Source organism: Gluconobacter albidus (genome assembly GCF_002005485.1).
In the GTDB taxonomy this organism is placed as follows: Bacteria; Pseudomonadota; Alphaproteobacteria; order Acetobacterales; family Acetobacteraceae; genus Gluconobacter; species Gluconobacter albidus.
In genome coordinates, this window is the sequence record NZ_CP014689.1 from 115,343 (window position 1) to 173,013 (window position 57,671).

The following is a 57,671-nucleotide window of genomic DNA, read 5'->3' on the forward strand; positions in this document are numbered from 1 at the left end:
CTTCGGCCGAGAGATGGGTGGCGTGGACGAGGCACCAGCGGGCATCGACGGGCAGGTGGCTCATCAGATGCTCTACGGGGCGTTGTCCCGTGACGGAGAGGCAGGTTTCCACCTCGCGCTGCTGTTCGGCGATGTGAATATGGATCGGGGCGGCGGGGCCTGCTGCGCGGAGCAGGTCGCCGAGGGTGTGGATATCCACGGCGCGGAGGGAGTGCAGGCCCACCCCGGCCGTCACCAGTGGCGAACCGTGCCAGTCGGACTGGAGGTCGGACAGGATGCGGGCGATCGTGTCCGGGGTGCTGGCGAAGCGTTTCTGGGCGTCGTTCAGCGGGCTGCCGTCAAACCCGCCACGGGCGTAGAGGGTGGGGAGGAGCGTGATGCCGATGCCTGCATCGGTGGCGGCTGCGGCGAGGCGTGAGGACATTTCGGCCGGGGACGCATAGGGGCGTCCGTCGACGGCGTTGTGCAGGTAATGGAATTCGGCGACCTGCGCGTAGCCGGCCTTGAGCATCTGCATATACAGGAAGGCGGCCACGTCCTGCATCTGCTCCGGGGAGATGCGATGCGCGAGCTGGTACATGCGCGTGCGCCACGTCCAGAAGGTATCGTCCGGGTTCTGTCGGCGCTCTGCCAGTCCTGCCATGGCGCGCTGGAAGGCGTGGGAATGCAGGCTGATCTGCGGGGGCACGACCATGTCCAGAAGCTGCATATCCGGGCCGGGTGTGCTGTCGGGGGTGACGGAGGTGAACGTCCCGTCAGCGGCGATGGTGATCTGGACGTTGCGGCGCCACCCCTGTGGCAGGAGGGCCTGTTTTGCAAACACTTCGGTCATAACGAAATTCCAGGTTGCACGAGAGGAAGGCGCTTTGGGCAAGCGGGTTCCGTTTTCCGGGCAGGATCATAATGGGATTGACTGATATGTATATACATATATCACCGTAACCGGAACAATTCGGAGAAGAACCATGTGGGACGTCCTTTGGCTCAATGTCCATCTTGCGACGGGTGACGAGGCTCTCGTCACGGCCGGGGATGGGTATGGATGTATCCGCAATGGTGCAGTGGGCGTGCACGACGGGGCGATCTGCTGGATTGGCGCGCAGGCGGATCTGCCGGATGTGCCGGAAAATCTGGCCATCCGGATCGAGGACGGGCGCGGCGGCTGGCTGACGCCGGGGCTGATCGACGCGCATACGCATGTCGTGTTTGCGGGCGATCGCAGTCGTGAGTTCGCGGAAAGGCTGAACGGTGCGTCCTACGAGGAGATCGCGCGCAAGGGCGGCGGTATTCTCTCGACGGTTGCGGCGACGCGCGCGGCATCGGAGCAGGAGCTTCTGGAGGCGTCCCTCAAGCGGGTGCATACGATGATCCGGGAAGGGACCACGACTCTGGAAGTGAAGTCAGGTTATGGTCTGACCCTTGCGGACGAACTCAAACAGTTGCGGGTGGCACGGGCGATCGGCGAGCAACTGCCAGTCCGTGTGCACAAGACGTTTCTGGGCGCGCATGCGGTGCCGCCCGAATATCAGGGGCGTGCGGACGCGTATGTGACGTTTCTGGTCGAGGAAGTTCTGCCGGTTCTTCATGAAGAAAAGCTGGTTGATAGCGTGGATGCGTTCTGCGAGACGATCGCCTTTTCACCCGCCCAGACGGAAATCCTGTTCGAGGCGGCCCAGACGCTCGGACTGCCCGTCCGCATTCATGCCGAGCAGCTTTCTCTGGGCGGAGGGACGGTTCTGGCCGCGCGGTATCATGGGTTGTCTGCGGATCATCTGGAATATGCGGATGAGCAGGCTGTCATGAGCATGGCGCGTCATGGGACGGTTGCGATGCTGCTTCCGGGCGCATTCTATTTCATCCGAGAAAAGCAGCTTCCGCCTGTCGCATTGCTGCGTGAGCATGGCGTGGGTATCGGGCTTGCGACAGACTGCAATCCGGGGACGTCCCCTGTTCTGGGGCTGACGGCCGTCATGAACATGGGGTGCACGCTGTTTCGTCTGACGCCGGAGGAGAGTTTCCGGGCGGTGACGTCCGTGGGGGCGCGGGCTCTGGGGCTGGGGCAGCAGGTGGGTATGCTGCGGCAGGGGATGCGGGCGGATATGGCGCTGTGGGATGTGACGGGCCCGCATGAACTGTCTTACTGGGTGGGCGGTCTGCGCCCCACGCGTCGTATTTTTGAGGGGCGCTGCGTTCAGGACATTTGAGACGTTGACTGGGGCGTTGAGCGGGGCCTCTGGGGTTTGAACAGGAAGACCGCGATGCATCCGAGGAAAACGCCGTAATATGCGGAGGTCACGACGGTTTCGGTCATGAGATCCGGCTTTAGTAGTCCTGCCAGAAGGATCACGCCGGTTCCGCTGATGCAGCCTGCGGTCCAGCCGGGGGTCAGGCGGGCCAGAATGCTGGTGGGGAGGCTGTCATGGGGGAGGCCTGCCGCTTTTTCGCGGCGGCGGCGGGCGTCGATCCAGAGCCGGTTGCCGGTATAGAACATGCCGGCCCCTGCAAGACCCAGAACGACATAGCCCCAGCGGATTGCATTGCCGCCGAAACTGCCAAAATGCAGGGCGAAGAAAACCGTCAGGATGGCAAAGCCGGTTTTCTGATGACCGGGGAGGTAATCCGCAGACAGGATTTTGCCGCTGCGGGGATCGACCGTGGCGAAGCCTGCCGTGGGGCCGCGCATGCTGTAGCGGCTGTCCTGCCCGCTGACACGCAGCATCATGCCGCCATGGCCCTGACTATAGGCCAGTGTGGTTGGGACGAAGCCTGGGGCCTGTGTTCCGAGGGACGTCACGAGTTCGGTCGGAGTGAGGAGCGGTGCGTCGGGGTGTTGGTCCGCAGTGATGGGATGAGGCCTTGTGTGCGTCGGAAGATGCTGGGAGGCGTGGGGTGTGGCGAAAACCCGGCTTTGCACTGCGAAAATGGGGTCATGGAATGCGAAGACCACCGAGGTCAGGGCCATGACGATGTGAAAGGGCAGCGAAAAGAAGCCCAGCAGATTGTGCAGGTCCAGCCAGAGTTTGCGCGGTCCCTCGCGGAAGCGGAAGGCGAACAGGTTGCGGGCAAGCGTGGGCAGGAACAGCAGCACGCCTGAGATCAGGGCCATGCCGTAGAGCAGCGCGATGATGCCCATGAACGGTCGGCTGATTGCATGGGGCAGGGGGATGCCCAGTTCCTGATGCAGCATGTCGATGAAATGCGCGACCGGGGTGATGGCCTGCTGACGGACGACCAGCGCGCCGTTGGGGGCAAGCGTTGCGACGAACATCGGCCCTGCGTCGTGGCCGTGGGGCGGGTGTACAGGCCATGCCACGCGGCCAGGAAGGCTGCGGTCCGGGGCGAGCAGGACTGTGTAGGTCTGCCGCGCCTGCGGATAGGCGCTGAAGACCTTTTCGAGCAGATCTGGTGTCTTGGACAAAGGCACCGGGGGCGGCATGTCGAGTTGGGGTGAGGTCAGGTTCTGGAGGGGCTGTTCGAACATGCTGATCGCACCGGCGAAGAACGCCACGAACAGAAGCAGTCCGGCACAGATCCCGACCCAGCTATGGACCTCGCGGTAGACGCGCAGGATGTCGGAGCGGATTTTCATCAGGATAATGCTCTCAGGAGCAGGAAGAGACCCCAGAAGGCGACGCAGCTCCCGCCCAGCACCGCCCAGGCCCGGCGGCCCGTGGAGAACAGAAAGCAGGTTCCCAGCATCAGCACCCAGAGAACGGCCGTCAGCCACATCAGAGCCTGGGCAGAGAGGCTTCTGGGGTCGCCATTGGCGCCAATGAGTCGTCCGAGGACGGCCATGATGGCGAACGTCATTCCGCCGCCCGCGAGGATGGCGGCGGAGACTTTCGCGACCCAGTGCCGGTTGTCGAGGGTTTGGGGCAGCTTCGTCATGGCCGGGATCTGCCAGCGAGAAGAGATGCGCCCAGTGGCAGCAGGCACCAGACGATCATGAGCAGGGTCATGCCCATCAGGCAGGCGGTACAGAAGCTCGTTGTGGTTGTCAGGATGGCCATTCCGGCAGGCAGAAACCCGACCCCGAGCAGAACCGGAATGTTGCCTTGCAGGGGGCGGTTCAGGAGTTTCTGGTTGGCGGAACATGCATAGAGCAGTGCTCCGCCCCCTGCGATGAACAGGGTTGCGAGAGCGTAGGACAGGGCCGGACTCACCAGCGGTATTCCAGTCGGGCGGTGAGGTTTCTGCCCTGTCCGTAATAGCAGGCGGCCACCGCCGTACAGGTTGCGACGAAGCGCTTGTTGGCGACGTTGCGCATGTTGAGCGAGAGCATCAGGCCCTTATAGGCGGGATGGGCATCGCCGACATCGTAGCGGAGGAAGGTGTCGAACAGCGTATAGTCGGGGATGGCCAGTTTGTTGGCCGTATCGCCGTAGCTTGTGCCGGTGTAGCGCACGCCGCCGCCGACCCCCAGACCGCGGAGAGCGCCGTAGCGGATGCGCTGGTCGATGAAGAGCGAGGCCATCCATTTCGGGGCCTGCGGCAGGTAGTTGCCGATCTGTCCTGCCGTGTTGGACTGCCGGATGCGGGCGTCGCTGCGCGTTCCGGTGAAGATCACGGCCATGTCCCATGGAAGGGTGGCGCGTCCTTCGAGTTCGAGGCCGCGGACGCGACCTTTGCCCGTCTGGATCAGGCAGGTCGCGGTGCCGCAGGTTTCGCCGTCGGGGTCGGGGGTTGTCATGTTCTTCTGGGTGATCTGATAACCGCCGAACGTGACATAGATGCTCTTGCCGTACTGGTAGCGGATGCCGGCTTCGTACTGGTCGCCGGTGGTCGGCTTGAAGGGCAGGCCGTTCTTGGCCGTGGACGGATCGGAGACGGTCGGCTGGAAGGACTGGGCATAGCTGAAATAGGGTGCCAGTCCGTTATCGAACAGATAGACGCCACCCGCGCGCCAGGTGAAGGCCTGCGAGGGGGTGATGTACCGTTTGCGGGTCAGGATATTGTAGGTGTTGTCATTGGCCCAGTCCTGACGGCCGCCGATCGTAACGCGCAGGCGCTCGAACTTGAGCTGGTCCTGAAAATAGATTCCGTTCTGGCGGCTGACCGTGGACGTATAGACCTGCGGGGACAGGTTGCTTTCGTAACCCGCGCTGCCGCGGCTGACAGGATCGAAAATGTTCAGAAGCGGCTTGACCAGTGTCGCGCTGACGAGATCGCGGTCATGGTTCCAGTCCGTATAGAAATAGTCCGTCCCGGCAAGGATGAGGTGACGTACGGGGCCGGTGCGGACATGGCCTTCGACCTGTGTGTCCATGGCGACGCCCTGTGACCGCCCCCGGCCTTCGACAGCGCGGCGGTTGACCGTCTCTCCCGCCACGCATCCCGCAACGGTACTGGCGCATTTCGCAAGCGTATCGCCGGAGAGGACCGTGGAACGGTAGAGCGTGTCGAGATAGGTATAGCGGACGTTGTTCCGAACCGTCAGGAAACGGTTGAAGCGATGTTCCAGGAACGATCCGAAAAGGGCCTGATTGCGGTCGAATGTGTTCCAGTCGGGTTCGCCGATATTGGCATCATTGGCGATATGGCGGCCTTTGGATGCGTAAAGCGTGCCTGTTGCGGGCAGGAACTGGAACGTCGATCCGCCGACATCGCGCTGGTACTGCGCAAGCAGTGTCCATGTCGAATGGGGGGCGAATTTCCATGTCAGACTGGGCGAGACATAATAGCGGCCTGCCGTGACGTCGTTGATCTGTGTGCCGCCATATTTGGCCAGAGCGACCATCCGGCCCGTGAGGCTGCCGCTATGGGTCAGTTTCCCCGACACATCGCCGGAAGCCTGTCCCTGCCAGTTTTCCAGATCGGTATATCCACTGCTCTGGAGGAAGAACTCGCCTTCGCTTTTTTCTGTCGGACGTTTCGTAACCAGATTGACCACGCCGCCGGGCGCCGTCTGGCCGTACAATGCTCCGGAGGGGCCTTTTAGGACGTCGATCTGCTGGAGGGCGAACGGATCGAACGATGTGCGCGTCCACTGGCCACCGGCGGGCAGGCGCAGTCCGTCCACGAAATTGTTGTTCGATGAAAAACCGCCCGCCCCAAATCCACGCACGGACACTTCGTCGACCCGGTTGTCGATGCCCTGTGGTTCGGCCTGGACGCCTGCGGTGTAGGCGAGGGCATCGGCGATGGTGGGGGAGGAGCGCAGTTCGATTTCGTCGCGGCTGACGATTGAGATCGTCTGGGGAGATTCGATGATGGGTGTGCGGGTTTTGGTCGAGGCTCCGGCCTGCGACAGGCCCGTTGCGGTGACGGTGATGATTTCGGCAGGCGAACCCGTCGCTTCCGGTTGTGCAGGCCCGGCGGTCTGGCCGGACGTGGTTTTCCCTGTGCGTTTGTCCTGCGGATCAGAGGGGATTGCGGATGCGATCTGTGCGCTCAGGGCGAGGCAGGACGCCGTACCACAGATAAGCCGGGAGAAACTCATGGAGCGCCTTCATTAAAACTAAATTTACCCTTCCTATTTCGATAATGAGAATCATTGTCAACTGGAGATTTTTTAAAAACGGGATTTTTCAGGCGAAACGCGAGGCCGCATCGGGCGCGAAGGGGCGGCAGGCATAAGCGTTCTTTATGGCGGGTTATACAAAGATAATATTTGATTTGAGAAACGTTTGAAAAGAATGATGACCCCATCAGAAGTGGGGAAAGTATCTGTGATGCAGTCTGAAAACAGAACGCTGAATTTTTCCGAAATATTCGCAGCGTCGTGTCGCATACGCGATCATGTGGTCCGGACGCCTCTTCTTGAAAGTCCCGTGCTGAACGAAAGGCTGGGGGGGCGTATTCTGGTTAAACCGGAAATGCTTCAGAAAACGGGTTCGTTCAAGTTTCGCGGGGCCTGTAACCGTATTCTGCAACTCACGCCGGGCGAACGGCGCGGCGGTGTGGTGGCGTGGTCTTCGGGAAATCATGCCCTGGCGATTTCGGCGGTCTGTGCGCTGCTGGATATTCCGGCTCATATCATCATGCCCGAGAGTGCCCCGCAGATGAAAATCGAAGGTGCGCGCCGTTATGGCGCCAAGGTCAGGCTCTATGACCGCGCGACGGAAAACCGCGAGGAAATCGGCGCGCAGATTGCGGACTCCGAAGGCGCCGTCATTGTTCCGCCCTATGATGATTTCAACGTCATGGCGGGTCAGGGCACCGTGGGCCTTGAGATCATGGAGCAGTGCCGGGAGCTGGGTGTCATGCCCGACAATGTGCTTTCCAGTGCGAGTGGCGGTGGACTGGTGGCGGGGATTGCGACGGCTGTCCGCACCTGTCGTCCGGAAACGTCCATCTATTCCGTGGAGCCCGCAGGGTTTGACGATCTGGCCAGATCGCTGGCGTCCGGGTATCGGGTCGAGAACGCGGCTGGCATGAACACGCTGTGTGATTCGCTGATGGTGCCTACGCCGGGCGCACTCACCTTTCCGACCAATCACACCCTGCTGGCGGACGGTCTGGTTGTGAATGATGCCGAAATCCGGGTCGGCATGGCCAACTGCTTCGAGCATTTCAAACTTGTGGCCGAGCCCGGCGGAGCCGCACCGCTTGCGGCCATTCTTTCGGGCAAGCTCGATGTACGGGGGAAGGTGACGGTGGCGGTGCTGAGTGGCGGGAATGTCGATCCGTCTGTCTATTCTTCAATACTGTAAAGAAAAGGCGTATTCAGGATGTTGAAGAGTGGAACAGCGCTGTATGAACGTCTGTCCGCAACCATTGATGACTTCATGGTGCTGGATTATACGGGTGTTGGCAGTATCGGCATGATTTACGCTGCGCTCCAGAAGCGTCAGCCTGGCAGCATGTGCATGGCTGCCGCCGAGATGATCGTCAAACAGGTGGCGGAGCGTCCGGGGCCTGTTCTGATCGCTACGGGTTTCCCCGAAGGCGGCGGCGTTCCGGAAACGGATGGGCCTGTGGGCGCTGCATTTATTGCGCGCTCGATCTTTCTGGGCCTGTCGCGCGAAACGGTCATTGTCGTGGACGAGGACTGGCGGGAGATGATGTTTGCGACCTGTCGCGGCGCGGGTCTTGCACCGTTCGATCTGCCCGCAGACGGGAAGATCGTGCCGGTTCCCTATCTGCGGCCGGTTTATGTTGCGACTGTGCCCAAGGATGACGCCGGCAGTCGCAAAGCGTGCGATGCACTGCTCGATCAGGTTCAGCCGAGCCTCCTGATTGCGATCGAACGGCCTGGCGTCAATGACAGGGGATTGTATCATGGTCTGGGTGGCCGTCCGCTGGATGGAATGGTTGCGGATCTGGACTACCTGTTCGCACAGGCACGGGTGCGGGGGCTGCGTTCCATCGGGATCGGGGATGGCGGCAATGAACTCGGCATGGGTGTGATCGCTGCGGAACTGAAACAGAAGATCGCCAAGGCCCGTGACTGCGGCATTGAAGGACGGGGTGGTGTGGCGGCTGAGACGGCAACGGACCATCTTATCGTTGCGAATGTCTCGAACTGGGGGGCGACCGGTCTTGTGGCGGCTCTGGCCTGTCTGGTGGAAAATCAGGCTGTTTTTCACGAGCCGGAGCTGGAAGTCCGCTGTATTGAAGCCTGTGTGGCGAGTGGCGGTGTGGACGGGATGTTCATGGGGCCGGAGCCTGCGACGGACGGAATTGCTGCGGAGGAATGGCGCGGTTTGATTCAGGTATTCCGTAAAACGTTGCAACGTCATCTCGGGATGGTCACCAACTGGCAGGGCCAGTCCGGGGACTGGAGGCAGATCCGTGCGTGAGGCGGGGGCTGTGCTTGAGGGTGGCGTAATTCTCCCGCCCGTCAGTGTTCCGCGAGGCAATTATACGCCGATCCTCTCCTGCGACGGTTTTCTGTTCGTCTCAGGGCAGGGGCCACGCTGGGGAGACGATCTTCGCTACAAGGGAGTCGTGGGCAGGGATTTTTCCGTCGAGGAGGGGCAGCAGGCGGCGCGGCTGTGTGGGCTCAACATCCTGGCGCATGTCTGGAATTTCCTTGAGGGAGATTTGTCCCGGATCAGGCGGCTCGTCCGGGTGGCGGGGGTGGTGCGGTGTTTGGAAGACTTCGAACAGCAGGCCAAAGTTTTGAACGGTGCCTCCGATCTGTTCGGGGAGGTTCTGGGGGACGCAGGATGCCATGTGCGGATCGCGACCGGGACGTCCTCGTTGCCGTCCGGGATGGCGGTTGAAGTGGAAGCCATGTTCAAAATCGACTGATTCCTGTCCGGTCGGTCGGCTGTGACCGTCCCCCAGAGGGGTATAAAAGAAATTTATTGGCGCGGATAACAAGATAAACGTTCCAATAACGTATCAAGTTTTCGTATTATCAACTGGAAATGAAAGCGAAAATACTGACCGGGCGGAACGAACACTGCCGGAGGGAAGGTAATCGCGTCTCATATGAAGAAATTCCGGCGGAAAGCTGCCTTTTGATCCCCAGATCCCAGGAGTGCGTGAAAATGTTCGCCTTGAAATACCTCTCCCGCTCTCTCTCCCTGAGCACGGCGTGTCTTCTGACGACGTCGCTGTGTCATGCTGCACTGGCGCAAGGAACATTACAGGGCAGGGACGTGACTTCGTCGTCCGGAAAAAAGACCGTCCATGTTGCTCATCCCACTGACGCCCCCTCTCGTTCCGTTAAAAAAACGGATCGCAGGAAGGTGACTCAGGTCAGTGCGAAGGACACGGAAAGCATTGCCGTTCGCGGGACACAGGTTCCAGGAGAAAGCGTTTTTTCGGCCTCCACGCGGGAGCATAGTACGGTACAGGTTTTCCGGTATTCCTCGCAGCAGCTCAAGGAGACCGGTCAGACCAACATCCTCGCCGCGCTGTCCCAGCTTTCCGCTGCCGTGACGTCATCTCCTTTCGGCGGCATGGGCAGCAACGGCTTCAACAAGACGATGCAGTTGCGAAACCTTGGCGCGGATCAGACGCTGATGCTGGTCAACGGCAAGCGCCGGCATGTGGACGCCAATTTCAATTATTATCAGGCCGGTCCGAACTACGGGACGGACCCGGCGGATCTGTCCCTGATCCCGGTCAGCGCGATTGACCATGTCGAGATCATTACTGAAGGCGCGAGTGCGCTGTATGGTCAGGATGCCGAGGCCGGTGCGGTCAATATTGTTCTGAAGAAAGACAGCAAGGGCGGCTCGATCAATCTCCAGAACAGCGGCTTTTATGCGGGAGACGGGCAGTCCTTCGATGGCAATGCCGATTACGGCTTCGCCCTGGGGCGTCATGGCGGTTATCTGAACGTGGCGGCCCAGATCAACAACCAGCTTTCCACCAACCGTTCGGGCGATTATCCGTCCAACCTGTATTTTGCGGGGGATCCACGCAACGAGACCGCCAGCAAGGACGTGCAGCGTCTGGCAGGCAATATCCGGATGCTGCTTGAAACCGCCAGCGTCAACATGGCCTATCCGGTGACGGATAACTGGGAAGTCTACAATACCTCGACTTTTGCCCATAAGGACATCATTGCGCCTGAGACGTATCGTGCGCCGTCCAACGATAACGTTGTGCGCGCGCTCCATCCGAATGGCATGGAGCCGATGTGGCATGCCGAGGAATGGGATTTTCAGGTCAATAATGGCATCCGCGCGCATAGTTTTCTGGGAATGCAGTGGGATTTCTTCGTCAATTATGGTCGCAATCAGCAGATCAACCATATTGTTGATACAGACAATCCCACGATGGGACTGGACAGCCCGACGAGTTTTTACACGGGACAGTTTGTCTCTACCGAGCTGGATGCCGGGTTCAACAGCACGAAGATCATCAAGACGTCCTTTCTGCCACGTCCGGTCAATCTGAGTTATGGTTTCGATTATCGTTTCGATACCTATCAGGTTGGCAAGGGTGATGAAGCGTCTGTGGAGAATGGCGGGGTTCCCATTCTCGATGGGCCGAATGCCGGGAAAATGGCGTCTGCGGGTGCGGTGGACAAATTCGGTATTCCGGCGGCGGCTGGCAGCATTCTGAACCGTGGTATTTTCGACGGGCACGTCAATCTGGATTTCTACGTCACGCCCAAATGGGAATGGACGCTCGGTGGCCATGCGGTCAGCTATGACGATCTTGGCGTTCATCCTTCGGGGTCAGTCGGAACGCGCTATAATGTGAGCAAGAACCTTGCGTTCCGGGGGAACGTCAACACGGGATACCGGGCGCCGACGCTTGCGGAGGAAGGGTTCTTTGCCGAAACGACATTCCCGACATACCGGACGGCGCAGCTTCCGGTGAATTCGAACTGGGCCAAGGTGCTGGGCGCAACGAAGCTGCGGGGTGAGCAGTCCCGGAGCTACAGCATTGGTGTGGATGCCACCCTGCTGCCGAACTGGACGCTGACGGCCAATCTCTATCGGATTTCCATCAACGACCGTCTGTATAACAGCACCCAGTTCGGCGGGACCGAAGTGGAAAGCCTGCTCTCTGCGGCGGGGCTGCCCAATGTGCTGTATGCGGCCTATTACGGCAATCCGGTCAATACGGTTACGAATGGTGGGGACGTCACGACGGCCTATCATCTGAAGACGGGACATCTTGGTGATTTCGACTTCCGCTTCTCCCTCAATATCGCGGATAGTGAAATTTCGCACCATAACGCGACCCCCTCGACCCTTCAGCAGCTTGGGCTGTCGTCTTTCAACCGGACGAATGCGGAATATCTGCTGCATTCTTCGCCCAAGAATATTGAGAACCTGACGGTTGTCTGGCATCGCGGACCGTTCTCGGCCCGTGTGCAGGAGCAGCGTTTCGGGTCTTATACATGGGTTGCGGCACCGTCTCTGACGCAGGCCCAGTGGACCTATGCCAAGCCGTCCTACATCACCAATCTTGAACTGGGATATGACATCACCAAACGCTGGCATATCGCAGGGGGCGCTTTCAACCTTGGGAATCATTATCCGGGCAAGGCGAACGCTGCCTCGCGCGCCGCACTGCAGAATGCGTTTATTTATCCCAACAACTCGCCTTACGGCTTCAGTGGCGGCATGTATTACGTCAAGACGGCCTTCCAGTTCTGAGGGGCTGTTCCTGAACCATTGTCCTGCCGGTTCTGCGATATCCTGCCCTTTTGGGCAGGATATTTTTTTGCCGGTACGGTTGGTGGCGGGTCTCCTGTTCCGGTATCGTAAAAAGATCGGCGTCATTGTCGGAGCATAGGAAAGGACAGAGACGTTCATGATGGATTTCAAGTCTCTTGAGACGGTTCTGTGGATCGAGCGGCTGGGGAGTTTCCGGGCGGCAGCCGATGCCCTGCGGATGACGCAGCCAGCGGTGTCCGTCCGGATTTCGCATCTTGAGGCGCTTCTGGGGGCCAGTATTTTTCATCGGGCCCCCAAATCCATCACGCTCACGCCGGTCGGAATGACGGTGGTGCAGTATGCCCGTCAGATCCTCGATCTGCGTGATGAAATGATCCAGACGGTCAAAGGACATCAGGACGCAACCGGAATCCTGCGTATCGGAGCGATCGAAACCATTTCACAGACCTGGATTTCGGATCTTCTGATCGAGATCCGCCACAAATATCCAAATCTGACAGTGGACCTGGAGATTTCGGTTTCGGATGAAATTTCCCGGAAAATCACCAAGGGAATGCTGGATGTGGGTTTCTTTCTGGGGCCGGTCAATTCACCGCGTCTGATCGAAAGCGAGCTGTGCAACTACGAGACTGCGATGGTTGGCAGGGAACATTTCGCGCTGCCCAGCAACGGCAAGCTGGATCTGGGGCAGGCGCCGTCGATTTCCATCATGACCCTGTCGCGCAACACCATTCCCCATTCGGCGATCCGCAATTTTCTGGCGCGGGAGGGGATCGTCCATCACCGGGTGGACACCATGAGTTCCCTGCCGTCCATTCTGGCGCTCACGCTGGGGGGAGAAGGGCTGGCTCTGCTGCCCTATGCGGTCATGCGGGATTATCTGGCCAGCGGGAAGCTTCGGGTGTTCGAGACGGGCATGAAGCTTCCTTTGCTGCGATGTGTCGCAGGGCGGCTGATCAGTCATGGTTCGGCGATTGTCGAGGACGTTATCTCCATTGCGGAACGTGTGTCGGCCAATGTGACCTGAGGGTCAGGCGGTCCGCCGGACGGGCGAGGAGAGCGTGTAGACCGTCGTTATGGCGCCCAGGGTGGCACAGGCTGCGACCAGAAAGACCCCGGAGAGCGGGGAGTGCAGATGCTCGCGCATCCAGCCGATGCCGTAGGGGCCGACGAGGCCGCCGATCGCGCCAAGGCTGTTGATCCATGCAAGCCCTGTCGCCAGTGTGCGTTTTTCGAGCACATGGGGCGTTACGGTGAAGATCATGGCTGTGACGCAGAGGGCTGCTGCGAGTGCGATGGTCAGGAAAACCAGTGCGATTGCGCCGTGGGACTGCAACAGGAAAGTCAGGACCAGACAGAGGGCAACTGTCAGGAAGGGGCCGGCCAGATGCCAGCAGCGTTCGTTGTGTCTGTCGGAACTGCGGGCGTTGAGCACCATGGCCACGGCTGCGACGGCGAAGGGAATGGCCGTATAAAATCCGAGCTGTCCGGGAGGGGGAGCGATAACCTGCTCGATGAAGGTCGGGACCCAGAAGACGATCCCGTAATTGCAGACGGCCTGGCAGAAACAGATGACGACGAGGAGCAGGACTTCAGGCTGTTTCAGCGCAGCGAATACGGATGTCGTGTCGTTTGTGGAGATGTTCTGGGCCGGAAGGCGGGTCAGGATGGCCTGTTTCGTGGGGGCATCCAGCCATGAGGCGGAGGCCGGTCCGTCGTCGAGGCGTTTCAGAACGGTCAGTCCGAGCAGCAGGGGCGGGATTGCCTCGATCAGGATCATCCATTTCCATGCGGGTACTGACAGGACCTGATCGAAGGCGCCCAGAAGATAGGTGGAAACCGGGCCGCCGATGGCGCCTGAGAGCGGTATGGCGATCAGGAATCCCGTGGTGACGCGCGCACGGATCGAGTCCGGGAACCAGAGGGCCAGATAGTACAGAACGGCCGGATAAAAGCCTGCCTCCGCGGCGCCGAGCAGGACACGCAGGGCGCAGAATTCCCAGGCCGTACTGATGATGACGAACAGGAAGGAAATCAGGCTCCATGCGATCATGATCGTGGCGATCGTCCGGCGGGGGCCGAATTTTTCGAGCAGGAGCGCGGAGGGGACCTGAAAGACGATGTAGCCTACGAAGAACAGCCCGGCGCCCAGCCCGAAGGTTGCATCCGAGAAGTGGAGGTCCTGTTCCATCGCCGCGCGGGCGAAGCTGAGATTGATGCGATCCAGGTAGGAAAACATGTAGCAGACGACCAGCAGCGGGATGATGCGCCGGACGGCCACCCGGAAGAGCGTGTGATCAGAGGGCACGGAATCATCCTGAGCGTGTGGAGGCATAACTTTGGTTTATATTATTTTCCCGGAATGTTCCGAGACAAGATTTTCATAATCGGGAATGGGAATATCCGTCACGAGCATGGCGCCGGGAGCATGTGTGATGGCAAAGGGAAGACGGCTTGCGGCCAGAACGGCCTGGGGCGTCACTCCGCAGGCCCAGAAGGCAGGGAGCTCATGGGGGCGGATTTCGGTGCGGGCGCCGTAATCGGGTTTTTCGATGTCGATGATGCCGATTTCTTCGGGAAAGCCGATCTGGACTGGTCCGCCATGAGCCAGAGGGATGCGGGAACTGATTTCCGTGGCCTTGATCAGGTCTGGCGAGCGGAAAGGACGCATCGAGACGACGACTGGGCCGGAAAATGGTCCGACGGGTGTGCAGGCAATATTCGTGCGGTACATGGACACGCCCAGACCCGTTTCGAAATGCCGCATGGGGACGTTGCAGGCCATGAAGGCGTTTTCGAAGGAAAAGGAACATCCCAGCGCAAAAACGACGAAATCATCCTGCCAGAACGACAGAATATCCGTCACTTCGTCTGTTAAAACTCCATCCCGCCAGACGCGGTAAAGCGGCAGGTCGGTCCGGATGTCGAGGTTACGTCCCAGCGCCGGGGTATCATATTCGCCGGGTTGGGACATGCCGACGAGGGGGCAGGGCTTGGGGTTCAGGCGACAGAATTCCGCGAAGTCTTCGGCATATGATTTGGGGAGGATGACCAGATTGGCCTGGATGAAACCTGCGGCCATGCCTGCGGTGACGGTTCCAGCCGTGTTGGACCGGCACAGCGCGCGGACGTCTTCGGGCGATGTGTGGAAAAGGGGAGGGATCGGCAAAGCGGATTCAGACATCGTTTGCGTCCTTGTTCGCGGCAGACAGGCCGGGCGATGACAGTGATGGTTCCGGAAGGCTAACAGTCGTTGCGTTCGGGATTCAAATCATCAAAATAAATGTTGAGGTATAAATATCCGTTATGGGCCTTTTTTGTGCTTAAATCTTTTGACGGCATTGCATTGGAATGTTCAGAATGAATGCTCCGGAATAAAAATCCGACGCTTTTGGATATTGTATGCATCATGAAACGAACCGGTTCTCAGGCGCCCGGCAGGCTGGATCTTCCGTGAGCGGATGTTCTGGCGCATGACGACGTCGCCTGTGCGTCTTGCTCTGGGGAGCGCGATCGGGACCACGTTCGAGTGGTATGATTTCATGGTTTACAACACGCTTGCGGCACTCGTGTTTAACCATGTCTTTTTTCCCGAGGCGCTGCCGTGGATGGGAACCCTTCTGGCGTTCTCGACCTATGCCGTGGGATATGTGTCGCGGCCTTTGGGCAGTGTGATTTTCGGCTGGCTCGGGGACCGGACCGGGCGCAGGCATGTTCTCATGCTGACGCTGGCGCTTATGGGGCTGACGACGGGTCTGATTGCACTGCTGCCCGGTTATGCGCGGCTTGGGGCGATCAGTCCGGTTCTGCTTGTTCTGCTGCGGTTTTTGCAGGGGATCGCATTGGGTGGAGAGTGGGCCGGCGCGCTCCTTCTGACGGCGGAACAGAATTCGGAAACGGCGATGGGCATGGGGGCGACATGGTCCCAGCTTGGACCGGGGCTTGGAACGGTCCTGTCCGCAGGGGTGATCTGGGGAGTGACGCGCTCCATGGATGCCGCGTCTTTTCAGGACTGGGGATGGCGTCTGCCGCTGTTTCTGAGCCTGCTGCTTCTGGCGGCGGGATGGGTGGTCAGGTCTTCCCTTTCAGAGCCGCCTCAGTTTGCCGAACGCAAAGCGCGTGGTGAGGTTCTGGCCAACCCGGTGGGCGCGGTCCTGCGTCATCATGGGCGCTCCCTGCTGATCGCTGCGAGTACCCGGATCGGGCCGGATGTTCTGTATGCGCTGCTGACGGTTTTCAGTCTGAGCTATGTGACCCAGACGGGGGAGCATACGCGGTCTGCGGCGCTGATGGCCGTGTTTGCAGGATCGGCCTGGGGGGTGATCGTCACGCTGCTGGCAGGGCGGTTCAGCAACCGGTGGGGGGCGAAACGGATTTTTCTTGTGGGAACGGTTTGCGCCCTGCCAGCAGCGTTTGTGTTTTTCTGGTGTGCGGCTTCCCATCAGGCGCTCATGCTGGGCTTCGGAATCTGTCTTGGTCTGTCGGTTCACGCCATCATGTATGCGGTTCAGGGCGCGCTCATCAGCCAGCAGTTTCCGGTTGAAGTTCGCTATTCAGGCTCTTCGATCGCTTATACCTGCGGCAGTCTTGCGGGGGGTGGGGCTTTTGCGCCGCTCATCATGGTGACGCTGTTCCGGGCGACGCATCTCGAACTGTCCATTTCTCTTTATGTGGTCGTGGCACTTCTCGTTTCTGGCGCGGGCGCGATGCTGGCCCGCGGGACGCGCTGAGTGTGGCTGACTGATTCCAACAGGAACGCTGAAATATGGAAATTTTCTATCCCGATCTGACTGCGGTCAGGGAGGTCATTGTGGCTGGCTGGGCCGGGCGGGATGCGGCGGATGTGCAGCATCATATCGACGAGCTGGCGGCCCTTGGGGTGGCGCCGCCTTCGGATGTGCCGCTGTTTTACCGGGTCGGGCATGAAACCCTGAGCACGGCGCCTGTGATTGATGTGCTGGGCGGCCAGACTTCGGGCGAGGTCGAGCCGGTTTTGTTGCGTACACAGAGCGATCTGCTTGTGGGCGTGGGGTCCGACCATACGGATCGTGAAAGCGAAGCCTATAGTGTGGCGTTGTCCAAGCAGGTCTGTCCCAAGGTCAGCGGTCGGGCGTTCTGGCGGTTTGCGGATGTGGCGGATCGGTGGGACGAGATGGTGCTGCGGTCCTTTACGGCTGAAAGAACGCCTTATCAGGAAGGGCTTGCGGCGTCCCTGCTCAATCCGCTGGATCTGGTGGCGCGCTGGGAGCAGCGGGAGGGCCGGGTCTTTGGGCCGGGGAGCCTGATGTTCTGTGGAACCGTTCCTACGCTCAATGGGATTGTCCGGACCGAGAGGCTTACCGTCGAGCTGTCTGATCCGCGGACCGGGAGTGTGCTGTCGCACCATTACGCCATCCGGGAGCTTCCCGTGGTTGCGTGAAGGGGCTTTTGGGCATGGACAAGCGGGAAGGGTATGCCATCATTCTGCTCCTTGCGCTTCTTTACTGTGGAAAACCAGCACCATGAGTCTGTGTTTCATTACACAACAGATCCATCCCGATGCCGTAACCTGTCTGAACGAGGCCGGAATCACGACCCGTTATGCTACGGAACCTTCGATGGAGGCGGTGATTCGCGAAATCGGCGACGCGGATGCGGTGATTACGCGCGATCTGGGACTGAGCGAAGAGGCGCTGCGCGCCGCGCCGAAGCTGAAAATCATTTCCTGTCACGGTTCGGGCACGAACCGGATCGCCAAGGCTGCCGCGGCGGAGCGGGGCGTTCTGGTGACGAATGCGCCCAATACCAACAGCCGGTCCGTTGCGGAAATGACGATCGGGCTTCTGCTGGCGGTCATGCGGCGTCTGTGCGAGGCGGATCGTGCCGTGCGGGAGGGGAACTGGGCGTTTCGTTATACAAATAACGGCACGGAACTGCACGGACGGACGATCGGGCTTGTGGGGTTTGGCGCCATTGCCCGGCATGTCGCGCAGATTGCGGGGCAGGGGTTGGGAATGCGCGTTGTGGCGTGGTCTCCGAGCGTTCCGGCGGAGGTATTCGAGGCCGCGGGCGTGGAGCGGGCGCAGAGCCTTGAGGACCTTCTGGGCGTCTCGGATGTGCTGTCGCTGCATCGTCCGGCGCAGGGGAGCGGTCAGCCCACGATTGACGCTCAGGCGCTGTCGCGCCTGAAGAAAGGCGCAGTTCTGATCAATACCAGCCGGGGCGGGGAGGTGGATGGTCCTGCGCTGGCGAAGGCTCTGGAGACGGGGGATGTCGGCGGAGCGGGGCTGGACGTGATGTCGCCCGAGCCTCCGCTGGCGGATGATCCGTTGCTGCAGGCGCCGAATGTGGTTCTGACGCCACATATCGGCGCGACGACGGAACAGGCCTTGCGCCGTATGGCGATGCTGTGTGCGTCGCAGGTTCAGGACGCTCTTGCGGGGCGTGTGCCGCCGCATTGTCTTTGAACAGTTGAGTTCCGCGCCCTTCCGTTTCGGGAAGGGCGCGGGAGACAGTCAGGGGGCGCCGAGGCCGCCGCCGCCTGGTGTCAGGAGGACGAGCACATCGTCCGCTTCCAGAACCTGAAGGCCCTTGCCGGCGAGCTTGCGGCCTGAGGCGGTTTCGACCCGGCCTGCCGCGCCGTCCTGTCCGCCGAGTGCGCCACGGGCCGGATGATCGACGCGGTCAAAGGCGGCCAGCAGCTCGAAGGGCTGTTTCTGGGTGGTGCCGATCTTCATGATCTGCCCGTCGCCGCCTTTGGTCAGGCCGAGACCGCCGCTGTTTTCGCGCAGTTCTTTTTCCCAGAAGATGAGCGGGCACTGGATTTCCGCGATTTCAATCGGGGTGCCGTGTACGCCGGATGGAAAAGCCGTGGCGGACAGGCCGTTCAGGCCGGGGCGGGCCCCGGTACCGCCATTGGTCGTGATGGCGAGCGCGTAGGTCTGGGGCGTGGTTGCTCCTTTCGGGAACCACTGTCCGCGCACGGCAATGTTCCACAGGCAGGATGTGCCTTCTGCTGGAACGCGCTCGGGCAGGGGCGTGCGGAGGCATCCGAACACCATGTCCGGCAGCATCTGTCCGATGACGTGGCGGGAGGAGACGGGGGCGGGACGCATTGCGTTCAGGACGGACCCTTCGGGTGCCTCGACGTGATAGGGAGCCAGTGAGCCTGCGTTGTTGGGGACGTCTGGCGAGATCGCGCAGGCTAGCCCGAAGACCGTATAGGCGCGGGTATAGGCCATCGGGACGTTGATCCCGCGTCCGACAGCAGGCGGTGAGCCGTCATAGCTGACGCTGACGCGGCTTTCGCCAACCGTGAGCTTTGCCTTGAGCGTGAGTGGCGCATTGTAGCCGTCGATGGTCATCTCGTGGGACCACGTGCCCTGCGGGAGGGCTGCGATCTTGTCGAGGACGGCCTGGCGGGAACGTTCGATGATGAAATCGGCCAGCGGTTCGAGACTGTCGAGGTGGAACTCGTCCATCATGTCGCACAGGGCGCGGACGCCGACATCATTGCAGGCTGCCAGAGAGTAGGTATCGCCTTCCGTGTCCACCGGCAGGCGCGTATTGGCGCGGATCATGGCCATCAACGTCTCGTTGACCTGTCCCTGATCAATCAGCTTGAGCATCGGGATCGAGAGGCCTTCCATGAAGACGTCCGTTGCTTCCGGCCCGTTGCCCAGGCCGCCGATATCCATCAGATGGCTGGTGCAGGAGAACAGTCCGACCAGACTGCCCTTGTGGAACGCCGGGGTCGTGATGACGAAGTCGTTGAGATGCCCCGTTCCCATCCACGGATCGTTCGTGATGTAGGCGTCGCCCTCTTTCATGGTCGAGACGGGGAAGTGACGCAGAAAATGGCCGACCGATTCCGCCATGGAATTGACGTGGCCGGGCGTGCCCGTCACGGCCTGCGCGATCATCCGGCCTTGCAGGTCGAAAATGCCGGCCGAGATGTCTTCGCATTCGCGGACGATAGGGCTGAATGCCGTGCGGATCAGAACCTGCGCCTGTTCGCCGACCACGGCAATCAGGCGGTTCCACATGATCTGGAAGTCGATTTCCTTATGAGAGTGCGCGCTCATCAGACGGCGTCCTTCATGTCCAGAATGATGTTGCCGCTGCCGTCCAGATGGGCGGTGTAGCGGGAGGAAACGTAGGTTGTGGTTTCTTTTTCGGCGATCAGCGCCGGGCCGGAGACACGGCTGCCCGGTCCCATGTCCGTACGTTCGTAGACCGGGAGGGCGACATGCGTGCCGGTTGCGCCGTCGAAAAGTTTGCGGATGTCGGCGGAGACTGCGTCATGCAGGGCCGGGGCGGCCTCGAAGGGCGGGTATTTTCGCGGGGTGGTTGAGACGCTGACGGACCAGTTCAGGATTTCGACGGCGGCATGGGGGATGACGCGGGAGAACTGACGGGCATATTCCGCTTCGAAGGCGTCCCGCAGGGCCGAAAGATGGTCGCTGCTGATGGCGCCGTCGGGCAGCGTGACGATGATTTCGTGTCCCTGTCCGACATAGCGCATGAAGGCCGCGCGCCTTGTGTGGAGCGTTTCCGTCCGGGCGTCGTCCTGCACCATGCCGTGTGCGGCCTGCGTCATGTCGTCGAGCAGGGCCGAGACTTCCGCTGAACTGAAGCTGTCGTCCAGACGCATGGGGAAGGAGCGCACCAGCTCGAACGAGACGGGGGCGGCGAGAAAGCCCACGGCCGAGCCGACGCCTGCGTTCGAAGGAATGACGAGACGCCGGATTCCGAGCTTTTCCGCGACGCGCGCGGCGTGAAGCGGGGCCGCGCCACCAAAGGCGATCATGGTATGGTCGCCGATAACGGCGCCACGTTCGGCGGCATGGACGCGCGCTGCGCTGGCCATGTTTTCGCACACGATTTCATAGACCGCATGGGCGGACATTTCCGCCGACAGCCCAAGCGGGGTGCCGATATCGGTCAGAAGCGCTTCGGCGGAGCGATCCGGCTGGAGCTGGATGCTGCCGCCCGCGAAATTCTCCGGGCGGATCAGGCCGAGCATCACGTCCGCGTCCGTAACGGCGGGGCGCTTGCCCCCCAGTCCGTAACAGGCGGGGCCTGGAACGGAAGATGCGCTCTCCGGCCCGACGACGACGCGTTTCATGGCGTCCAGATGGGCGATGGAGCCGCCGCCCGCGCCGATCTCGACCATTTCGATCACGGGAATGCGCAGGGGCAGGCCGGAGCCTTTCATGAAGCGGGCCGTGCGGTCCACTTCGAAGAAACGGGACGATGCGGGTTCGCCGTCTTCGATCAGGCAGACCTTGGCGGTTGTGCCGCCCATGTCGAAGGACAGGACGCGGTTTTCGGCCAAACGCTCGGCACATTGGGCGGCGAAAATCGCACCGCCCGCCGGGCCGGATTCCACCAGGCGGACGGGGAACTGGCGCGCCGTTTCCAGCGCGGTCAGGCCGCCACCAGAGGTGACGAGATAGAGCGCGCCTTCAAAGCCCCTGGCGTCGAGGGCTTCGCGCAGGCGGCCCAGATAGCCCGCCATCAGGGGCTGGACGTAAGCATTCGCGACGGTGGTGGAGGTGCGCTCGTATTCCCGGATTTCGGGGCAGACGTCGCTTGAAATGGAGATGGTGATGTCCGGCATCGCCTCCTGAAGAAGCGCCTGTACGCGCCGTTCATGGGCCGGATTGGCATAGGCATGGAGGAACGCCACCGCGATGCTCTCGACGCCAGCGTCGCGAAGCTGGGGCACGAGCGCCAGAACGGCGGCTTCATCCAGGGGAAGCTGGACGGTGCCGCGGGCGTCCATGCGTTCGGGAACGGTGAAGCGCAGGTCGCGGGGGACGAGCGGGCTGGGCTTTTGCAGCATCAGGTCATACTGGTTGAAGCGGCTTTCGGTGCCGATTTCCAGAATGTCGCGGAAGCCCTGCGTTCCGATGAGGGCCGTGCGGGCGCCCCGGCGTTCGATGATGGCGTTTGTGGCAAGCGTCGTGCCATGCACGAAGACCGTCACGTCCGGAAAGCGCAGTCCGGCGTCTTCGATCACGAGGCCGATGCCGCTCATGACCCCTTCTTCGGGGGCGGCGGGGGTGGTGAGGACCTTGCGGGTCAGACGTCCCTGCGGGGTCTGGAGGACCACGTCCGTGAATGTGCCACCGATATCAGCGGCGAGACGGATTTGTGTGCTGTCGACCATGCCTGTGTTTTCCGTATCGGGTTAGAGTGCAATAGGATATCGGGAAGAGATGTTCGCTGACGGAGAGGACGAACCATGAAGGACGGGAAAACCGAGAGCCCTGCGCCGGCGATGCCGGATGTTGCGGATATGGAACGGGCCTTCATCGTGTCCTCGTCGCATCTGGCGGTGCCGGGTAACGAGGATCTGAGCGAATTCGAATTTGCCCTGACTGTCGTGAACCATGCGTTTCATCGCTGGATGTCTCGGGGGATGGCGGCGGCGGGTCTGCCGGATCTCTCGGCGCTCGACACGCTCATTCTGCATAGCGTCAATCACCGGAACCGCGAGAAGAGCATTGCGGACCTGATGTTCACCCTGAATCTCTCCGAGCGGCATTACCTGAACTACGCGATGAAAAAGCTCGACGAACACGGGCTGATCCGGCGCAGGCGGCATGGCAAGGAAGTCTTTGTCACCACCACGCAGAAGGGGCGGGAAGTCTGCATGGAATATGCGCGTCTGCGCCGGATCTGCCTGTTGGAGCATATTCCCCAGAACCGGGAAGTCGGCGGCGTCACGATCGCCGAGGTTGCCAAGGCGCTGCGTGTGCTGACGGGCTTTTACGAGCAGGCGTCGCGGTCCGCCGCGTCTCTCTGAACGCGGCGTCTCAGCCATCCGGGTGAATCCGGAAGAGCACGTCATGATAGCCCACGACGCAGCCATCCCCGATCAGCGCGGGGCCGAGCGTGCCGTCTGCCGTGGCGGTAACGGGCAGGCGGAGGGGGCCTGCCTCGACAAAACCCACGATCTCGCCGGAGCGAACGGGATAATTTTCGCCCAGATCGTTTGAGCGGAACACGCCCATTTCGGGGCTGGGAACGGGCGTGTTTTCCGCTTTTGCGGGTGGGGCGACAGGGTGCGCCAGAGGCGTCTGACCGGCGTTCTCCGACAGTGTCAGGGCAAACGCGCCTGTCCCGTTTTTCAGAGAAACATGACGGACATCGTGATGTCTCATCCGGCCAACCAGTTCGGGAAGGTCGTTCAGAAGGTCTTCAAGAAAAGTCATGATCCGGACTTTCGCATGAGGGCTTCGAGATAGTGCACGCTGACGCTGCCTTCGCGCACGCCGGGCTCGTTCATCAGACGCAGATGCAGGGGCGTGGTGGTGGCGATGCCGGTGATTTGCATTTCCGAAAGGGCGGCATGCATGCGGTTGAGGGCATCCGTGCGGTCCGTGCCGTGGACGATCAGCTTGGCGATCAGGGAGTCGTAATTCGGGGGCACGACATAGCCGTCATAGAGATGCGTATCGATACGGACGCCGGGGCCGCCGGGCGCGCGCCAGTTCAGGACTTTTCCAGGAGCGGGGCGAAAAGTTTCAGGATCTTCGGCGTTGATGCGGCACTCGATGGCGTGGCCCTGCGTGCGGATGTCGGCCTGCGTGAAGGAGAGGGGCTGCCCCATTGCGATCAGGAGTTGCTCGCGGACGATGTCGATGCCACTCGTCATTTCCGTGACGGGGTGTTCGACCTGAAGGCGGGTGTTCATCTCGATGAAGGAAAACGCGTCGTCTTCGTACAGGAACTCGAACGTGCCCGCGCCGGTATAGCCCATCAGGGTGCAGGCGTTTGCACAGCGCTCGCCCAGTTCGGCGATGGCCTGCGGGTCGATGCCGGTGGCCGGAGCTTCCTCGACCAGTTTCTGGTGGCGGCGCTGGATGGAGCAGTCCCGCGCGCCGAGCCAGACGGCATTGCCCTGCCGGTCAGCCAGAACCTGAATTTCGATGTGGCGGGGATGCTGGAGGAAGCGTTCGGCATAGACGGACGGATTACCGAAGGCGCGCCCGGCTTCTTCGCGAGCCGTTTCGATGGCGTCGCGGAGGTCTGCTGCGGTCATGACCACGCGCATGCCGCGCCCGCCGCCGCCGCCTGCCGCCTTGACGATCAGCGGATAGCCGATGGCGTCGCAGATCGTCTGTGCTTCGGACAGGTCGGTCGGCAGGGCGTCTTCCGTACCGGGCAGGCAGGGGACGCCGGAGCGGCGCATCTGCTGTTTGGCGCTGATTTTGTCGCCCATCAGGCGCATGATGGCGGCGGTTGGGCCTGCCAGCGTGCGGCCGGACTGTTCCACCGCTTCGGCGAAACCGGCGTTTTCCGACAGGAAGCCGTAGCCGGGATGGATGATGTCGGCGTTCGTGAGTTCGGCGGCGCGCAGGACGCGGGCGGCGTCCAGATAGCTGCCGGATGCTGCTGCCGGGCCGATGCATAGCGTCTCGTCCACGAGGCGCAGATGGGCGAGGCTGGCATCGGCTTCGGAATGGATGCCGATGCTGTGCAGTCCGAGCAGGCGGCAGGCCCGGATGATGCGCAGGGCAATTTCACCGCGATTGGCGATCAGGACACGGCGGGGGACGGACACTGCGGGCTCACGCATCGAGTGGCTCCACGGTGAAGAGCGGCGTTCCGGGGGAGACGGCATCTGCATTCGCGGCCAGCACGGCGACGATCCGGCAGGGGAACTCGGCCTCGATGCGCGAGAGCGTTTTCATGACTTCGAGAATATAGAGCGGCTGTCCTTCCGCCACGATGTCGCCCGGCTTGACGAAAGGCGGCGCATCCGGGGCCGGGGAGGCGTAGAACTGGCCGTGCATGGCGGCGTCGATCGTGGTTTCGGTTTTGGCCGGAGCGGAGGCTTTTTCGAGGACAGAAAGCGTGGAGGCTGCGGCCGCCGGGGCCGGGCTGGTCGGCTGGGGGCTGCTGTCCTGTGCGCCGCGCACCAGACGGATGTGCTCGCCGTCACGGGAATAGTCGAGTTCGGTAATGCCCAGCGCCTGCATCCGGGCCATCAGGGCGTCGAGGATCTTGAGATCGGGGATCATGGGGCGGTTGGCTTTCCGGTCTGCTTCAGGTCAGGGCGCGCAAAGTGATGCCCGCGGCTTCGAAGCCCGCGCGGACCTTGCGGGCGACATCCACGGATTCCGCGTTGTCCCCATGCACGCAGATCGTATCAATGCGGGTCGGCAGCATTTTTCCGGAGATGGTTTCGATGGCGCCGGCCTGCACCATGCGCACGGCGCGGGCGGCCGCGAATTCGGCATCATGCAGGACCGCTCCCGGCTCCTTGCGCGAGACGAGATGTCCGTCTTCCGTATAGGCGCGGTCCGCGAAGATTTCCGAGAACACGGTCAGGCCCCGCTCGCGTCCGATGCGGTCCAGATGGCTCAGGGCGATGGCCATGATGGGGAGGTTCGGATCAACCGCCTTGACCGCATTGACGATGGCTTCGGCAACGGCGGGATCGCGTTCAGTCAGGTTACCCAGCGCGCCATGGGTTTTCATGTAGGTCATGCGGTGGCCGGAATAGGTGGCGAGGGCCTGGGCCGCGCCCATCTGGTAGGCCACGATCCGTTCGATCTGGGCGGGTGTGAAGGGCATGACGCGGCGTCCGAAGCCCCACAGGTCCGGGAAGCCGGGATGGGAGCCGACGGAGACGCCTTTTTCGCGTGCGATGCGGAAGGTCTCGGCCATGACTTCCGGGTCGCCGCCGTGAAAGCCGCAGGCGACGTTGGCGGAGGTCACGATGTCCAGCATCGCGCTGTCATTGCCCATTGTGTAATGGCCGAAGCTCTCGCCCAGATCGGCGTTCAGGTCGATGGTTTTGGCGGTCATGGTGTCAGAACTCCCGGACATGGAAAAACAGGGCCGTGAAAACAGGATGGGGCATCAGAAAACGAGCTGTGTGCGGAGTGTGGCGATTTCGGTAGCAAGCCGGCTCAACTCCGCAGCTTCCCGCCGGATGATCTGCACCGCGTCATCGCGCGTGATGGTTTCGAAATGGACAGGTGTGCCGACGACTGTCTGGGACAGCAGGCGCAGGTCCGGCGCAATGACGGTGGCGATCTTGGGATAGCCGCCGCAGGTATTGGCATCCATCATCTGGATGATCGGCTGGCCCGCGGGCGGCACCTGAACGGTTCCGGGAAGGATGCCGTGGGAAAACAGGCTGAGCGGCCGTGAGAGTTTCAGGACGTTCTGCCCTTCGAGCCGATAGCCCATGCGGTTTGCGCTGGGGGTCAGGGTCCAGGCTGCGGAGTGGAAGGTTTGCAGGCTTTCGGGCGTGAAGACGTCGTGTTCGGCTGCGGGCAGGACACGGATCCGGGTGCCGTCTGCGGGGGGAAGCGGGCAGGGGCGCGCGAGGCCGTAGCCTGCGGCGGGCATGCGCAGTGTGGAGGCTGCGAGGCAGGAGAGGCGGTCGCCTTTCTGAAGGGCGCGCCCCTCAAGGCCGCCGAAGCCGCCTTTGAGATCCGTCGAACGCGCGCCCAGAACCGGGGGCACGTCCAGACCGCCCCGGAATGTCAGATAGGCGCGGGCGCCCTGTTGCGGCGCGCGAAGGGTCAAGATCTGGCCGGGTCTGGCGGTAATGGCCCAGTCGCGTGGGAGTTTCAGGTCGTCCAGCGTGGCGGGGCAGGCGGCACCGGTGACGGCAAAGGACGTCTCGGCGTGAAAGCGCATGCGGAAGGGGAAAAATACGACCTCAATCCCGGCAGCATCCACCGGATTGTCGAGAAGCAGGTTGCCGTGGCTCAGGGCCAGACGGTCCATGGCGCCGCCCTGCGCCACGCCCATGGCCATGGCGTGAGGACGGCCGAAATCCTGAATGGTGTTGAGGGAGGAGCCGGTCAGGATTTCGATCATGAGGCCCTCACAAAACGGACGGTGTCGCCCAGCCGCAGCAGGCCGGGCTCGGGACGGAAGGCATCGAACAGGCACAGATCCGTCCGGCCGAGGATATGCCAGCCCGACGGCGAGGTGCAGGGCATCATGCCTGCGTGGCCGCCGCCGATGACCACAGCCCCTTCCTCCACCCGCAGACGCGGGGAGTCGCGGCGGGGGATGGCCAGGCGCGGGTCCAGTCCGGTCAGGTACACGAAACCCGCCATGGCGCCGATGGCGGCGACGCTGTAGCGACCGGCCATGTGGGCGTTGATGGTTTCCTCTTCCGTTAGGTTGGCGAAGCGGGCGACGAGCGCCAGATCTTCGCCGAATGCCCCGCCATAGACGACCGGCACCACGATCTCGCGGGACGGCACCTCTTCGGCAGAGGCCTGTGTCCAGACGGTCCGGAGAAGCTCTTCCATGGCGGAAGGGTCAGTCTGTACGGCGTCGAACGTGACGAGAATGTTGTTGACGCCGGGGATTGTCTGGAGGACGTCTGGCCGGGTGTTCAGTTCGCGGCTGGTGGCCCAGATGCGGCGCTGTGTCGTGTCGCTGAACGGGCCGTCGGCGGCGTCCAGCAGGAGGCCGCCCGCGCCTGCCATGTGAATACGGGTCATGCAGTCTGATCCGGCTGTGTGCGGCCATGGAACGGCCGCCGGGGAAGGAGGGCAGCGGCCAGCGCGCCGCACAGGATGATGATGCCTGTGATGTAGAAAACGCCGTGGAAATTGCCGGTGGCCTGAAGCAGATATCCCGTCATGACCGGGGCCAGAATGCCGAGGCCGTTGGAGAAGGTCAGGGTCAGGCCGGTCACGGAGCCGAGGATTTCGTCTTCCACAAGCAGGTCCGCCAGGAGCGCCATGTTGGCCCCCGTGCCGCCTGCCATGAAGGCCATGGAGACGGCGAGGAGCGGAATGATGGTCGCGGCCGTTCCGCAGAGCGGCAGAAACCCCATGGAAGAGGCCAGAACGAGATACAGGCACACGACCTTGCGGCGCCCTCCCAGAGAAAGGTTTGATCCGCGAACGAGCGTTTCGCCGATTTTTCCAGCCGTGATCGAGAGGATGGCCGCGCCAACATAGCAGTAGGCCGTATAGGCTCCGGACTGTTCGGTGCCGAGATGCAGGGTCTGGCGCATGATGATCGGCAGCCAGGACATCAGCAGGAAGTTGGCATAATTGGCGCAGCACTGCGCGATCACGATGCCCCAGAAAGCCGAGGAGCGGAACAGGGTCGGCACCGAGATCAGGGAAAAGGACGTGGCCTGTGTGCCGCGTGCGGGGCGCGGGTGGGTCAGGAGCCAGACCACGGACCAGACCAGCCCCAGCGCGCCGAGCAACGAAAATGCCGGGCGCCAGCCGTAATGGGCAATCAGCCACCCGCCCGAGGCGGCACCGCAGGCCAGCCCGATGGGGATGCCGCAGATGAAGGCGGTCATCATAAGCCCACGTTCGTGTAGCGGCGCCCAGGCCCGGACGACCTTGTTGCCAAGTGCGAAGGTGGGGGCTTCTCCGACGCCCAGCAGGATGCGGGTGGCGATGAAGGCCGGGACGGTGGCGGTCAGGCTGCCGAGGATCATGGCGAGCGACCACAGGGCCACGGCGGCCGCGCCGATGATCTGCACGCCGAAGCGGTCCAGAAGGATCGCGCTGGGCAGGTTCAGGATGAAATAGGACCAGAGGAAGCTGGAGAGGACCCAGCCCGTCTCCCCCGGTGTGAGGGCAAATTCATGGGCGATCTGGGGCATGCCCACGGACAAGGCGGCCCGGTCTCCGTAGCAGATCACGCACATGGTGATGGTGAGGGCGTATATGACGAACCGGAAAGGCCGGCGATCTTCTGGAACTGTCTGCAAGAAATGCGCCTCTTTCCGGTGGATCTCAGTCGGTCTGTCTTTGGAAAAATCTTAGAAAGTCAGGCCGGTCTGGACATAGTACATGCCGCCGTTGAAGCCGTAAGGCGAATAGTAGGCATATTTGTATTCGTTGAAGAGCGGTGCTGCGGTCGCCTTGGGGACGCGGGTCGGGTATTTGTTGCCCAGGTTGTTCGCGCCTACCGTGACGCTCCATTTCGGCAGGATCTTGTAGCTGACGGACATGTTGGTCAGGAAAGCCGGGCGCTGTTCCATCGGGGCCGCCGTGGGGCTGGCGAGGAAGATGATGGAGCCGTAGCGCTGTTCCTGCACCATGACGTTCCACTTGCCGTAATTCCAGTTGACCGTGAGGTTTTCGCGGTTCTTTGGTGCGGAGTGCAGAAGCATTTCTTCGGCATAGGTGTTGAACGTGGACAGGCCCATGTTTGACAGGACGGCAGGGGTCTTGTTGCGGCTGCGGATTTCGTTGTCGGAGTAGTTGAATGTGAAGTCGAAGCGGAACGTGCCGGCGCGTTTGGTGTGCAGGGTGTAGTTGGTGTCGATGTCACCGCCGTAGGTCTGGGTGTTGACGGGGTTTGTGTAATAGGAGGCGTAGGTGACGTTGTTCAGGCCTGAAGCCTCGAGAATGTCGGCCACACCTGCGCCGCCGAGGGTCGTGGTGCTGGCCAGACGGTCATTGATCGCGATGTAATACAGGTTTGCGGTGACGTTCCAGTCCTTGAGAGGCGTGGCGTCGATGCCGATGCTGTAGTTGCGGGAATATTCACCCTTGATGTGACCTGCGCCGAGCGCCTTTGCGGCGGCGCTGCTGTTGGGAAGCTGGTCCACGGCGTAGTTGGCGAAGGGGGCGTTATAGAAATAATAGGTCTGGCCCAGTGTTGGCGGGCGATAACCTGTGTTGATGCTGGCGCGGATGGCCCAGTGTTTGTTGAAGTTGTAGCGCGTTCCGATCGAGCCGGTTGTGACGGTGGCGAGATGGTTGTAGCTCGTGGCACGACCGCCGAGGGACCATTCCCATTTTTTCGTGACGTAAAAATCGAGGTTGACGTTGCCGTCATAGATGTCGCGTCCACGGTTGGTGACGGCGAGCGGGACGTTGCCGGCGTGGTCGGTTGCGCCGAGGCCGACCCATGAGGCTTCTTCGCCTTCGGTCATCTGGAAGGTGTCACGGCGATATTCGCCGCCAAAGCGCAGGGCAATCGGCTTTGGCAGCCATGACGTGTTGAAGAAGCGTGAGCCGCGCAGGCCGGTCGAAAGCTCTGAAGTGATGGTTTTGCCGTCATAAAAATCGCGCGGGCTGGCATCGCCGAGAGACATGTTGTTGCTGTCGAGGGTGGAATAGGCCTGATCGTCACGGCCGTAATTGACGTAAGCGTCCCAGGCGAAGCCGAATTTATGCGCCTTGATGCCGTTGTCTGTTTCGAAGTCGTACTGGTCCATGCCGATATAGGGCTGTGCGCCATTGGGCCAGAGATTGATGTTGGTCAGGCTGTTTCCGGCACTGCGGTAGGTTTCGGCCACATGAGCCTTGCGGTGGCTGAAAGTCGAAGTGCTGTAGAGGCTGAGGTTTTCGTTCAGCGGGATCGCCATGTTTTCGCTGATGGTTTCCAGCGTTGATTTCGGAATACCGAGGCCGCGCTGCACATCGCGGCTGGCTGTTTCGTTGCGGGAATCGCCGACCGGATACAGCTGTCCCACGAAAAGGCCGCTGCGGTTGGTGGGAAGCTGGTGGGTAACCTGCGCCGCCAGGTCGAGATAGCCGCCGTTTTTACCAAGTGCTGTGGCCCAATCCGCGTAACCGTTCAGCGCCTGCCCGTCACCGGCGTAAAAACCACTGTTCTGGAAATTGATGGAGCCGCCATGCGTGCGCTGCTTGAGGACGATGTTGACCGCACCTGCCAGAGCGTCCTGACCGTAGAGTGCGGTGGCACCTTCGGTAATGACCTCGATGTGGTCGATTGCCGAAATCGGGATCAGGGAGATGTCGGTGGGTTCGGTGCCCCAGTTGGGGCCGGCATTGGCGTTGAAATTGGCACCGATATGGCGGCGGTGTCCGTTGACGAGGATGAGCGTATCGTCGGCGGACTGGCCGCGAAGCTGCATGGTCTGGATGAAGCCGCTGTTTCCGACGCCGGACTGGGGTGGGGACGTGATGGATGCCGATGCCTGCGCCAGTGCCTGCATGACATTTGTCTGGCCGGTGGCCAGAAGCTGCGCGCCCGAAACGACTGTGACCTGTGTGGTGCTGTGAACCGGCGTCGAGGTGTTCATCACGGACTGGCCGGTGGTTGCCGTGCCGGTAACGCGCATTTCTTCAGGAGCGGATTTCGAAACGATTGAATGGCGTATGGGCGCCTGGGGGGGCTTTGCGGCCGGGCGCGCCGTGATCTGTTTGCGGCTCTTGGCGGGGGAGGAATGTACTGGCGTTCTGGCCCGCGTCGTCGCGCCCAGTGCAGCCGGGCTGAGTGATACGATTGTGCTGAGGGCTGCGCCGCACATCAAGAAAGCCTTGGGACCAAAACACTTGTGCATGGGCATTTCCTCAATGTCCTCCGGGTCTCGAAGGGCGGCTGGTGTTATGTGCTTTTCATGAACAAATCATACATATAACGATCCTGCAATTAAAATGTTTCCCTCAGAGAACGGAGTCGGTTTCCCTCCGTTGCGTACTGAAAAACCCTGTTTCAGGCTTGGGAAACTGGCTGTGTCGGGACAGGGTTTCGTACACTTTAGTTGTTGAATCTCAAAATAAAATGTCTGATGATGATCCAAAGGAAGAATATTTATGATCCTTCGCCTGTGATCTCCGAACTCCGCACATTCGTTGTCGCCGCGCAGATGGAAAGTTTTGCCGCAGCTGCAAAAACCATCGGGCTGACCCAGTCGGCTATCAGTGCCCAGATCCGCCGACTGGAAGACGAGCTGGGCTACGGGCTCTTTGAACGCTCGGGGCGGTCCGTGACGCTGACGGCGGCGGGGCGGGCCATACTCTGTCAGGTCGAGGACCTGCTGTCGTCTTTCGATGCGCTTCGCAGTGCGACGCGTGGCAGGCCTGAAACTGCGCTTTTGCGGATCGGGGCTATTTCCACCGTTCAGACCAGCCTGCTGGCGCCGGCCGTGACGAGGCTGCATGTGGAATTTCCGGACCTGAAAATCCGGATCGTTCCGGGGCTTTCAATGGGGCTTCTGGAGCGGCTGGATGCCGGGGAGCTGGATGCTGCGGTGATCGTGCGACCACCATTCGGGCTGATGCCGTATATGCAGTGGCATCCTGTAGTTAGTCAGGATTATGTCATGGTGGTGCCTGCGCCCCTGGAGAATGAGGACTGGCGCCAGATTCTGGAGACGCAGCCCTTTATCCGGTATGACAGCCGCTCGTTTGGGGGGCGCACTCTGGACCGTTTCCTGAAAATGCAGGGCCTGTCTCCGCGTCAGGTCATCGAGACCGAGGACCTGCATACGATCCTCCAGATGGTCGCCAACAATATGGGCTGTACGATCATGCCCCAGATTGGGGCAGTCAGCGTTGTGCCGAACATTCGCGTGCTGCCTCTGGGGGAGCCGGGCATTACACGCGAAGTGGGGGTCATGACGTTGCGTGGCCGCGTGTCGGAAGGGCGGGACGCTCTGATTCGTTATCTGGACGAGGTGTCCGGGAATCATACTCCGTCTGCGTCCCGGAAATCCTGAGGGGGCGACGTTCCATGCGCCCGCGCCGCTGTGGAAAAGGCGGGTGATGTTGTTGCTCGCCATGCCGCTGTAGACAGCCGCTGTCTGCCTGACAAGATCGTCGGGGTGATGGCGGTTTTCCTGCACGTTCTGTGGGGCCTTGATGGACTGATTGTTGGCGACCCGGTTCAGCAGAGCCGTGGGCCACACTGGGTATGATGCTCAGGCGCGTGGCCGGCTGGTTGAGGGCGCTGGCCATGTGCCGGTTGAACAAGGCGCAGGAGATGGGCAGCAGGGTAGTGCGCATGGCGTTAGCGTGGAGGTATTCTCCCGCCTTCATTATTCTTGGCAGGACGGAGCGTTGTCCTTCTTAGCGGACGATGTTGTGTTGCACCCCTCATGCGGGACGCCTGTCTGGACGGGCCGGGGCTGGCGCATTTACCGGAAATGGTCGCGGAAAATATGTCGCCGAAGGACGTCTGGTTCAGGTGCTGGAAGACTGGTGCCCGTATTGGACCGGATATCACCTCTGCTTCCCGCACCATCATCAGAATACGATGCCGTTCTCACTGTTTGTTGAAGAAATACGGCATGGGGGCGGCTGAGTTTCGCATTCATGAGTAAAGCCGAAGACTTTATGCAGTTTTGAGGGGCTAATCGTGCGGGCAATGAGACCCTACATAAACATGTGTCGGACATTTCCCGCAGCGACGAGGGAAGAGATCATGAAAGCGGTTTATCCTGTCATCTGTGCGCTCACTATGCTTGCGTCAGGCCCGGCGCTGAGGGCGGCTGATCTGAATCAGGCGATCCAGTCCACAAGCCGGGACGAGCGGTTCGTGGCGCGTGATCCGGTACGCCATCCTTTGGAAGAATTGCAGTTTTTCGGACTGCGGCCGGATACGAATGTTGTCGAGATCTGGCCGGGCGGAGGGTACTGGACACAGATCCTTGGCCCGTATCTGCATGATAAAGGCACCTATACGCTGGCTCTTGGGCCGGAGGACAAGCCGGGCTCGGCATTCAGCAAAATGCTGGCGGCGCATCCCGCGCTTGAGGGAAGTTTCAGAACTACGCAGTTTGATGCGGGACATCTCGACTTCGCGCCGGCTGACAGTGCGGATCTGGTGCTGACGTTCCGCAATCTTCACAACTGGATGGAAGCGGGGAATGCGCCGCAGATGCTTGCGGCCATTCATCGGGTTCTGAAGCCGGGCGGGATTTTTGGCGTCGAAGACCATCGGGGTCATACGACGGCTCCGCAGGACCCCAGCGCGAAGGACGGATATGTCCGCCAGTCTTACGCCATTGGGCTGATTGAAAAAGCGGGTTTCAGGCTGGTTGGATCATCGGAAATCAACGCCAATCCAAAGGATACGGCCAACTGGCCAAAAGGTGTGTGGACCCTGCCGCCGACCTTTGCCCTCAAGGACAGGGACCACGCCAAATATGCGGCCATAGGCGAGGGGGATAATTTTGTCCTCAAATTTGAAAAAATTGCACACTGATCAAGACGGAGCCGGATCATGAACAAGGCTATTGCCAGCAAGATTGTTGTCATTACGGGTGCGAGCAGCGGTCTGGGAGCGCAGGCTGCCCTGCATCTTGCGGAGCAGGGTGCGACTGTATTGCTGGGCGCACGCCGTGAAGACCGGATCAGGGCCCTTGCGGAAGAGATTACCGCCAAGGGTGGAGCGGCGCTTGCAGTCGAAACTGATGTGACGGACCGCGCTTCGGTTCAGAACCTTGTCGATACCGCCGTCAGGACCTATGGCCGGATTGACGTTCTGCTCAATAATGCGGGTGTCATGCCTCTCTCACCGCTGGAAAATCTGCGCGTCGATGAGTGGGACCTGATGATTGATGTGAATATCAAAGGTGTTCTGTATGGAATTGCCGCAGCTCTGCCGCATATGAAGGCGAAAAAAAGCGGCCATATCATCAATGTGTCTTCGGTTGCTGGCCATCGCGTTCTTGAAAACAGTGCCGTGTATTCCGCCACGAAATTTGCCGTGCGGGCGCTCTCCGAAGGGCTGCGGGGGGAAGTGAAGCCCTACAATCTGCGTACGACCGTTATTTCCCCGGGCGCTGTGCAATCGGAACTGCTCGACGGCATTCATGACGAAGCGACTGCGGAACAGCTTCGGAATTTCGTACCCGGTATTGCGATCAGTGCTGAGTCTTTTGCCCGGTGTGTGGCTTTTGCGATCAGTCAGCCCGAAGATGTGGACATCAACGAAATTCTTTTCCGTCCGACCAAACAGCAGGTCTGACGCATTCCGGAGCAGGTCTGCCGCGATGGCTGATACAGGCAGGCGCGTAAAAGGCGCCCCCTGATATCCTGCGCGGCAGCCAGAAAAATTCATTACGAAAATATATCGTAATATCCGGGTTGAGCGCGCGCAATGATGCGGCAGCCTTCATGAAAAAAACAGAACTCAACGGTTTTGCGGCATATACCGGAGTATTGGTCATGGAAATTACGCGCATTGGATCTCAGCCTTCCGTGAAGGGACCGTCTGACTGGTTTACAGGGACGGTGCGGATTGACCCGCTTTTCAATCCTCCTGAACCGGCGCGGGTGACGACGGCGCTTGTCACTTTTGAGCCGGGAGCGCGGACTGCATGGCACACCCATCCGCTCGGGCAGACGCTGATCGTGACTGCTGGCTGTGGCTGGGTGCAGCGCGAAGATGGGCCGGTTGAGGAAATACGTCCGGGTGATACCGTCTGGTTCGCGCCTGATGAAAAGCACTGGCATGGCGCCACGGCCACCACGGCGATGAGCCATATTGCCATTCAGGAAAAGCAGGATGGCTCTCCGGTGGACTGGCTGGAGCAGGTTTCCGAGAACCAGTATCGCGGTTGAGTTTCCACCAGGTGGTCAGATGCTATGGCTTCGCGTGAGGCTCTGTCAGGCTCGGCTGGCCATTTTCGATGTGCCCCGCCAGTTGCAGGGTTGTGTGGGGCCGTTCGGCGGACTGGATGAGCAGATCGTACCAGTATGAAGCCGGGGCAATGGCCCAGGGGGTCGTCAGGGTTTCGTCGGGCTGCAGGGAAATTGTGCGATCTCTGGCGCTGTGTTTTTCCGTGATGTGGAAGTTCTGGAGCTTGGGCGTCCCGTTACGAAGCGACAGCAGCAGGACGTCACGCTGCGGATCGTGCTGGAGTGTGACTTCGGGAAGCTCCTGTCCACGCAGGGCGCGATAAAAGCCGTTGGGGCCGTGAACCGTGACGGGATTCTGATCGGAAGGGTTTGCCGGAACGGACAGGCTGGTGCGGGCATCGAGGGTGTAATGTCGGGTGGTGCCGTTGGAACGGACCCGGAAGACGGTGCCCTGTAGGCCCGTATTGGTCAGTCTGAGGGTTTCGGGGGCGAGGAAATCGGCCTGTAAATGATAGGGCAGGGCGCGGGCCGGGCGTTGTCCAGTTTCCTGTCGGGGCAGTCTCTGGACTGTCGGGACGACCGGATGGGGAAGCACACAGGAGCGTCGCGTTTCGGGGAGATAGTCGTCCGTGTTTGGGAGGCTTGCGGTCCATGTCCGGTCTGTCTGGGCAAAATCGAACACGGATGTCAGGTCGCCGCATACGCTGCGACGCCACGGCGTGATGTTCGGGCATTTAACGTCAAACCGCGCTTCAAGAAAGCGCAGAACGGAGGTGTGGTCGAACACCTGCGAATTGACCCAGCCGCCTTTTGTCCAGGGCGAGACGATGATGGCGGGGACGCGCGGGCCGAGTCCGACTGGAACATCGTGATAGGACTCTCCCTGTGTTGAGACCGTCCCGCCGCCCTGCTCAGGTGTCAGCGCGGGGACCGGGGCGGGGACGTGGTCGAAAAACCCGTCATTTTCATCGTAATTGAGGATGAAGACGGTGCGTGACCAGACGTCGGGATGGCGGACGAAAACGTCCATGAGCTGGGAAATGAGGTGTTCGCCGTAGCCGGGTGGGGCGTTGGGGTGTTCGCTCAGGGCTGTGGGCGGGACGATCCATGAGACCTGAGGCAGGCGTCCTTCCGAGATGTCGCGTTCGAATTCGGCGACAAGATAGCGACCTTCGGTCGTGTGCATGTCGGTTTCGGTGGAGCCGGGCACGATCTGACGCGCCCTGCGATACTGCCAGGATGCCGGGTCGAGGTTGCGAAACTGCGCGAAGGACGCCAGCGGGTTGTCGCCGAAATTGTCGTATTCCTGATAGACACGCCAGGAGACACCGGCGTCCTGAAGTTTTTCTGGATAGGTGTCCCAGCGGAACGGCGTGAAATCGGGGTGGTCATGGGCCATGTCGGCCGACCAGTTCCCGTCATCCACATTCTCGACGGCCTGTTTGCCGGAATGGCTAACGGCCAGACCGCTCGTTCCGGAAAACAGGAAGAGACGGTTGGGATTGGTCGGGCCGAAAAGGGAGGCGTGATAGGCGTCGCAGATCGTAAAAGCGTCGGCGAGGGCGTAATAATAGGGAATTTCAGCGCGGGTGAAATGACCCATGGTCATGGCCCCCTTGTGGGAGATCCATGTGTTCCAGTCGTTCCATGCGGCCTGGGTGCCTTTCCAGCTATGATCGAGACTGGCGAGGCAGGCGCTGGAGGTGTGGGCTGTGTTGAACAGGAACGGGAGGACGGTGCCTCCCTTTCCGTCCGGTTGGGCAAAGACGCTGCTGCCGTCCGGCAGGCGTTCGGCGCGGGGGTCTGCGTAGCCGCGCACCCCCTGAAGGCAGCCGAAATAATGATCGAAAGACCGGTTTTCCTGCATCAGGATGACGACATGTTCCACGTCCTGGATCGTGCCTGTGACGGTATGCGGCGCGATGGCGAGAGCACGCTTCAGGTTCTCGGGCAGGAGGGCTGCCGCCGCGGTGGCGGAGCCGAACCGGAGAAACTGTCGACGGCTGGGAGAACGTGGCATCAGGGCGTCATCCGTGAAGAGGTCAGCGATCAGAAGAAGTGCTTGCGCAGGGTAAAGAACACCATGCGGGGGGCACCGGCCTGAAGGGTCTGCAGGCTTCCGGTCGGGTCGCTGACGGCAAAGCCCGTGCTGCCGACGGTGGCGACATAGCGTTTGTCGAACAGGTTGGTGACGTTGATCTGGGCGTCCAGACCATGCAGCACCCAGTTATGGCTATGGAAGCGATAGCCGACATTCAGGTTGAAGATGTCGTTCGGCTTGATCCACTGGTCGTTGGTGTAGGTGTAGGTTCTGCGGCCTTGATACTGCATGCCGACATTGCCCCAGATCGAGCCGTCGTCGTAGCTGAGCTGTACGTTGGCCAGATTGCGCGGCATGGCGACAACGCTCTTGCCTTTGGTGGCGTATGTCACGCCGCCGGTCGTCAGGTTGTCGTCATAGGTGGACTGGTTGTAGGCGTAGGAGGCGTAAATCGACCAGTTATCGGTGAAATGGTAGTTGAAGGCAGCGTCGATGCCGCGTGCCGTGACACCGCCGACATTGCTCAGGATGCTGGCATAGCCCTGAACGTTCGTGCCGCTGGACACAGGTGAGATGGAGGCAAGGCGGTTTTCAAATTCGATGTAATAGCCGGTCAGTGACGCCTGGATGCGGTGGTCGTGATAGCGGTAGCCGATTTCTTCGCTGTAGGACATTTCAGGATGCAGCGAATTCTTGGCCGCTGCATACGCTGCGGTCGTCATTGCAAAAGGGCTGGTCGCGCCGGTTGTGGAATTGTCGAAGGCCGCCATGTTGCGTGCGAAATCGGCGAAGATTTCGTTGTGACGGTTGATTCGGTAATTGCCACCAAGCTGCGGCAGGAAGCCGTTGGCTGATGTGATGGACCCTCCGGCATAGGTGTTGGCGACCGGGGTGCCCATGTAATTGCCTTCAAGCTGGCGGGCGCGATTGTCGACGACCAGAGACTTGAAGCCGTAATTCAGCTTGAAGGCCGGAGTGATCTGCCAGGTGTCCTGAAGGTGGAACTGGTATGTCTTGGTATTGAACGCGCTCTGCCACTGCGTGGCGAACGGATTGTTGCGGAACCAGTGGACTGAACTGCCGGTGTAGCCGCTTTCGCTCAGCGGATAAAAACGGCGTGCCTGTTCAAAGTCGTTGTTTTCGAACCAGAAGCCGCCGTCGATCGTGTGATGGGCGATTTTGTAGGTCAGGCCGCCGATAAAGCCTTCGCGGTGGATGTCATATTCGGTGGTTCGTACCGAAATGGGTGAACCACCGAGTGAGTCAGGCGTGGGTTCGTAGGGCGTGGCGTAAATGCCTTCGCCGGTATTGGTATGGCCGTAGACCGTGGCGTAGCCTTTGAGGCGGCTGGTAATATCGAAGTCCAGTCGTCCGTAGCCCAGCGCGTCCTGACGCAGGCCGGCGGAGTTGTAATAGGACTGGTCCTGATTGGTGATGCCCTGCGGGAAGGCCGTGCCGTTCTGGTAGGCCCGGGCGATCTGCTTGGCCAGTCCGTAGTCGTTGGTGACGTTATCGACATTGTAGCCGCGGGTGTGGATCAGCTGCAGGGACAGATCCTGATAATCATTTTCCGCGCGCTGGCTGTAATCGCCGAACAGGGTCAGCTTGACCTTCTCCCCCAGCGGCTGGATGAACTTGGCGTTTGCCTGCTGTTGCTGCTGGATGCCGTCGCCTTTCCATTTGTTGGCGTCCTGATAATCGTATGAGACGTACAACCGTCCGCCGCCCGGCAGCGTGCCGGAATTGACGCGGGCGAATGTGCGCCATGTGCCATAGGAGCCAACCGTTCCGGCGACATCCACGCCATATTTCGTGGTGGGGTCGATGGACGTGAATTCGAGTGCGCCGCCGAGGTCGTTCGAGGCGGCAACACCGACTGATCCTGCACCCTGGGCGAGGGTTGCGGGGCCGTTGTTTTCGGTCTGCAGGGCGCGGCCGATCGACAGACCGTTATCGTTGCCATAGGCGAGGTTGCCGAGCGGGATGCCATCCATCGTAAAGCCCAGACGGCTCTGGTCGAAGCCACGAATAATGATCTGCTGCGACCATTCGTAAGCGCCCAGCGGGTCTGAAGACGTGAACATGACGCCGGGGAGTTTCGAGAGCGTTTTCAGCGGGCTTGTGCCGGGGGCGACTTCCTGTAGCGCCAGATGCGAAAGGGTCTGGGTTTCGCGCGAGGCGCCCGAGCCGAGAACGACGATGGATTCTGATTTGTTGGAAATGGCAGCGTCCGGTGTGCTGCTTTTTCTGGCGGCAGCCTTCTGGGGGGCTGGCCGGGGTGTCCTGTGCTGGGCAGCGTCTCCGTGGGAGGGTGTTTTTGCAGGGACTGGAGCCGCATGGGCGCTGTAGAAGACCAACGAACTCAGACAGGTGGTGAGCAGGACACCATTCTTTTTCATTTCGCGTTTTCCCGGCATCAAGAAGATAAAATCTGGGCGGTGATAACGCGGCGAACATTATGTTCGCGTATCTGTGATGTCGTGTAATAGTTTCATGACAAATATGTTTCATAAATATTATGAAGAAGTAAATAATTTTTCAGAATAGGTTCTCGTCCTTTAATGTGGAGTATAGTTCTGCTTCAGGTTCCGGTCGGGAAGACCGCGCGTTACTGCGGGTCTTCCCTTTTATCAGACGTTATGCCGGTGGCTGGGCCTGCATGACGAAGTGCAGTTCGCCGCCTGCGAGAACGTCCTGCTGATGCAGGAACGGGGTGCTTAAAGGCTGACCGTTGAGCGTCATCTGGCCGACGTAGGGATGAGCGTCGTCCAGATTGTCGGCTGTGACCGTAAAATCATGTCCGTTGCCCAGATGCATGGTGGCACGGGAGACGAAGGGCCGGCCGATTGCATATTCCTGACTGGCCGGAGCGACAGGGTAGAAACCCATGGCCGTGAACAGATACCATGCGGACATCTGGCCCAGATCGTCATTGCCCGCCAGACCGTCGGGGCGCAGGGCGTATTGCGTCTGCATGATCTGTGTCAGGCGCTGCTGCGTTTTCCACGGGGCACCTGCGTAGTCGTAGAGATAGGCGACATGATGGTCGGGTTCGTTGCCATGTGCGTACCAGCCGATCAGACCGCTGATATCCTCGACATTCTTGAAAATCGCGGGATCGACCTTCGTGTCGAACAGTTCGTCGATCCGTGACGTGAATTTTTTGCGGCCGCCCAGGACCTTGATCAGGCCCGGAATATTCTGCGGCACATACCACGAATACTGCCAGGCATTGCCTTCGGTATAATCGCTTCCATAAGCGGCCGCGGCGGGGGTGAAGGGCGTGTGGAACGCGCCTGAGGATGTGCGGGCGCGCATGAAGCGCGTTTCGGGGTCCCAGACTTTCCGCCAGTTGTCGGAGCGCTTTTCGAACGTGCGCGCCACGTCGGTTTTGCCCATCGCGCGCGCCATGCGGGCCAGTGCCCAGTCGTCATAAGCGTATTCCAGTGTCTTGGAAGCGCCCTCGGGCTCCTTGTCGATCGGGACGTAGCCGATTTTCATGTAGTCGGTCAGATCGCCGTAGGGTCCGTAGGTCGCGCTGCGGATCATGCCCTTAAGCGCGGCTTCAGCATCAAAGCCGCGCACGCCCGCCAGATACGCATCCGCAATGACCGGTACGGCGTGATAGCCGATCATGCACCAGGTCTCGAGGCCCTGATACGCCCAGACCGGCAGCAGGCCGAACGGGCTGGTCTGCTGGGATGCGATGAGCGAGCGGATGAAATGTGAGCTCATATCGGGGCGCAGGATGGCCAGAAGCGGCTGTTGCGCGCGGTAAACGTCCCACATTGACCATGTGGAGTAGAACTCGAACCCGTCCGCGCGGTGGCGCTGATAATCCGGGCCGGTGAAGTCGCCGTTGGCATCCATGCTGAGCGTGGGGGCCAGCATGACGTGATAGAGCGCGGTATAGAACTGCGTCCGCTGCTCCGCCGTGCCCTGCATGTCGATGACTGACAGGGCCTTGTTCCATGCGCCCAGGGCCGTGTTGTGCTGTGCATCGAAATCCCAGCCCTGTCCTTCGCTGTCGAGATTGGCGACGGCGTTTTCCTCGCTGACCGGGGAGATGGATGTTTTGACGAGTAGCGGCTCTTTCAGGCGTCCGAAATCGAACACGCCTTCCAGTTCGCGGCCATTCTGGGCCTCATGGTCGACAGGGTGGTTCCCGGGGCCGCCGAAGCCGCGATAGGCCACTTTCGTTTCGCGGTTATACAGTGTGCGTTCCGTCATGGGTTTTGAAAAACGCATGGCAAAACACAGGGTCCGCCCCGGCGCCCATCCCCGCGTGGTCCGGCAGCCCGAGACCGTGCCATCGGGGGCAACATGCAGGCGCGCCCACAGAACCTTGCCCGGATAGTCGTAGATGCTGGGTCGCAGGTCCAGCAGCAGATGGGCGGGTTTGCCTTTGGGGAACGTATAGCGGTGCCATCCGACACGGCGGGAGGCGCTCAGCTCGGCGCGGATTTTATAGTCGTCGAGCGTGACGGCGTAATAGCCCGGAGTTTCCACTTCCGTGGCGTGGCGGAAGCGGGAGCGGTATCCGCTTTCCGGCACGGCCGCGTCGCCGGGCTCCAGACGCACGTCGCCCGCAATCGGCATCACCAGAACGTCGCCGAGATCGGAATGGCCCGCGCCCGAGAAATGGGTGTGCGAGAAGCCCAGGATCGTCGGATCATCATACTGATAGCCCGCCGCCCAGGCGTAGGCGTGATGGAAATCCGTCATCGCGGTATCGGGGGAGAGCTGGATCATTCCGAATGGTATGGTGGCGCCGGGATAGGTATGTCCGGCGCCTCCGGTTCCGATGCGCGGATCTACAGCAGAGGCGGGAGAGGCGTCCGGCTTTGGGGGCTGCTGCGGTGTGGTCTGGGCATGGACGGGCAGGAAAGCCGTTCCAGACAGGAGGGTTGCGGCCAGAAGGCTTCGGGCGAGTGTGGAAAGCGACATAAGGGCTTGGGACTCCGGGAAATAAACGGTCAGGGGGACGGGGGGTGAGCGTGGCCCAGCAGTTCAAACTCTCCGGCCTCGGCAGAAGCGGGCTGGAGCACATGCCAGCGATACAGTCTGTGCGGCGTATGGTCGGGTAGAAGGAACGGGCGTGTCTGGTGTTTCCAGGGGAATGTTTCGTTCTCGCGATGGTCGATTTTCTGCCATGTCTTCCCGTCATCCGAAGCCAGTACGTCCCATGCGGACGGAGCATGGCCGGGCATGTCGGTGGAGGTGAGCGTATAGGCCAGCGCGGAAGCTCCGGCAGGGCATGTGACGGTGACGTCTGCGCCGTCAAGGGAAGCGGAGGTCAGGGCGTCATTGTCGAACAGCGCGTCCGGTCCGGTATGGGTTGCCCCGGCGATATCGGCCAGATCGACCGCGGGGTCAGGGCTGTGTCCGGCCGGGGTCAGGGAGGGCAGCGACGCTTCTAGCGCGGTTCCCCAGTGCGAGGGATGCGGCCCCATGCGGAACAGCAGGTCGCCTCCACCCGCGATGTCGTCATGGCCCAGCCACCAGCGCGTGAGCGCTTTGCCGTTCAGGCTGACGGACTGGACGAAGCGGTTGCGGTCGCTGATACCGGGCGCCCGGACTGTCAGGACATGTCCTTTTCCGAGCGTCAGCCGCATGGTCTCGAAGCGCGGCGCGCCGATGGCGTAGGTCGGCGTGCCCATGCGCAGCGGATAGAACCCCGCCGCGCTGAAGATCCACCAGGCCGACATTTCGCCGTTATCCTCATCGCCCGGATAGCCCTGGCCGATCGCCGTGCCGCGATACAGCCGGTTCATGACGTCGCGGATTTTGTCCTGCGCTTTCCAGGGTTGGCCGGCGGTGTCGTACAGATAGAGGATATGATGTGCGGGCTGGTTGCTGTGGCTGTACTGGCCCATGCGGATGTCGTGCATTTCCCGCATTTCGTGGATTACGCCGCCATAGGCGCCGGTGTGATAGACGCCGGGCGTTGCGAAATAGGCGTCCAGCTTGCGCGCCAGTCCGTCGCGTCCACCGTAGAGGCTGGCAAGTCCCTGCCCGTCCTGAACGGGGTCGAAGGCCATGGTCCAGGCGTTTGTCTCGGTATAGTCGCCACCCCAGGCGAGCGGATCGAACTGTTCTTTCGTGGCTCTCCACTGTCCGTCCGGGCGGCGGCCGACGAAAAACCCGACATCCCGGTCAAACAGATGGACGTAGTTCAGGGCCCGGTTGTGCAGATACCAGCTTTCCGCCGCGTAATCGGCTTTTGTCGCATCGGGCGTGGAAGCGGACAGGGAGGCAGCCATTTCACCCAGAGCAAAATCATTGAGTGTGGCGGCATTGGACCATGACAGGGCTTCGTCCGTATCGGTGTCGGTGTAGCCTCTGAACATGGAACGGTTGAGGCCCTTGCGGCCCACGCCCGGATTGTCAGGCATGACGGTCGCGTCCTTCAGGCCTGCGCGATAGAAGGCCGCGGCATCGAAGTTGCGGACATGTTTGGCGTAGGCGTCCGCGAATGCGACGTCTGCGCTTGTTCCGGTCATGAGGTCGGCATAGCCGGGCGAGGACCAGCGCGCGATCCAGCCGCCTTCGCGGTATTGCTGGACGAAACCGTCGATCAACTGACCGTCTTCTTCGGGTGTCAGCAGTGCATAGGCGGGCCATGCCGTGCGGTATGTGTCCCAGAAACCGTTATTGACGTAAAGCGGGCCGTCCACAACCGGAGCGCCGGTCTGCGTTGGGCCGTCGGGGTGCTGTCTCGGCTGGAACGGGCTGGCATGTCGCAGATGCGGTGCCTCCATTGTGCCGACATTTTCAGCCGCGTTGTTGGGATAGAGATAGAGGCGGTAGAGGTTGCCGTAGAGCGTGCGCTGCTCATCCGGAGGTGCGCCGGGGATCTGGATGCGGTCCAGCCTGCTGTTCCAGGCGGCTTTCGCGGCCTGTGCGACTGTTTCCAGTGTGGCGCCGTTTGGCAGTTCGAGCGCGAGATTGTGTTGCGCCTGATCGGAACTGATGAGAGAGGTTGCGATCCGGACCGTGACCGTGGGGTCGGCTGTGGTGTCGAACGCGGCCCAGGCTTGCACGTCGTCGCGTTTCTGGCCGGTCAGGCGGCCTTGTGCGACGGCGGGGCGATCAAATTCGAGATGGACATACATCCGGCTTGCGCCGGTGGAGAGGTCGCTGGCGACATCCGTATAGCCATCCGCACTGCGTCCGTCCGGAGCGATTTTCAGACGGCCCTGATTGGTAATGTTGTCGAACACGATCTGTCCGCGCGTTGTGCCGCCGGGATAGCGGAAGCGCAGGATGGCCGCGTGGTCGGTCGGGGACATGTCTGCCGCGATTCCGTTATCCAGTGTGACGGCATAGCGGTAGGGCAGGGCGGTTTCATGGTCGTGCGTGAAGCCGATGGCGCGTGCGGTCCGGTCTGCGGAAGGCGTGTCTGGGCCGAGGGCTAGCATGATCTGGAAGGTGTCATGATCGCCCATCCACGGGCTGGGTTCGTGGCTGAGGGACAGGGCTTCGAGGCGCGGATGGTTATCGGGGCCGTTGCGTTCCTGATACTGGTAAAGCCAGTTGGAATTGCCCCGCGTCACGGGTGTCCAGAAGTTGAACCCGTGCGGCACGGCCACGGCGGGGAAGTTGTTTCCGCGCGAATAATGGCCGTTCGCATTGGTGCCGCGCCGCGTGTCCACGAGGTCGGCGGGCGTCAGGCTGGTTTGATCGGGGATATTGGTGATGGAGGCTGCATCAAGATACACGCGGCGTGTTGTGCCATTTGGCGCGCGGGACGTCAGTTCGAGGGCTGCAACAGTCCGGCCCGCGGCGATGTTGCCGAGAGGCACGTCCACGAGCGTCCACTGGTTGGGGTAGAGTGCGCCGCCTGCGCCCTGACCCTGTGCTGTCAGGTCGGCGCCGGAAAGATCATGGGCGCCGAGTGTGGAGGCGCGGGTGCCATCGGTGAACAGGATGTCGAGGCTGGTGTATGTGGCGTCGTCCGTCAGGGAGAGCGGGTCGGCGACAGGGAAGATGGTGTAGGTGAGGTGCGACTGTCGGGCGATGCGAAAGGCGGAACCGGGTTTTGCGATGACCGTCCGCAGGTCTGTTGCAGTGGTGTCGAGGCGAAGGGTTCGGAGGTTGGTCAGGCCGCTTCCGGCACGGGCCGTTAGAACTTCGTCTTTAGTGGGGCCGTCTGCACTGGTCAGGCTCCAGTCCGGGCCGGAGCCCGGCTGGAGGGTGAATGACACAGGCGCCTCCGTTCTGCCGGAGGGCGCGGGGGGTGCCGGAAAGGCTCGGGGCACCCCCATGGCGATCATCGCCATGAGGAATGCCGTGCGCGAAGAGGAGCGCCTGATTGTGTGGTGCATCACGCCTTACAGTGTTGCCGTAACTCCGAAGCGGAAGGCCCGCCCCAGGGCACCACTCTGCGCCCAGGATGAGTTGTAAAGATAGGACCCATAGGTGCCAAAATCATATGGCGCCTTGAAACCGGCCAGATTGTAGATGTTGACGTAGCCGGCCCACTGTTTGTTGAACTGGTAGTTCACGGTCATGTCGAGATCCCAGAAATGGCGGACATTGCACTGGGACGGATAGAAGCTGCTGACATCCTGATAGAGGGCGTAATTGCAGTTTCCGGCCGTGCCCGGGCCATCGTTGTCTTCTGCCGTGCCGTGATAGCCGCTGGTGTAATAGACCGTGAAAGTCGTCGAAAGTTTGTTCCAGGTGAAGGTGTTCTGCCAGTTGGCGCGCCAGCGGGGCGTTCCCGAGGCTGAGGTCGTGTTCCACGGGCCTTCGGTTCCGGCAAAACGTTCGACGCCTACGCCGGGGATGGTCTGGTTGAAGCGGTGGACCCATGTTGCATGGCCGTTGCTGTACCAGTTGATCATCTTCAGCGGGCCGGGCAGGCGATGGGTGATCGACAGGTTGAGGTCAACGCCGTCGGTCATCATGCTGTTGGCGTTGATGTAAGACGATTCAATGATGCCTGCACGGCGGGGTGCGTCAGGATGCAGCGGGTCCGCAATGTCCGGGACCACGGTGTTGCCGTCGATCATGACCGTCTGGTTGGTGTTCATGGCCTCGTAGGCTGCCGCCACAGTTGCTGCCGGGGTCGGGTTGGAGACGATGACGTTCTTCTCGCGGATGTACCAGTATTCCGCGCTGAACGTCATCCACGGGAAGGGGTGAAAGACCGGGCCACCCGTAAAGGTGTTGTTTGTCATGGGCTTGAGGTTCGGGTTGCCGACGCTCTGGCCGCCGAGACTATAGGCCTGTGCGTAGCTGTCTTTGCTGCCGTTGGAATCCAGATGCTGGTTGATCCAGGTCAGGTTCGACGGGCCGTAGGACGTATAGCCAATGGTGGTGCCGTTGGTTTCATAGAAACTCGGAACCTGAAAGCCCTGCGACCAGGTGCCACGGAGCATGAACTCTTTGCTCGGCTTGAAGGTGGCGCCGATTTTTGGAGAAAAATGGCTGAAACCCGTAGAATAGGAGTCGTAACGTCCCTGGAAGTCGGCGTTCAGCATTTTCACGATGGGCGCGTTCAGTTCGAAATAGCCCGAATAGACGTAACGATGGCCGATCGCGCTGAACGGGTTGATGCTCTCGTACTGGTTGTTGACGTCAGTGGTGTCGACCGGGTTGGCGTTGGGCGCGCTGAAGCCTTCGTAGCGGACGTTTGTTCCGATCGCGAGGTTCAGCATGCCGCCGGGCAGTCGGACGAGCCCTTTGGTGACGGAGGCCTGCCAGGAATATTCTTCTGTCTTGGAATGGACGATTTCTGTCGGCGCGATGGCGTTCTTTGCTGCCGTGGAATTGGCGCTCTGGTCGACGAAGTTATAGGTGCCGTTCTCGATCGCATTATTGAGATCGCCGATATTGATGTAGTTGCCGTATTTTGTCGAAAGATCGGTATTCATGCCGACCATGCTGGAATCATAGTTCCAGTCACCGCCCCAGCTTGAGGGTTCCCAGCCTGTCAGATGCATGGATCCGCGGTAGTTCTGCGAGAACTGCGTGACTTCCGTGGGGTCGATGAAGCGTCCGTAAAGCTGTGCGCTTTCGTTGAGGGATGCATAGGGGTTGTTCGGGTTCAGCGAACCGTCCGGCAGATAGGCCGGGGCGAGCACGCCTTTGCTCGTTCCGAGCTGTGATTGTGTGTTGGCATAAAACGCGCTGGGTGTGCCGCTGTAGGAGGACAGGTTCTGGGAGTAGGTGAACATGCTGACGAGCTTGGCGCGCGGGCCGAGCTTGACCGTGAGATGCGCGGTGGCTTCCACACGGCGGTCATACGGTGAGATCACGCTGTATTTCGAGACTGTGTCCTGCTGGCACAGGCTGCTGACGGACCCTGTTGGCGTGCCGGTTACATAGCCCGAATGCGCTCCGGACAGACCGTTGCAGCCCGAGGTCGGATTGAGTAACTGATAGCCACTGAGGGATTTTCCGCTGCTGTCGACGGCCTTGGCCACGACGCCTGTGGTCTGCGTGACGGCATTGCTGAATGTGCCATCCGAGCCGAGGATGTTTCCATCCGCGTTGCCGCCACCGATGCCTGTCAGGTTGCTGGTGTTGTAGGGATAGCCGATCTGGCTGTTGGTGATCATGTCATCGGACTGGTACTCCGAATTGACATAGAAATTGTAGCCGTCCTTCTCCACGTCACCCACGCCGTAATTGGCGTAGAGCCGCTGGTGGCCGCCATAGCCGCCCTGATTGAGGCCGCCTTCGGCGTTGCCTTCGAAGCCCTTGATCTGTTCGCGCGTGATCATGTTAATGACGCCGGCCACGGCGTCAGCGCCGTACAGTGCGGAGCCGCCATCCTGCTGCACGTCGATGGTCTGCACCAGAGACGCCGGCATCCAGTTCGTATCAACGAAGTTGCGCGCGCCATCATCGCCTGCGGGATAATAGGACAGGCGCATGCCGTCCATCATCACGAGTGTTGCGGAGGTCTGGAGGCCGCGAAGAGAGGGGGCAGACGCGCCGCCCGCGAAGGCGCCATTTGCGGAGAAAGCGTTGGTCAGGTTGCCAGAACCGTTGGATGACAGAAGCTGGAGAGCATCGGTCACGGTCTTGATGCCGCGTTGCTGGAGCTGTTTGGCCGTGATCTGTTCGATCGGGGACGCGCTGCTCAGGTTCTTGTCGTGGAACAGCGTTCCCGTGACGACAACACTTTCCGCACGGGTTGAATTGACGCCTGTTGCGGCGGCTTTTTGCAGCGTGGCCCTGCGGGATGATGTTGTTGCCGAGGCTTTTCCCGTGGCAGTGCGGCTTTGGGGCTTGGTCTGTTTCGGAACGGCAGTGCTGTCTTGTGAGGCGCTGACGGCCTGGGCCAGCGCCGAGCCGGTGGGTGCTGTTACAGCGGCCCCGGTCAGCGCGGAAAAGGCGAAAAGCATGATGTTTCGACGTGGTGCTGATCTGGCTTTCATAGAAACACAATCCTCACGCTAGGAGAGAAAACTTGGGGATTCGTTACCGAGTGATGTCATTCCGCAAAAATAACATAATGATCTGATAGCTTGGCTTTATTGACTGAAGAACTGGAGAGTCGCGCCAAAACGTATTAAATATAAATTTAATATCGTTGTGTTGCATGAAAACCTGATTCTGGTCATTTGTTACGAAATGAAACGGAAGTTATTACCGGAATTATGGAAATTTATAATTTCGAAGTGGGGTATTGTATTTTAATTTTGTTCAACCTTTGTTCATGTATTTGGTTGTTGTTTTAATGGAATGATAATTTCGCGGCAGGATTGATGACGATGCGCGCGTATTTCCAGGTCGGATCTGGAGGCCCATGTGGCCCGGCTCCGTGCTCAGATCCGCGCGAACGGAGGACACTGAGGATGAGTGAACGCTGGCTTCCGGTTTGGCGTCGGGCGCAACGGACGGACATGATCGCGCCTGACGAGCATCCGGGGATGGGACAGACGGTCCTGCTCGGCGGCCAGCATGTCCTTGCGATGACGGGATCGACCGTGGTGGGGCCGCTGCTGATGGGGTTTGACCCCAATGTGGCGATCCTGTGCTCGGGGCTGGGAACAATCCTGTTCTTCCTCATCACCGGGGGACGCATTCCGAGCTATCTGGGGTCGAGTTTTTCCTTCATCGCGCTCGTCGTGGCGCTGACCGGATATTCCGGGCATGGTCCGAACCCCGATATCGCACTGGCCTGCGGCGGGATTTTCGTCGCGGGCGTGGTGTATGCGCTGATCGGGGTTCTGGTCCGGATGACGGGCTCGGGGTGGATCGAGCGTCTCATGCCGCCATCCGTCACCGGGGCGATTGGCGCGGCGATCGGGCTCAACCTGGCGCCTGTGGCGTCGCGCGGGCTCGGGCATGGCGGGGCCGGGACGGCCTGCGGTATTTTTGCGCTGCTGTGTACGGCGCTGCTGGCAGTCTATGGCGGTCCGTATCTGCGGCGGCTGTCGATCCTGCTGTCCCTGATTGTTTCCACGCTTGTGTATGTCGTGGTGGCGAACGGGCTGCATCTGGCGCCGGCGATGGATTTCTCCGAAGTTCTGTCCGCCCCGTTGATCGGGATGCCGCATCTGACGGCACCTCGTTTTAACGGCCATGCAGCCATTCTGCTGGCGCCTGTCGCGCTGGTTCTGGTGGCGGAGAATCTTGGGCATCTCAAGGCGATCGGGGCCATGACGGGGCGCCCCCTGGATCACCTGACGGGGCGTGCGTTCCTCGGGGACGGGCTGGCGACGATGCTGGCGGCCAGTCTCGGCGGCACGGGTGTGACCACCTATGTCGAGAATATCGGCGTCATGGCGCTGTCCCGGGTCTATTCAACGCTGACTTTCGGGGTGGCGGGATTGTTCGCCATTCTATTGGGTTTTTCGCCCTTCTTCGGGGCGCTGCTGCGGGCCATTCCGGAGCCTGTGCTCAGTGGCCTCTCGGTCGGGCTGTTCGGTCTGATCGCGGCGACGATGGTGCGCGTCTGGGTGGATAACCGCGTCGATTTCTCCCGTGCCTCAACGCTGTTTCCTGTTGGCGTGGCCCTCGTGGCCGGGGCGGGAGACCTCACTTTCACCATCGGCAGCGTGACGCTGGGCGGCATTGCAACCGCCACAATCGCCGCCATCGGCCTCAATCAGATCCTCAAGGCAGGAGGATTGTCTGAGGATTTGTAGGGCCAATTCAGGATTTTACTGAAGTGCGGTGAAGATATCCGGAAGTCTGTGCAGACAGGTCGATACGGTAAAAACTTGCAATATAACCGAATTTCTGCTAATTTATGAGAGCATGGTAATTTATACCATTGTATTTCCAAAAAATTGAATTTCGGTGATGCCTGCTTAGACCGGCGTCAGTCTCGCTATGCGTATTGGGAGATTCATGCATTGAAGAAGATTGTAATCTTATTTCTTATATTTCCGACCTTCGCATTTTCTTATCCGATGTCTTATAAAGACAAGAATGGAGATTTTCAGCAGGTCACAGTAATAACAAAAGAAAATTCACAAAAAATCCCGTACGCTGAAGCATACAAAGACAATAACGGAGTGTGGAAGAAAACTCTGGTTGTGCAGGAAATCTGCGGGGTTGATGGTGGTGGTACGCCGGTCGCCTGTAATGGTCTTAATCAAAGCGATATTAACGTCCCAAATGGTATTGCCGGCCTCAATGATAATGGGAACGTGACTGCGAATGTTTCAACGCAGGCGCAATATACGGCAAGTAACGGGTCGCTGGTTTCTGCCATACAGGATAGCCTTGGGGCTGGCGCGCAGGATGCTCTGGCCGGTGATATCAATGCGATCTGGTTGGGGGGGTTTTCTCTTCCGGTCGTTTCTGGTGGGGCTGGGGATGCGGCAACCAGTGCGATCGTCAATATTGTTGCGCGCCCTTATGGTAATTACAACAATGGCTGCGCGCTGTGCGTGATTGCGACGGGGGGCACCCAGACGGACAGTGCGGGTCGTGCGGCTATTTCAGGCACCGACTGGCATGAAGGTGTTTCCGCCAACGCGGGCATGGGCGATATCGTGGGGTTCTATGAGCATCTCGACAATGCGCCAGCCCGCCTGATCCTTCCGGTCACGGCCTATACGGCCACATCCGTGACGCTGGCATCCGCGCTGACGGCGGAGCAGATCAATCAGCTGCGTGCAGGCATGTATATCTGGTCGAATTCCATTGATACGAGCCTGACGGATACTGGCAGTTCATCCGGTCAGATCCCCACCGCGCGTTTTTATGGCGGCTACGTCACGGGCTGGTCGGGCAATACGATTACGGTCAACGGCTGGTCGGTGTTCGAGCAGGCCCCTGGAACAGGGGCGGTTCCGGATGTGACGAAACTGGACACGTCGCTCTATTCCAGCCGCACGACACCGACGGTCTGGATTGGCTCTCCCGGCAAGGTTTTTGCCCGCAATGTGTATGCCAGCTATGTCGAGCCGACGGCAGGTGCAGAAACCTCTCTGGCGCATGAATACCAGGCGGAAGAGACGGATTTTGCGACCTATGCCAAGACGCCGCACAGCGTGAAGTATTCGGGATATGTGATTTCGCCGCAGTCCAACGGTACGATCAATGACGGCACCGAGTTCACCGAGGACAGCGCAGGCGTTGTGGTTTCAGGCAGTCTGCCGATCCAGATTTCGCTCTGGGGTGGTTGCAACAGCAGTGCGATTTATGGCCAGTCGCTTTACGTCGCCAGTCATTGCTCCAGGTTTGACGCCAGTACGGCCGTTGGGAAGACCTTCACGCTGAGTGAGAATGTGGCCATCGCAGACGGGATGTCTTACCGGCAGATCACGCGGCTTCAGCAGGATGTGGCGGGGGCGAACCCGAACCTCTACGTTGGTCCTGTCGTAACGCCCGGCACCAATCCGAGTGTCACCAATCGCACCCAGAGCTGGTATGGTACGATCAGCGGTTATGTGAATGGCGCGATCAAGTATGGCATGTCGGACAGCTCGGTTGCGCTCTGCGGCTCAGGGAGCAATTGTGGTTTGACTGTCAGCGGAAGTGGTGACGTTACCGTGGGGCCCGGGCATACGGTGCAGATCGAGCCCGCCACAGGAGATGGTGTGAATGGTGCGCCCTATTTTTCAGCGCCTTCGGGGAATACCCTGAAGCTGCAGGACAGCGGTGGGACGAATGCCAGCCTCTCCGTTACTGGAACCCTGAGTGCAAATGCGGGGACCACGCCGGGGTCAATGTCCGCGTCTGATCTCAACAACGTCTATCGTCCCGCTCAGGACGGAACCCAGATGTGGTGTTCGGATTGCAAGCTGAACGGCGTGACCGGTGTGGCTGCATTCTACCATGCCAACGGCACCAAGTGGACCGATAGTCAGAATAATCCGATTTCGAATTAAGAGAACGAAATTCTCATAGACTATAACATTTGTTTCATCACACGGAAATGCAGCTTCTGGAGCTGCGTCCGTGTGGTGTCAGGGAGAACGGAGAACGGAGAACGAGAAGAAGACGCATGAACGAAGATTCTTGGCGATAGAGAATGTCTGATCTGCTGTGCTGCGCTATGAATAGGCATGACGCCGCGAGCACAGCAGGTTCCGCGCCGGATTATATTATGGTTTTTCGGGACTGGTGGGAGCGTTGTCAGACCACATATCCCGATGAATCTTCCATTTTCCATCCTGCTTGAGCAGGACAATTGTTTGTTTTCCGCGCTCAATAACCTGACCTCTGGTATCGAACATTCTGATCTGAGAGAGGCTGATGGCGGAGTTTTCACCGCCATAAATCTCGTAGTGATCGAATGTGGCGCCCCCGACAAGATCCGGCCGCAGGGTCTTCTCGAAATAGGCGAGGATTGCAGCACGACCGGAAACCGGATCGTCATTGGGCGGTAGCAGCCTGGCATCATCGGTGTAGAGACGTGAAATCGCCTTAAGGTCCCCTTTGGCGAGGTCAGTAGCAAACTGTTCGGTCACAGCTTTTACGGCAGCCGCATCAGGCGATTGCGTACTGGCTGCCAGGGCAGGGGTACAGTGCAGGGCGAAGGCTATGGAGGCACCCAGAAAAGAGGCGAGCGGCTTTGTAAATGTCATGATGGTTGTCCCCGTGTTAAATATGCGTGGAAGCTGTTGGATCTGTGGTTCAAAGTTGCGAACAACCGCCATCGACGACCAGTTCTGTTCCGATAACGTATCGGGATTCGTCGCTTGCGAGATACAGGACGGCGGCGGCAATTTCCTCGGCCCGGCCCATTCGCCCCAGAGGGACGCTCGCAGCGAACTGTGCTTTGAAGTCTTCTACTTCGGCTTCAGAGAGGCCGATTTTGTTCAGAAGCGGCGTTTCAATACCGCCGGGTGCGACCGCGTTGACACGGATTTTGCGGTTGAGCAGTTCATAGGACCAGCTCCGAGCGAATGATCGGACTGCCGCTTTGGCGGCGGCGACCAGAGACAGGCCATGTTTGCCGGTCTGGTCAATGAAAGACGTCGTCAGAATAACGGAGGCTCCTTCACGCAGCACGGGCAGCGCCGCCTGCATTGTGAATATGGCGCCTTTGACGCTGACATCCATGATGTCGTCGTATTGACGTTCATCAATCGACTGTAATGGTGTCGGAATGACATAGCCGGCATTTACAAACAGGATGTCGAGGCCGCCAAATGATTTGCGGACCTCGTCCGCAACGGATTTCATGGCGTCGACAGACCGGACGTCAGCAGCAAGAACGAGGGCTTCGCCGCCCAGTTCTGCATGCACATCCGCAAACCGGGTTTCGTCACGGCCGGTCACGGCAACGCGGGCACCTTCTGCGATAAACCGCTTTGCGGTCGCAAGGCCGATACCGCTCGTACCGCCCGTGATGAGGGCGGTTTTTCCCGAAAGTCTCATATCAGATCCCCATATTAGAAAAACGTGACAGGCGTTCCGGACGCGATCATCGTTCCCGTTGATCCTAGCGAAATGCGATATGACCTAAAGGACGTATTTCCCTTATTTTAAGACATATGACGCCGTATGTTTCAGATGGCGTAAAACAAGGGAAATAGGTCCTTTTGGAAATTCTGATGTGCGATTACGTCTCAGGACCGTCCAGCAACCAGCCCTGTAGGGCCGGAGAGATGAGGAGACGGAAATGTCTGGAATTATTGGCGAGACGATCTCGGAAGAGTTGAGTGAGGACGGGCGTGCGCGTCGGCGCATGATGCTCATGGGCGGCGCTGCGATTGCCGCCACGGCGGCAACGCGCCTTTTGCCGGAAAGCGTACGGGCGGCTGTGCCGGGTACAGCCGAAAAGCCTATCGATTTTCTGTTCGCGATTTATCCGAACGGGACGCTTCTCGATTTTGCGGGTCCCAATGAAATCCTTTCGCGCATTCCCAATACGAAAATTCGTTTTGCCAGTCCTGAGGGCGGTTTCGTCACGCTGGAAAAAGGGATTGTTTTCGGGCCGACGGAAAAACTTTCCGATATCGACAAGGTCGATGTCATTTGCGTGCCTGGTGCCCTGAATCTTTCGGCCATGATGAAGCCCGAGATGCTGGGGCACGTCCGGCGTCTGTCCGAGACTGCGAGATATGTGACCTCTGTCTGCACCGGCTCGATCATCCTTGCGGCTTCAGGCGTCCTGAAGGGACAGCGGAGTGCCTGTCATTGGGCGTTTCTGAACGTGCTCAAGGAGTATGGGGCCATTCCGGATCCTGCGCGTATCGTGAAAGACGGCCGCTTCATGAGCGGCGGCGGGGTGACGGCCGGTATTGATTTCGGTCTGGCGATCGCGGCTGAACTCCGTGGGGCACAGGCTGCGCAGGAAGTGCAGCTTCTTGTCCAGTATGATCCGCAGCCACCGTTTCATGCTGGAAACCCTGCGGAGGCGCCCCCAGAAATTCGTGACGTCGTGTATAAAAAACTTCCGGGGTCTCGGGACGGTTTGATGCGTCCGGTTCTTTAGTCTGTAGAGAGCTGGTACGCACCCAAAAGTGGTGCGTACCGGTTTCAGGCCGCAGGTAATTCAGGGATGTCATCGGCAATCCATTCTCCATGGAAACCAAACGGCACACGAACCGGCAGGTGTATTGTAGCGACGGGTTCACCTGCGAAATCCTGCGCGTCCAGAATCACGACATCGCTCAGATTTCGGGCTGCATCATACACGTAAGACATGATCCAGCCTTCATCTTCGGCAAGGGCATCTGGCTTGCGCACGAAGATGGGCTCCAGTGTCATGCGGTCGGGGCCGTAATGATGTATTTCCGTGGTTCCCCGCAGCATGTCGTGTTTCATGGCCGGCCCAAAGCGCACGTCGCGGCCCCAGTGGGCTGTGTAGCCGAAGCGATAGGACTGACCGCCGAACCGGTCATTGATCCGTGGAAATTCAGTGCCGTGATCGTCAAGGAGCGTTTCGCTCAACTGTCCGGAGCGGCGGTCGAGCGTCCAGCGGACGAGGGTGGGCGCTCCTTCGTTCGGGCCGTTGTGATCCCGGTCAAACATGCGGGGATGGCGAACAAGGTCAATGAGGGTCAGGTCGCCATCGTCATAGGCATTCACGAAATGGAAGACGAAGCAGTGTGGGGCTTCGAACCATTGAAGGGCGGTAACGTCTCCGTCGCGTGGCAACAGTCCGATCCGCGCATCCCGGCGCGCGTCCCAAAGCCAGGGAAATTTCGCTTCCGAGCGTTCGGGCTGAAACGTGACAGGAAGATCCGGTATGACGATGAACGATGCGGTAAATGCCATATCGTGGATCAGTGGAATATGGGGCAGGTTGATCCGCGCTTTTGTCGTGGCACGCCCGTTCTGATCGAGCGAAATATAACGAACGGGCTGTCCGGGTTCATACGTCAGGGCGTGATGTTCACCGGTCAGGGGGTCGAACTTTGGATGGCCGGTAAAGCCGGCTTCAAGCGTGCCATTGAAATCCGCACGTGCAACGCTTTCCAGTTCGTAGGTCAGTTCGACGGGCAGGCTGCCGGCTTCGACAACGGCGTATAGTTTTCCACCGACGCTGATGACGTTCGTGTTTACGCTGCCATCGCGCAGACCGGCCCCAGGCCCTCCGAGCGGTGGATATTTCAGAGTAGCGACCACGGCTGCGTCCCGGACATAACGGCTGCGATACCACTCCGCCCTGCCGTCCCGCAGGCGCAGGCCGTGCGCCATTCCCGAGCCTGAAAACCAGTGGTAACGTGCGGGATCCGGGGTGCCGGCGGGGTTAGGACCAATGCGAAGCAGGCGACCGTTCAGTGCTTCGGGAATACGACCGGTCACTTCCAGATCGAAAGCGGTCGTTTCAACTTCGATCGGTTTGAAATTCCTGGCGAGATAGGGCGCGCCTGAGTGCGTGGAGGCATGGGATTTCGGGATCAGGGTCATGACGATTTCCTATGTGATAGTTCATCACATCATCATTTGTTGATCCGGTGTCAACTTAAATGTTATAAGTCATCACATGAAGCAAGGCGCAGGCATACAATCCTCCGGTTCTCGCAGGACCTATCATCATGGTGATTTGCGGAAAGTGTTGCTCGATGCCGCCCGGGCGGAAATTGCCGCTCATGGGGCGCAGGGGCTTTCCATGGCATCGCTGGCACGCAGGGCTGGCGTGGCGCAGTCGGCGCCGTATCGCCATTTCAGTGACCGTGAAGACCTTCTCGCCGCCGTTGCGACGGATGGGTTCGAACGGTTCGCCGAGGCTCTTCTCAAAGCCGCATCGGACGGTGCGGAAGAGACGGCGCTGAAACGGATGGCCGTGGCCTACCTTGTGTTCGGGGAAGGGAATGTGGAGCTTTATCGCCTGATGTTCGCATCGGGTCTGGTTCCGGGGGCCGCACCCGACAGCGCTCTCAAACGTGCAGCGACCGCAAGTTTTCAGCCGCTGCTGGAGCGCGTTACGGCTTCGGACCCGGAGGCTTCGCATCTTTCGGCACATGTCAGGTGGGGGCAGTTGCATGGGCTGGTCATGCTGAAGGCCGACGGGTTCATTCATGACCCGCTAGAGGCATTGCTGGGCGTCCTCTCTATTTGAGAGCATGCCCTTGTCATCACTCAGAGGGCACTGTCCTGACGGCCCGCGCGCCGGATCGCCTGCGGCGGATGACCGTGCAGCTTGACGAAGGCGCGGCGCATGCGTTCCGGATCGGAAAAACCAACGGCTTTTGCGATCTGTTCGATCGGTTCCGACCCGCTTTGCAGGCGGCCACAGGCTGCTTCCACGCGCAGACGTTCAACCGCTCTGGCCGGTGTCTCGCCGGTCTGGCTGCGAAATGCGCGCCCGAACTGCCGGACGCTTAACCGGGCCGCTTCGGCCAGACGTTCAATCGGCAGGGGCTCGACCAGATGGTCGCGCGCGAATGCCAGTGCCATGCGGATCCGGTCTGATTCCGGTTCCATCCGGGACATGGCCGAAAACTG

Annotated in this window: 45 protein-coding genes (2 of these 45 running past the window's edge); 19 read left to right on the forward strand and 26 right to left on the reverse strand. The window is 60.4% G+C overall.

What is annotated here, in order from left to right; genetic code table 11:
- Window positions 1-832: the 5' portion of a formimidoylglutamate deiminase gene (locus A0U94_RS00490; RefSeq protein ID WP_077802098.1), read on the reverse strand. It extends 539 nt beyond the left edge of the window; only the first 832 of its 1,371 coding nucleotides appear in the window; the start codon lies at window positions 830-832; its stop codon lies off the left edge, out of view.
- Between the two features lie 133 nt (window positions 833-965).
- Between A0U94_RS00490 and hutI the strand changes: the two genes are divergently transcribed.
- Entirely contained in the window at window positions 966-2,204 is a 1,239-nt protein-coding gene (hutI, locus tag A0U94_RS00495; RefSeq protein ID WP_077802101.1) for an imidazolonepropionase, read from the forward strand.
- Here hutI and A0U94_RS00500 read toward each other — a convergent pair.
- Genes A0U94_RS00500 through A0U94_RS00515 form a run of 4 tightly spaced genes read right to left on the reverse strand, consistent with a single transcriptional unit; the run spans window position 2,192 to window position 6,439 of the window.
- Window positions 2,192-3,589 carry a PepSY-associated TM helix domain-containing protein gene (locus A0U94_RS00500; RefSeq protein WP_077802102.1) on the reverse strand — a complete coding sequence of 466 codons (1,398 nt, stop codon included), beginning with the start codon at window positions 3,587-3,589 and terminating at the stop codon, window positions 2,192-2,194. The two genes, hutI and A0U94_RS00500, sit on opposite strands and share 13 nt — an antisense overlap.
- Complete coding sequence (locus A0U94_RS00505) at window positions 3,589-3,888, reverse strand: hypothetical protein (protein ID WP_077802104.1); 300 nt, start codon at window positions 3,886-3,888, stop codon at window positions 3,589-3,591. Before A0U94_RS00505 ends, A0U94_RS00500 begins: the two co-directional genes overlap by 1 nt.
- Window positions 3,885-4,163: a hypothetical protein gene (locus A0U94_RS00510; RefSeq protein ID WP_077802106.1), complete on the reverse strand. Its 279-nt coding sequence runs from the start codon at window positions 4,161-4,163 to the stop codon at window positions 3,885-3,887. The genes A0U94_RS00505 and A0U94_RS00510 overlap by 4 nt, the downstream gene beginning before the upstream one ends.
- Window positions 4,160-6,439: a TonB-dependent siderophore receptor gene (locus tag A0U94_RS00515; protein ID WP_077802107.1), complete on the reverse strand. Its 2,280-nt coding sequence runs from the start codon at window positions 6,437-6,439 to the stop codon at window positions 4,160-4,162. The genes A0U94_RS00510 and A0U94_RS00515 overlap by 4 nt, the downstream gene beginning before the upstream one ends.
- A 232-nt stretch (window positions 6,440-6,671) precedes the next feature.
- On the opposite strand from A0U94_RS00515, the gene A0U94_RS00520 reads away from it, so the two are divergent.
- From A0U94_RS00520 to A0U94_RS00540, 5 genes are all read left to right on the forward strand, one after another.
- On the forward strand, window positions 6,672-7,652 hold the full coding sequence (locus A0U94_RS00520; protein WP_208611659.1) for a threonine ammonia-lyase: 981 nt from the start codon (window positions 6,672-6,674) through the stop codon (window positions 7,650-7,652).
- 18 nt (window positions 7,653-7,670) lie between these two features.
- Window positions 7,671-8,741 carry a DUF4392 domain-containing protein gene (locus tag A0U94_RS00525; RefSeq protein ID WP_149026628.1) on the forward strand — a complete coding sequence of 357 codons (1,071 nt, stop codon included), beginning with the start codon at window positions 7,671-7,673 and terminating at the stop codon, window positions 8,739-8,741.
- A complete protein-coding gene (locus A0U94_RS00530; RefSeq protein WP_077802108.1) occupies window positions 8,734-9,195 on the forward strand; it encodes a RidA family protein in 462 nt (153 codons plus the stop codon). Before A0U94_RS00525 ends, A0U94_RS00530 begins: the two co-directional genes overlap by 8 nt.
- A 443-nt stretch (window positions 9,196-9,638) precedes the next feature.
- Window positions 9,639-12,011 carry a TonB-dependent receptor plug domain-containing protein gene (locus A0U94_RS00535; RefSeq protein WP_244178032.1) on the forward strand — a complete coding sequence of 791 codons (2,373 nt, stop codon included), beginning with the start codon at window positions 9,639-9,641 and terminating at the stop codon, window positions 12,009-12,011.
- A 157-nt stretch (window positions 12,012-12,168) separates the two neighbouring features.
- Window positions 12,169-13,059, forward strand: coding sequence for a LysR family transcriptional regulator (locus A0U94_RS00540; protein WP_231865414.1), 891 nt, complete (start codon window positions 12,169-12,171; stop codon window positions 13,057-13,059).
- 3 nt (window positions 13,060-13,062) lie between these two features.
- Here the strand turns inward: A0U94_RS00540 and A0U94_RS00545 are convergent, their stop codons facing one another.
- Both A0U94_RS00545 and A0U94_RS00550 read right to left on the reverse strand, forming a co-directional pair.
- Window positions 13,063-14,340: an MFS transporter gene (locus A0U94_RS00545; RefSeq protein WP_244178033.1), complete on the reverse strand. Its 1,278-nt coding sequence runs from the start codon at window positions 14,338-14,340 to the stop codon at window positions 13,063-13,065.
- A gap of 36 nt (window positions 14,341-14,376) precedes the next feature.
- Window positions 14,377-15,216, reverse strand: a complete 840-nt coding sequence (locus A0U94_RS00550; protein ID WP_077802111.1) for a putative hydro-lyase — start codon at window positions 15,214-15,216, stop codon at window positions 14,377-14,379.
- Between the two features lie 289 nt (window positions 15,217-15,505).
- On the opposite strand from A0U94_RS00550, the gene A0U94_RS00555 reads away from it, so the two are divergent.
- The 3 genes from A0U94_RS00555 to A0U94_RS00565 all read left to right on the forward strand — a co-directional run bounded on the left by A0U94_RS00555 (window position 15,506) and on the right by A0U94_RS00565 (window position 18,478).
- Window positions 15,506-16,762 (forward strand): MFS transporter, encoded by a 1,257-nt coding sequence (locus A0U94_RS00555; protein ID WP_208611660.1) that lies wholly within the window; start codon window positions 15,506-15,508, stop codon window positions 16,760-16,762.
- A 35-nt stretch (window positions 16,763-16,797) separates the two neighbouring features.
- Window positions 16,798-17,451 carry a DUF2848 domain-containing protein gene (locus A0U94_RS00560; RefSeq protein WP_077802113.1) on the forward strand — a complete coding sequence of 218 codons (654 nt, stop codon included), beginning with the start codon at window positions 16,798-16,800 and terminating at the stop codon, window positions 17,449-17,451.
- An 82-nt stretch (window positions 17,452-17,533) separates the two neighbouring features.
- On the forward strand, window positions 17,534-18,478 hold the full coding sequence (locus A0U94_RS00565; protein ID WP_077802114.1) for a hydroxyacid dehydrogenase: 945 nt from the start codon (window positions 17,534-17,536) through the stop codon (window positions 18,476-18,478).
- A gap of 48 nt (window positions 18,479-18,526) precedes the next feature.
- On the opposite strand, the gene A0U94_RS00570 is transcribed toward A0U94_RS00565, so the two are convergent.
- Together A0U94_RS00570 and A0U94_RS00575 are read right to left on the reverse strand one after the other, a co-directional pair.
- Window positions 18,527-20,095 carry a hydantoinase B/oxoprolinase family protein gene (locus A0U94_RS00570; RefSeq protein WP_077802115.1) on the reverse strand — a complete coding sequence of 523 codons (1,569 nt, stop codon included), beginning with the start codon at window positions 20,093-20,095 and terminating at the stop codon, window positions 18,527-18,529.
- Window positions 20,095-22,185 carry a hydantoinase/oxoprolinase family protein gene (locus A0U94_RS00575; protein ID WP_077802116.1) on the reverse strand — a complete coding sequence of 697 codons (2,091 nt, stop codon included), beginning with the start codon at window positions 22,183-22,185 and terminating at the stop codon, window positions 20,095-20,097. Before A0U94_RS00575 ends, A0U94_RS00570 begins: the two co-directional genes overlap by 1 nt.
- A gap of 75 nt (window positions 22,186-22,260) precedes the next feature.
- On the opposite strand from A0U94_RS00575, the gene A0U94_RS00580 reads away from it, so the two are divergent.
- Window positions 22,261-22,824, forward strand: a complete 564-nt coding sequence (locus A0U94_RS00580; RefSeq protein WP_062032519.1) for a winged helix DNA-binding protein — start codon at window positions 22,261-22,263, stop codon at window positions 22,822-22,824.
- 10 nt (window positions 22,825-22,834) lie between these two features.
- Here the strand turns inward: A0U94_RS00580 and A0U94_RS00585 are convergent, their stop codons facing one another.
- From A0U94_RS00585 to A0U94_RS00620, 8 genes are read right to left on the reverse strand one after another with little or no spacing between them, the layout of a single operon-like run.
- A complete protein-coding gene (locus A0U94_RS00585) occupies window positions 22,835-23,233 on the reverse strand; it encodes a hypothetical protein (RefSeq protein WP_077802117.1) in 399 nt (132 codons plus the stop codon).
- Window positions 23,230-24,600, reverse strand: coding sequence for an acetyl-CoA carboxylase biotin carboxylase subunit (gene accC / locus A0U94_RS00590; protein ID WP_077802118.1), 1,371 nt, complete (start codon window positions 24,598-24,600; stop codon window positions 23,230-23,232). Before accC ends, A0U94_RS00585 begins: the two co-directional genes overlap by 4 nt.
- Window positions 24,593-25,045 (reverse strand): acetyl-CoA carboxylase biotin carboxyl carrier protein, encoded by a 453-nt coding sequence (locus tag A0U94_RS00595; RefSeq protein ID WP_077802119.1) that lies wholly within the window; start codon window positions 25,043-25,045, stop codon window positions 24,593-24,595. Before A0U94_RS00595 ends, accC begins: the two co-directional genes overlap by 8 nt.
- A 25-nt stretch (window positions 25,046-25,070) precedes the next feature.
- Window positions 25,071-25,835 carry a LamB/YcsF family protein gene (locus A0U94_RS00600; protein ID WP_062108174.1) on the reverse strand — a complete coding sequence of 255 codons (765 nt, stop codon included), beginning with the start codon at window positions 25,833-25,835 and terminating at the stop codon, window positions 25,071-25,073.
- 54 nt (window positions 25,836-25,889) lie between these two features.
- Complete coding sequence (locus A0U94_RS00605) at window positions 25,890-26,861, reverse strand: 5-oxoprolinase subunit C family protein (protein WP_077802120.1); 972 nt, start codon at window positions 26,859-26,861, stop codon at window positions 25,890-25,892.
- Window positions 26,858-27,499: a 5-oxoprolinase subunit PxpB gene (gene pxpB, locus A0U94_RS00610; RefSeq protein ID WP_077802121.1), complete on the reverse strand. Its 642-nt coding sequence runs from the start codon at window positions 27,497-27,499 to the stop codon at window positions 26,858-26,860. Before pxpB ends, A0U94_RS00605 begins: the two co-directional genes overlap by 4 nt.
- Complete coding sequence (locus A0U94_RS00615; protein WP_077802122.1) at window positions 27,496-28,737, reverse strand: MFS transporter; 1,242 nt, start codon at window positions 28,735-28,737, stop codon at window positions 27,496-27,498. Before A0U94_RS00615 ends, pxpB begins: the two co-directional genes overlap by 4 nt.
- A gap of 51 nt (window positions 28,738-28,788) precedes the next feature.
- A complete protein-coding gene (locus tag A0U94_RS00620) occupies window positions 28,789-31,287 on the reverse strand; it encodes a TonB-dependent receptor plug domain-containing protein (protein WP_077803754.1) in 2,499 nt (832 codons plus the stop codon).
- A gap of 267 nt (window positions 31,288-31,554) precedes the next feature.
- Here A0U94_RS00620 and A0U94_RS00625 point away from each other — a divergent pair, with 267 nt between their 5' ends.
- The 5 genes from A0U94_RS00625 to A0U94_RS00640 all read left to right on the forward strand — a co-directional run bounded on the left by A0U94_RS00625 (window position 31,555) and on the right by A0U94_RS00640 (window position 35,293).
- Entirely contained in the window at window positions 31,555-32,445 is an 891-nt protein-coding gene (locus A0U94_RS00625) for a LysR substrate-binding domain-containing protein (protein WP_077803755.1), read from the forward strand.
- A 30-nt stretch (window positions 32,446-32,475) separates the two neighbouring features.
- Window positions 32,476-32,643 carry a hypothetical protein gene (locus A0U94_RS15830; RefSeq protein ID WP_167369330.1) on the forward strand — a complete coding sequence of 56 codons (168 nt, stop codon included), beginning with the start codon at window positions 32,476-32,478 and terminating at the stop codon, window positions 32,641-32,643.
- A 506-nt stretch (window positions 32,644-33,149) separates the two neighbouring features.
- On the forward strand, window positions 33,150-33,932 hold the full coding sequence (locus A0U94_RS00630; protein ID WP_077802123.1) for a class I SAM-dependent methyltransferase: 783 nt from the start codon (window positions 33,150-33,152) through the stop codon (window positions 33,930-33,932).
- 18 nt (window positions 33,933-33,950) lie between these two features.
- Window positions 33,951-34,697 carry an SDR family oxidoreductase gene (locus A0U94_RS00635; RefSeq protein ID WP_077802124.1) on the forward strand — a complete coding sequence of 249 codons (747 nt, stop codon included), beginning with the start codon at window positions 33,951-33,953 and terminating at the stop codon, window positions 34,695-34,697.
- A 149-nt stretch (window positions 34,698-34,846) separates the two neighbouring features.
- A complete protein-coding gene (locus A0U94_RS00640; RefSeq protein WP_456303946.1) occupies window positions 34,847-35,293 on the forward strand; it encodes a (R)-mandelonitrile lyase in 447 nt (148 codons plus the stop codon).
- A 22-nt stretch (window positions 35,294-35,315) separates the two neighbouring features.
- On the opposite strand, the gene A0U94_RS00645 is transcribed toward A0U94_RS00640, so the two are convergent.
- The 5 genes from A0U94_RS00645 to A0U94_RS00665 form a co-directional block, all read right to left on the reverse strand.
- Window positions 35,316-37,331: a phosphocholine-specific phospholipase C gene (locus A0U94_RS00645; protein WP_077802125.1), complete on the reverse strand. Its 2,016-nt coding sequence runs from the start codon at window positions 37,329-37,331 to the stop codon at window positions 35,316-35,318.
- Between the two features lie 29 nt (window positions 37,332-37,360).
- The gene (locus tag A0U94_RS00650; RefSeq protein ID WP_077803757.1) at window positions 37,361-39,751 is read right to left on the reverse strand and encodes a TonB-dependent receptor; all 2,391 of its coding nucleotides are present in this window, start codon (window positions 39,749-39,751) and stop codon (window positions 37,361-37,363) included.
- Window positions 39,752-39,989: 238 nt separating this feature from the next.
- Window positions 39,990-42,299: a GH92 family glycosyl hydrolase gene (locus tag A0U94_RS00655; protein ID WP_077802126.1), complete on the reverse strand. Its 2,310-nt coding sequence runs from the start codon at window positions 42,297-42,299 to the stop codon at window positions 39,990-39,992.
- Window positions 42,300-42,328: 29 nt separating this feature from the next.
- Entirely contained in the window at window positions 42,329-45,559 is a 3,231-nt protein-coding gene (locus A0U94_RS00660; RefSeq protein WP_244178034.1) for a GH92 family glycosyl hydrolase, read from the reverse strand.
- 126 nt (window positions 45,560-45,685) lie between these two features.
- Complete coding sequence (locus tag A0U94_RS00665) at window positions 45,686-48,745, reverse strand: TonB-dependent receptor plug domain-containing protein (RefSeq protein WP_077802128.1); 3,060 nt, start codon at window positions 48,743-48,745, stop codon at window positions 45,686-45,688.
- Between the two features lie 420 nt (window positions 48,746-49,165).
- Between A0U94_RS00665 and A0U94_RS00670 the strand changes: the two genes are divergently transcribed.
- Together A0U94_RS00670 and A0U94_RS00675 are read left to right on the forward strand one after the other, a co-directional pair.
- Window positions 49,166-50,461, forward strand: a complete 1,296-nt coding sequence (locus A0U94_RS00670) for a solute carrier family 23 protein (protein WP_077802129.1) — start codon at window positions 49,166-49,168, stop codon at window positions 50,459-50,461.
- A gap of 372 nt (window positions 50,462-50,833) precedes the next feature.
- The gene (locus tag A0U94_RS00675) at window positions 50,834-52,657 is read left to right on the forward strand and encodes a hypothetical protein (RefSeq protein ID WP_149026630.1); all 1,824 of its coding nucleotides are present in this window, start codon (window positions 50,834-50,836) and stop codon (window positions 52,655-52,657) included.
- Window positions 52,658-52,873: 216 nt separating this feature from the next.
- Here A0U94_RS00675 and A0U94_RS00680 read toward each other — a convergent pair whose 3' ends face one another.
- Together A0U94_RS00680 and A0U94_RS00685 are read right to left on the reverse strand one after the other, a co-directional pair.
- Window positions 52,874-53,356: a YybH family protein gene (locus A0U94_RS00680; RefSeq protein WP_167369331.1), complete on the reverse strand. Its 483-nt coding sequence runs from the start codon at window positions 53,354-53,356 to the stop codon at window positions 52,874-52,876.
- A 49-nt stretch (window positions 53,357-53,405) separates the two neighbouring features.
- Window positions 53,406-54,152 (reverse strand): SDR family oxidoreductase, encoded by a 747-nt coding sequence (locus A0U94_RS00685; protein WP_077802132.1) that lies wholly within the window; start codon window positions 54,150-54,152, stop codon window positions 53,406-53,408.
- A gap of 244 nt (window positions 54,153-54,396) precedes the next feature.
- On the opposite strand from A0U94_RS00685, the gene A0U94_RS00690 reads away from it, so the two are divergent.
- Entirely contained in the window at window positions 54,397-55,212 is an 816-nt protein-coding gene (locus tag A0U94_RS00690) for a DJ-1/PfpI family protein (protein WP_077802133.1), read from the forward strand.
- Between the two features lie 44 nt (window positions 55,213-55,256).
- On the opposite strand, the gene A0U94_RS00695 is transcribed toward A0U94_RS00690, so the two are convergent.
- A complete protein-coding gene (locus tag A0U94_RS00695) occupies window positions 55,257-56,633 on the reverse strand; it encodes a carotenoid oxygenase family protein (RefSeq protein WP_077802134.1) in 1,377 nt (458 codons plus the stop codon).
- Between the two features lie 76 nt (window positions 56,634-56,709).
- Here A0U94_RS00695 and A0U94_RS00700 point away from each other — a divergent pair, with 76 nt between their 5' ends.
- Complete coding sequence (locus A0U94_RS00700; RefSeq protein WP_077802135.1) at window positions 56,710-57,285, forward strand: TetR/AcrR family transcriptional regulator; 576 nt, start codon at window positions 56,710-56,712, stop codon at window positions 57,283-57,285.
- Between the two features lie 20 nt (window positions 57,286-57,305).
- Here the strand turns inward: A0U94_RS00700 and A0U94_RS00705 are convergent, their stop codons facing one another.
- Window positions 57,306-57,671: the 3' portion of a GlxA family transcriptional regulator gene (locus tag A0U94_RS00705; RefSeq protein ID WP_062109341.1), read on the reverse strand. Its footprint extends 582 nt past the window's final position; 366 of the gene's 948 nt are visible here — the last part of the coding sequence; its start codon lies beyond the right edge, outside the window; the stop codon is at window positions 57,306-57,308.

Coding starts and splice junctions, on each gene's coding strand:
- hutI (WP_077802101.1), top strand. CDS start 966: ATGTGGGACGTCCTTTGGCTCAATGTCCATCTTGCGACGGGTGACGAG.
- A0U94_RS00500 (WP_077802102.1), bottom strand. CDS start 3,589: ATGAAAATCCGCTCCGACATCCTGCGCGTCTACCGCGAGGTCCATAGC.
- A0U94_RS00505 (WP_077802104.1), bottom strand. CDS start 3,888: ATGACGAAGCTGCCCCAAACCCTCGACAACCGGCACTGGGTCGCGAAA.
- A0U94_RS00515 (WP_077802107.1), bottom strand. CDS start 6,439: ATGAGTTTCTCCCGGCTTATCTGTGGTACGGCGTCCTGCCTCGCCCTG.
- A0U94_RS00520 (WP_208611659.1), top strand. CDS start 6,672: ATGCAGTCTGAAAACAGAACGCTGAATTTTTCCGAAATATTCGCAGCG.
- A0U94_RS00525 (WP_149026628.1), top strand. CDS start 7,671: ATGTTGAAGAGTGGAACAGCGCTGTATGAACGTCTGTCCGCAACCATT.
- A0U94_RS00540 (WP_231865414.1), top strand. CDS start 12,169: ATGATGGATTTCAAGTCTCTTGAGACGGTTCTGTGGATCGAGCGGCTG.
- A0U94_RS00550 (WP_077802111.1), bottom strand. CDS start 15,216: ATGTCTGAATCCGCTTTGCCGATCCCTCCCCTTTTCCACACATCGCCC.
- A0U94_RS00555 (WP_208611660.1), top strand. CDS start 15,506: ATGACGACGTCGCCTGTGCGTCTTGCTCTGGGGAGCGCGATCGGGACC.
- A0U94_RS00560 (WP_077802113.1), top strand. CDS start 16,798: ATGGAAATTTTCTATCCCGATCTGACTGCGGTCAGGGAGGTCATTGTG.
- A0U94_RS00565 (WP_077802114.1), top strand. CDS start 17,534: ATGAGTCTGTGTTTCATTACACAACAGATCCATCCCGATGCCGTAACC.
- A0U94_RS00570 (WP_077802115.1), bottom strand. CDS start 20,095: ATGAGCGCGCACTCTCATAAGGAAATCGACTTCCAGATCATGTGGAAC.
- A0U94_RS00575 (WP_077802116.1), bottom strand. CDS start 22,185: ATGGTCGACAGCACACAAATCCGTCTCGCCGCTGATATCGGTGGCACA.
- A0U94_RS00580 (WP_062032519.1), top strand. CDS start 22,261: ATGAAGGACGGGAAAACCGAGAGCCCTGCGCCGGCGATGCCGGATGTT.
- A0U94_RS00585 (WP_077802117.1), bottom strand. CDS start 23,233: ATGACTTTTCTTGAAGACCTTCTGAACGACCTTCCCGAACTGGTTGGC.
- accC (WP_077802118.1), bottom strand. CDS start 24,600: ATGCGTGAGCCCGCAGTGTCCGTCCCCCGCCGTGTCCTGATCGCCAAT.
- A0U94_RS00595 (WP_077802119.1), bottom strand. CDS start 25,045: ATGATCCCCGATCTCAAGATCCTCGACGCCCTGATGGCCCGGATGCAG.
- A0U94_RS00600 (WP_062108174.1), bottom strand. CDS start 25,835: ATGACCGCCAAAACCATCGACCTGAACGCCGATCTGGGCGAGAGCTTC.
- A0U94_RS00605 (WP_077802120.1), bottom strand. CDS start 26,861: ATGATCGAAATCCTGACCGGCTCCTCCCTCAACACCATTCAGGATTTC.
- pxpB (WP_077802121.1), bottom strand. CDS start 27,499: ATGACCCGTATTCACATGGCAGGCGCGGGCGGCCTCCTGCTGGACGCC.
- A0U94_RS00620 (WP_077803754.1), bottom strand. CDS start 31,287: ATGCACAAGTGTTTTGGTCCCAAGGCTTTCTTGATGTGCGGCGCAGCC.
- A0U94_RS00630 (WP_077802123.1), top strand. CDS start 33,150: ATGAAAGCGGTTTATCCTGTCATCTGTGCGCTCACTATGCTTGCGTCA.
- A0U94_RS00635 (WP_077802124.1), top strand. CDS start 33,951: ATGAACAAGGCTATTGCCAGCAAGATTGTTGTCATTACGGGTGCGAGC.
- A0U94_RS00640 (WP_456303946.1), top strand. CDS start 34,847: ATGAAAAAAACAGAACTCAACGGTTTTGCGGCATATACCGGAGTATTG.
- A0U94_RS00645 (WP_077802125.1), bottom strand. CDS start 37,331: ATGCCACGTTCTCCCAGCCGTCGACAGTTTCTCCGGTTCGGCTCCGCC.
- A0U94_RS00650 (WP_077803757.1), bottom strand. CDS start 39,751: ATGAAAAAGAATGGTGTCCTGCTCACCACCTGTCTGAGTTCGTTGGTC.
- A0U94_RS00655 (WP_077802126.1), bottom strand. CDS start 42,299: ATGTCGCTTTCCACACTCGCCCGAAGCCTTCTGGCCGCAACCCTCCTG.
- A0U94_RS00665 (WP_077802128.1), bottom strand. CDS start 48,745: ATGAAAGCCAGATCAGCACCACGTCGAAACATCATGCTTTTCGCCTTT.
- A0U94_RS00670 (WP_077802129.1), top strand. CDS start 49,166: ATGAGTGAACGCTGGCTTCCGGTTTGGCGTCGGGCGCAACGGACGGAC.
- A0U94_RS00680 (WP_167369331.1), bottom strand. CDS start 53,356: ATGACATTTACAAAGCCGCTCGCCTCTTTTCTGGGTGCCTCCATAGCC.
- A0U94_RS00685 (WP_077802132.1), bottom strand. CDS start 54,152: ATGAGACTTTCGGGAAAAACCGCCCTCATCACGGGCGGTACGAGCGGT.
- A0U94_RS00690 (WP_077802133.1), top strand. CDS start 54,397: ATGTCTGGAATTATTGGCGAGACGATCTCGGAAGAGTTGAGTGAGGAC.
- A0U94_RS00695 (WP_077802134.1), bottom strand. CDS start 56,633: ATGACCCTGATCCCGAAATCCCATGCCTCCACGCACTCAGGCGCGCCC.
- A0U94_RS00700 (WP_077802135.1), top strand. CDS start 56,710: ATGAAGCAAGGCGCAGGCATACAATCCTCCGGTTCTCGCAGGACCTAT.